The sequence below is a fragment of the Pseudorhizobium xiangyangii genome, from assembly GCF_020531965.1.
In the GTDB taxonomy this organism is placed as follows: Bacteria; Pseudomonadota; Alphaproteobacteria; order Rhizobiales; family Rhizobiaceae; genus Neorhizobium; species Neorhizobium xiangyangii.
In genome coordinates this window covers 1-56298 of record NZ_JAJAWH010000027.1, presented here as the reverse complement: position 1 = coordinate 56298, position 56298 = coordinate 1, and the positions used below count along the sequence as shown (strand labels likewise).

At 60.5% G+C, this 56298-nt stretch carries 55 protein-coding genes and 4 tRNA genes; 31 read left to right on the top strand and 28 right to left on the bottom strand.

Annotation, left to right across the window (positions count from 1 at the left end; translation table 11 throughout):
* Positions 1–271 precede the first annotated feature (271 nt).
* From LH464_RS20285 to LH464_RS20265, 5 genes are all read right to left on the bottom strand, one after another.
* Positions 272–637 (bottom strand): hypothetical protein, encoded by a 366-nt coding sequence (locus LH464_RS20285; RefSeq protein WP_226788227.1) that lies wholly within the window; start codon positions 635–637, stop codon positions 272–274.
* A gap of 191 nt (positions 638–828) precedes the next feature.
* Positions 829–913: transfer RNA gene (locus tag LH464_RS20280), tRNA-Leu, on the bottom strand.
* Positions 914–1161: 248 nt separating this feature from the next.
* Positions 1162–1410, bottom strand: coding sequence for a hypothetical protein (locus LH464_RS20275; RefSeq protein WP_226788232.1), 249 nt, complete (start codon positions 1408–1410; stop codon positions 1162–1164).
* A 219-nt stretch (positions 1411–1629) separates the two neighbouring features.
* A complete protein-coding gene (locus LH464_RS20270) occupies positions 1630–1977 on the bottom strand; it encodes a thermonuclease family protein (RefSeq protein ID WP_226788226.1) in 348 nt (115 codons plus the stop codon).
* 193 nt (positions 1978–2170) lie between these two features.
* Complete coding sequence (locus LH464_RS20265; protein WP_226788225.1) at positions 2171–3625, bottom strand: TrkH family potassium uptake protein; 1455 nt, start codon at positions 3623–3625, stop codon at positions 2171–2173.
* Positions 3626–3729: 104 nt separating this feature from the next.
* On the opposite strand from LH464_RS20265, the gene ilvA reads away from it, so the two are divergent.
* Together ilvA and LH464_RS20255 are read left to right on the top strand one after the other, a co-directional pair.
* Positions 3730–4980, top strand: coding sequence for a threonine ammonia-lyase (ilvA, locus tag LH464_RS20260; RefSeq protein ID WP_226788231.1), 1251 nt, complete (start codon positions 3730–3732; stop codon positions 4978–4980).
* Between the two features lie 170 nt (positions 4981–5150).
* Positions 5151–5474, top strand: a complete 324-nt coding sequence (locus tag LH464_RS20255; protein WP_226788224.1) for an HlyU family transcriptional regulator — start codon at positions 5151–5153, stop codon at positions 5472–5474.
* Between the two features lie 120 nt (positions 5475–5594).
* Here LH464_RS20255 and LH464_RS20250 read toward each other — a convergent pair whose 3' ends face one another.
* On the bottom strand, positions 5595–6212 hold the full coding sequence (locus tag LH464_RS20250; protein WP_226788223.1) for an FMN-dependent NADH-azoreductase: 618 nt from the start codon (positions 6210–6212) through the stop codon (positions 5595–5597).
* 147 nt (positions 6213–6359) lie between these two features.
* On the opposite strand from LH464_RS20250, the gene LH464_RS20245 reads away from it, so the two are divergent.
* Together LH464_RS20245 and LH464_RS20240 are read left to right on the top strand one after the other, a co-directional pair.
* Positions 6360–7322, top strand: a complete 963-nt coding sequence (locus tag LH464_RS20245; RefSeq protein WP_226788222.1) for a LysR family transcriptional regulator — start codon at positions 6360–6362, stop codon at positions 7320–7322.
* Between the two features lie 195 nt (positions 7323–7517).
* Positions 7518–8078, top strand: coding sequence for a DUF2087 domain-containing protein (locus LH464_RS20240; RefSeq protein ID WP_226788221.1), 561 nt, complete (start codon positions 7518–7520; stop codon positions 8076–8078).
* A gap of 34 nt (positions 8079–8112) precedes the next feature.
* On the opposite strand, the gene LH464_RS20235 is transcribed toward LH464_RS20240, so the two are convergent.
* From LH464_RS20235 to LH464_RS20225, 3 genes are all read right to left on the bottom strand, one after another.
* Positions 8113–10098, bottom strand: a complete 1986-nt coding sequence (locus LH464_RS20235; RefSeq protein WP_226788220.1) for a bifunctional 2',3'-cyclic-nucleotide 2'-phosphodiesterase/3'-nucleotidase — start codon at positions 10096–10098, stop codon at positions 8113–8115.
* A 98-nt stretch (positions 10099–10196) separates the two neighbouring features.
* A complete protein-coding gene (locus tag LH464_RS20230) occupies positions 10197–10535 on the bottom strand; it encodes a PilZ domain-containing protein (protein ID WP_226788219.1) in 339 nt (112 codons plus the stop codon).
* Between the two features lie 96 nt (positions 10536–10631).
* Positions 10632–11093, bottom strand: a complete 462-nt coding sequence (locus tag LH464_RS20225; protein ID WP_226788218.1) for an Lrp/AsnC family transcriptional regulator — start codon at positions 11091–11093, stop codon at positions 10632–10634.
* A 153-nt stretch (positions 11094–11246) separates the two neighbouring features.
* Between LH464_RS20225 and ald the strand changes: the two genes are divergently transcribed.
* Complete coding sequence (ald, locus tag LH464_RS20220; protein ID WP_226788217.1) at positions 11247–12365, top strand: alanine dehydrogenase; 1119 nt, start codon at positions 11247–11249, stop codon at positions 12363–12365.
* Positions 12366–12497: 132 nt separating this feature from the next.
* Here ald and LH464_RS20215 read toward each other — a convergent pair whose 3' ends face one another.
* The 7 genes from LH464_RS20215 to LH464_RS20185 form a co-directional block, all read right to left on the bottom strand.
* Positions 12498–12977 carry a DUF1203 domain-containing protein gene (locus LH464_RS20215; protein ID WP_226788216.1) on the bottom strand — a complete coding sequence of 160 codons (480 nt, stop codon included), beginning with the start codon at positions 12975–12977 and terminating at the stop codon, positions 12498–12500.
* 47 nt (positions 12978–13024) lie between these two features.
* On the bottom strand, positions 13025–13684 hold the full coding sequence (locus LH464_RS20210; protein WP_226788215.1) for a hypothetical protein: 660 nt from the start codon (positions 13682–13684) through the stop codon (positions 13025–13027).
* Positions 13685–13764: 80 nt separating this feature from the next.
* Positions 13765–14322, bottom strand: coding sequence for a GNAT family N-acetyltransferase (locus LH464_RS20205; protein WP_226788214.1), 558 nt, complete (start codon positions 14320–14322; stop codon positions 13765–13767).
* Positions 14323–14326: 4 nt separating this feature from the next.
* Entirely contained in the window at positions 14327–15193 is an 867-nt protein-coding gene (gene sseA, locus LH464_RS20200) for a 3-mercaptopyruvate sulfurtransferase (RefSeq protein ID WP_226788213.1), read from the bottom strand.
* Positions 15194–15218: 25 nt separating this feature from the next.
* Complete coding sequence (locus LH464_RS20195) at positions 15219–15956, bottom strand: alanyl-tRNA editing protein (RefSeq protein ID WP_226788212.1); 738 nt, start codon at positions 15954–15956, stop codon at positions 15219–15221.
* A gap of 6 nt (positions 15957–15962) precedes the next feature.
* Complete coding sequence (locus LH464_RS20190; RefSeq protein WP_226788211.1) at positions 15963–17000, bottom strand: cysteine synthase A; 1038 nt, start codon at positions 16998–17000, stop codon at positions 15963–15965.
* A gap of 258 nt (positions 17001–17258) precedes the next feature.
* Entirely contained in the window at positions 17259–17651 is a 393-nt protein-coding gene (locus LH464_RS20185; protein ID WP_226788210.1) for a DUF1236 domain-containing protein, read from the bottom strand.
* Positions 17652–17852: 201 nt separating this feature from the next.
* Here LH464_RS20185 and LH464_RS20180 point away from each other — a divergent pair, with 201 nt between their 5' ends.
* Positions 17853–18161 carry a hypothetical protein gene (locus LH464_RS20180; RefSeq protein WP_226788209.1) on the top strand — a complete coding sequence of 103 codons (309 nt, stop codon included), beginning with the start codon at positions 17853–17855 and terminating at the stop codon, positions 18159–18161.
* Positions 18162–18435: 274 nt separating this feature from the next.
* Here LH464_RS20180 and LH464_RS20175 read toward each other — a convergent pair whose 3' ends face one another.
* Entirely contained in the window at positions 18436–20505 is a 2070-nt protein-coding gene (locus LH464_RS20175; protein ID WP_226788208.1) for an ATP-dependent helicase, read from the bottom strand.
* 335 nt (positions 20506–20840) lie between these two features.
* Positions 20841–20915, bottom strand: a tRNA-Asn gene (locus tag LH464_RS20170).
* 181 nt (positions 20916–21096) lie between these two features.
* Between LH464_RS20170 and LH464_RS20165 the strand changes: the two genes are divergently transcribed.
* Positions 21097–21381: a hypothetical protein gene (locus tag LH464_RS20165; RefSeq protein WP_226788230.1), complete on the top strand. Its 285-nt coding sequence runs from the start codon at positions 21097–21099 to the stop codon at positions 21379–21381.
* Here LH464_RS20165 and LH464_RS20160 read toward each other — a convergent pair.
* Positions 21344–21985, bottom strand: a complete 642-nt coding sequence (locus LH464_RS20160; protein WP_226788207.1) for an exopolysaccharide biosynthesis protein — start codon at positions 21983–21985, stop codon at positions 21344–21346. The genes LH464_RS20165 and LH464_RS20160 overlap by 38 nt on opposite strands.
* A gap of 654 nt (positions 21986–22639) precedes the next feature.
* Positions 22640–22713, bottom strand: a tRNA-Cys gene (locus tag LH464_RS20155).
* A gap of 363 nt (positions 22714–23076) precedes the next feature.
* Between LH464_RS20155 and LH464_RS20150 the strand changes: the two genes are divergently transcribed.
* The 5 genes from LH464_RS20150 (at position 23077) to exoR (ending at position 30667) form a co-directional block, all read left to right on the top strand.
* Positions 23077–23727: a protein-L-isoaspartate O-methyltransferase family protein gene (locus LH464_RS20150; protein WP_226788229.1), complete on the top strand. Its 651-nt coding sequence runs from the start codon at positions 23077–23079 to the stop codon at positions 23725–23727.
* Positions 23728–23909: 182 nt separating this feature from the next.
* Positions 23910–24722: a DUF2497 domain-containing protein gene (locus LH464_RS20145; RefSeq protein ID WP_226788206.1), complete on the top strand. Its 813-nt coding sequence runs from the start codon at positions 23910–23912 to the stop codon at positions 24720–24722.
* 115 nt (positions 24723–24837) lie between these two features.
* Positions 24838–27753, top strand: coding sequence for a valine--tRNA ligase (locus LH464_RS20140; RefSeq protein WP_226788205.1), 2916 nt, complete (start codon positions 24838–24840; stop codon positions 27751–27753).
* Positions 27754–28099: 346 nt separating this feature from the next.
* Positions 28100–29383: an OmpP1/FadL family transporter gene (locus LH464_RS20135; RefSeq protein WP_226788204.1), complete on the top strand. Its 1284-nt coding sequence runs from the start codon at positions 28100–28102 to the stop codon at positions 29381–29383.
* 489 nt (positions 29384–29872) lie between these two features.
* Positions 29873–30667 carry an exopolysaccharide production regulator ExoR gene (gene exoR, locus LH464_RS20130; RefSeq protein WP_226788203.1) on the top strand — a complete coding sequence of 265 codons (795 nt, stop codon included), beginning with the start codon at positions 29873–29875 and terminating at the stop codon, positions 30665–30667.
* An 18-nt stretch (positions 30668–30685) separates the two neighbouring features.
* On the opposite strand, the gene xth is transcribed toward exoR, so the two are convergent.
* Positions 30686–31480: an exodeoxyribonuclease III gene (gene xth / locus LH464_RS20125; protein WP_226788202.1), complete on the bottom strand. Its 795-nt coding sequence runs from the start codon at positions 31478–31480 to the stop codon at positions 30686–30688.
* Between the two features lie 70 nt (positions 31481–31550).
* A complete protein-coding gene (gene erpA / locus LH464_RS20120) occupies positions 31551–31883 on the bottom strand; it encodes an iron-sulfur cluster insertion protein ErpA (RefSeq protein WP_226788201.1) in 333 nt (110 codons plus the stop codon).
* Positions 31884–32015: 132 nt separating this feature from the next.
* On the opposite strand from erpA, the gene LH464_RS20115 reads away from it, so the two are divergent.
* The 13 genes from LH464_RS20115 (at position 32016) to LH464_RS20055 (ending at position 47237) form a co-directional block, all read left to right on the top strand.
* Positions 32016–33233: a deoxyguanosinetriphosphate triphosphohydrolase gene (locus tag LH464_RS20115; protein ID WP_226788200.1), complete on the top strand. Its 1218-nt coding sequence runs from the start codon at positions 32016–32018 to the stop codon at positions 33231–33233.
* Positions 33234–33290: 57 nt separating this feature from the next.
* Positions 33291–35048, top strand: coding sequence for an arginine--tRNA ligase (gene argS / locus LH464_RS20110; protein ID WP_226788199.1), 1758 nt, complete (start codon positions 33291–33293; stop codon positions 35046–35048).
* 66 nt (positions 35049–35114) lie between these two features.
* Positions 35115–38093, top strand: a complete 2979-nt coding sequence (locus LH464_RS20105) for an SPOR domain-containing protein (RefSeq protein ID WP_226788198.1) — start codon at positions 35115–35117, stop codon at positions 38091–38093.
* A gap of 101 nt (positions 38094–38194) precedes the next feature.
* Positions 38195–39211 carry a beta-N-acetylhexosaminidase gene (gene nagZ, locus LH464_RS20100; RefSeq protein ID WP_226788197.1) on the top strand — a complete coding sequence of 339 codons (1017 nt, stop codon included), beginning with the start codon at positions 38195–38197 and terminating at the stop codon, positions 39209–39211.
* A 19-nt stretch (positions 39212–39230) separates the two neighbouring features.
* On the top strand, positions 39231–40070 hold the full coding sequence (locus LH464_RS20095; RefSeq protein WP_226788196.1) for a segregation and condensation protein A: 840 nt from the start codon (positions 39231–39233) through the stop codon (positions 40068–40070).
* Positions 40036–40779 carry an SMC-Scp complex subunit ScpB gene (gene scpB / locus LH464_RS20090; protein ID WP_226788195.1) on the top strand — a complete coding sequence of 248 codons (744 nt, stop codon included), beginning with the start codon at positions 40036–40038 and terminating at the stop codon, positions 40777–40779. Before LH464_RS20095 ends, scpB begins: the two co-directional genes overlap by 35 nt.
* Before the next feature lie 268 nt (positions 40780–41047).
* Entirely contained in the window at positions 41048–41254 is a 207-nt protein-coding gene (locus LH464_RS20085; protein ID WP_226788194.1) for a twin-arginine translocase TatA/TatE family subunit, read from the top strand.
* A gap of 30 nt (positions 41255–41284) precedes the next feature.
* Entirely contained in the window at positions 41285–41965 is a 681-nt protein-coding gene (gene tatB / locus LH464_RS20080; RefSeq protein WP_226788193.1) for a Sec-independent protein translocase protein TatB, read from the top strand.
* Entirely contained in the window at positions 41962–42786 is an 825-nt protein-coding gene (gene tatC, locus LH464_RS20075) for a twin-arginine translocase subunit TatC (RefSeq protein ID WP_226788192.1), read from the top strand. Before tatB ends, tatC begins: the two co-directional genes overlap by 4 nt.
* A 54-nt stretch (positions 42787–42840) precedes the next feature.
* Positions 42841–44124, top strand: a complete 1284-nt coding sequence (gene serS, locus LH464_RS20070; protein ID WP_226788228.1) for a serine--tRNA ligase — start codon at positions 42841–42843, stop codon at positions 44122–44124.
* A complete protein-coding gene (surE, locus tag LH464_RS20065; protein ID WP_226788191.1) occupies positions 44124–44900 on the top strand; it encodes a 5'/3'-nucleotidase SurE in 777 nt (258 codons plus the stop codon). Before serS ends, surE begins: the two co-directional genes overlap by 1 nt.
* A gap of 8 nt (positions 44901–44908) precedes the next feature.
* Positions 44909–45550, top strand: a complete 642-nt coding sequence (locus LH464_RS20060) for a protein-L-isoaspartate(D-aspartate) O-methyltransferase (protein WP_390625023.1) — start codon at positions 44909–44911, stop codon at positions 45548–45550.
* Positions 45551–45686: 136 nt separating this feature from the next.
* On the top strand, positions 45687–47237 hold the full coding sequence (locus LH464_RS20055; protein ID WP_226788189.1) for a peptidoglycan DD-metalloendopeptidase family protein: 1551 nt from the start codon (positions 45687–45689) through the stop codon (positions 47235–47237).
* Positions 47238–47293: 56 nt separating this feature from the next.
* Here LH464_RS20055 and LH464_RS20050 read toward each other — a convergent pair whose 3' ends face one another.
* Positions 47294–48163, bottom strand: coding sequence for an ATP-binding protein (locus tag LH464_RS20050; protein ID WP_226788188.1), 870 nt, complete (start codon positions 48161–48163; stop codon positions 47294–47296).
* 193 nt (positions 48164–48356) lie between these two features.
* Here LH464_RS20050 and yajC point away from each other — a divergent pair, with 193 nt between their 5' ends.
* The 4 genes from yajC to LH464_RS20030 all read left to right on the top strand — a co-directional run bounded on the left by yajC (position 48357) and on the right by LH464_RS20030 (position 50668).
* Positions 48357–48713: a preprotein translocase subunit YajC gene (yajC, locus tag LH464_RS20045; RefSeq protein WP_226788187.1), complete on the top strand. Its 357-nt coding sequence runs from the start codon at positions 48357–48359 to the stop codon at positions 48711–48713.
* Positions 48714–48900: 187 nt separating this feature from the next.
* The gene (locus LH464_RS20040) at positions 48901–49290 is read left to right on the top strand and encodes an Mth938-like domain-containing protein (RefSeq protein ID WP_226788186.1); all 390 of its coding nucleotides are present in this window, start codon (positions 48901–48903) and stop codon (positions 49288–49290) included.
* Positions 49286–50137 (top strand): phytoene/squalene synthase family protein, encoded by an 852-nt coding sequence (locus tag LH464_RS20035; RefSeq protein ID WP_390625022.1) that lies wholly within the window; start codon positions 49286–49288, stop codon positions 50135–50137. Before LH464_RS20040 ends, LH464_RS20035 begins: the two co-directional genes overlap by 5 nt.
* Before the next feature lie 69 nt (positions 50138–50206).
* Entirely contained in the window at positions 50207–50668 is a 462-nt protein-coding gene (locus LH464_RS20030; RefSeq protein WP_226788184.1) for a hypothetical protein, read from the top strand.
* On the opposite strand, the gene trmFO is transcribed toward LH464_RS20030, so the two are convergent.
* The 3 genes from trmFO to LH464_RS20015 form a co-directional block, all read right to left on the bottom strand.
* The gene (gene trmFO / locus LH464_RS20025; RefSeq protein WP_226788183.1) at positions 50617–52086 is read right to left on the bottom strand and encodes a methylenetetrahydrofolate--tRNA-(uracil(54)-C(5))-methyltransferase (FADH(2)-oxidizing) TrmFO; all 1470 of its coding nucleotides are present in this window, start codon (positions 52084–52086) and stop codon (positions 50617–50619) included. The two genes, LH464_RS20030 and trmFO, sit on opposite strands and share 52 nt — an antisense overlap.
* 127 nt (positions 52087–52213) lie before the next feature.
* Positions 52214–52357: a DUF1127 domain-containing protein gene (locus LH464_RS20020; protein WP_226788182.1), complete on the bottom strand. Its 144-nt coding sequence runs from the start codon at positions 52355–52357 to the stop codon at positions 52214–52216.
* 224 nt (positions 52358–52581) lie between these two features.
* Positions 52582–52728 (bottom strand): DUF1127 domain-containing protein, encoded by a 147-nt coding sequence (locus LH464_RS20015; RefSeq protein ID WP_226788181.1) that lies wholly within the window; start codon positions 52726–52728, stop codon positions 52582–52584.
* Positions 52729–53257: 529 nt separating this feature from the next.
* Here LH464_RS20015 and LH464_RS20010 point away from each other — a divergent pair.
* Positions 53258–53342, top strand: a tRNA-Leu gene (locus LH464_RS20010).
* Between the two features lie 145 nt (positions 53343–53487).
* A complete protein-coding gene (gene tig / locus LH464_RS20005; protein WP_226788180.1) occupies positions 53488–54966 on the top strand; it encodes a trigger factor in 1479 nt (492 codons plus the stop codon).
* A gap of 86 nt (positions 54967–55052) precedes the next feature.
* On the opposite strand, the gene LH464_RS20000 is transcribed toward tig, so the two are convergent.
* Together LH464_RS20000 and LH464_RS19995 are read right to left on the bottom strand one after the other, a co-directional pair.
* Positions 55053–55691 carry a glutathione S-transferase family protein gene (locus tag LH464_RS20000; RefSeq protein WP_226788179.1) on the bottom strand — a complete coding sequence of 213 codons (639 nt, stop codon included), beginning with the start codon at positions 55689–55691 and terminating at the stop codon, positions 55053–55055.
* Positions 55692–55739: 48 nt separating this feature from the next.
* Positions 55740–56186 carry a GNAT family N-acetyltransferase gene (locus tag LH464_RS19995; RefSeq protein WP_226788178.1) on the bottom strand — a complete coding sequence of 149 codons (447 nt, stop codon included), beginning with the start codon at positions 56184–56186 and terminating at the stop codon, positions 55740–55742.
* Positions 56187–56298 lie beyond the last annotated feature (112 nt).

Below are 56298 nucleotides of genomic sequence, written 5' to 3'. Positions count from 1 at the left end.
TCTTGCGGCGGTGGTTGACTACATCCTAATTCAACGACCGCTCGTCTCGAAGCGGTGCAGAACTCCCGAATGCAGGCAAAAAAATGCCCCACCGAGCGGCAGGGCAATAAGGGGAAAAGCCCGGCTTTCTCAATCGGGCAGGGCGTGTGTCGCATGGGCGGCAGACTTGCGCGAGTGCAAATCCGGCCGTTCCGGTACGGTTGGAACATTTTCGTTGCGGACCTGTCCTTGGGGTGGTCTGAAGCCGCTATCCGTTTAGGCAGCCCTTGGTTCAGCGTCCGGAAACCCAGACCCGGCGTCCATCGCGAATGATCCAGCGGCCATCCCGGTCGTGGTCCGGGCGCGATGCGTGCGGCCGGTCACTGTCGCGGCGGTCTTCCGCCTGATTGCGCCAACCATCGCGATCAGGCCTGCCGCCTCGATCGTTCCGGTCGTTGTCATGACGCCAGTCGCGCCGATCATCCCGGTCATGACGGCCGCCATGCGGTGGCGGTGGTGGTCGACGGTGGTTGTTGTCGATTCGGTCGTATTGCGGTCTGCTTTCGTAGGCGACGTACGACCCGCCCCCGCTTACGCAACCGGTTGCAGTGATGCAGATCAGTCCGAGAGCGGACAGAACGGTGGCTTTTCTATTCATGATCTCTCCTTGCGTCTCTGACACCTGCTCGATTCGCGAATGCCAGGAGCGGCGGAAACTATTCCGCGCCAGATGAATGCAAGGTGTATGGGCTGGGGCTCTACGGCCGTTGTCGGCGCATCATGTTCCAAGGAGGTGCGGACTGCCAGCGACCGGGAGGTCGTTTAGTCCACCATCATTCCGGGTATGTATGGTGCGGACGACGGGGGTCGAACCCGTATGACCAAGGTCGAGAGATTTTAAGTCTCTTGCGTCTACCAATTTCGCCACGTCCGCGCGCCCTGTCTTTCAGGCACTTGGTGGATTTCGTCAAGCAGATGTTTTGCAGGCAATTTCTGGTGTTTTGCAAAATCAGTTCTACTGCTGTTCCACCTTCCTGGCGCTTTTCGCTTGGATTGACCGGGTCACCTTGGTCCCGTTTTCGACGTGTGTCCGCAACCGACAAAGACCGCGTTGCACCAGCATGAGCTGGCCCATGTCATCACCCGTGGAAAGGCCGTATTTGGCTTATGGTGCCAAGATTGCTAGCCTGCTGTGGTATCCGCTTTGCGTTCGTAAGAGGGTAGCCAACCGCGAGTCATGCCGTGGCTCATCGCGCCTTCCGTCAACGCGAGTTGCAGCTTGAGATGCCGACAGTCATCGAGCAGCGTCCGTATTGCCTGCCGTGCATCGCCTTCATGCCATGCGAGGACCGCTTCTACTTCGAAGGCGGGGTCGTTCCCGAGATCAGGCACTGCCGGAGCATGTGTCTCGGATGTCCGTTCGGTTGCTATGGCTTTCGGCAATGCAGGCACGACTTCTCCTTCGCGCCAAGGCGCGTTCTACACAGGTTCGAATTTCAGGTGGAGCGCCGCCGCCATGCAGCTCATGTGTTCTTACTATGTTCTCAATCGGGAATGAGTCAAGACGGAATTTTTGGGCGCTTATGAATGCCGTCGGGCGCAAGGCAAACAGTCGCCCCACCCGTCCTGCAGCAGCAAGCTGCGCATCTATCACCGGCACCACTCGACAGTTTCGCCACTGCGCCGTTCCTTGGCAAATCCCTCATCCAGAAGCTGCCGACCGATCTCCCGGCCGTTGACGTAGAGGTTGACCAGCAAATGCCTGTCGCGATCATAGCCCTCGGCGATGATCCGCACGTTCTCCCCATCGATCAATTGGTTCAGCCTCTCCCTCGCCAGCCTGGCGAGGTCGCGCTCCTTCTCGCATTTCGGTGTGCGCAGGTCCGGCGCGTCGATACCGATGCCTGACCCAAGAAGACGCAGCGTCTGGTTATTGCAGCGCAGCGTATCGCCATCGCTGACCGAGAGTGAAGCGCAGAGGATTAGGAATGAAACCATCTCGTTACCTCATGGGATATGAGGCTGATCCCCGAACGCTTGAACGTCAAGAGAACATCGCATTCCCGACATACGGGCCTGTGGTATTATGAGAGACAGTCCTCTTGCGTCCGCCAATTTCACCACTTCCGTGGGCGATTCAACACATTGCGAGAAAGGGCTGCCGTAGCCGAAAAATGCATTCTCGTTTCTTCTATTGCCGCCAGAAGATGGGGGTCAGCAGAACGAGGACCGTGAGAATTTCGAGGCGGCCGAGCAGCATCATCAGAGAAAGCAGATAGAGGGCTGGGTCGCCGATCGTCGAGAAGTTGCCGACAGGGCCGATGATCGGACCTATGCCGGGGCCGACATTGGCAAGGCAGGTCAGCACGGCGGACGTCGCCGTCAGGAAATCATAACCCATCGCGCTCATGGCCATGCTGCCGAACGCCCAAAGGGCAAGGAACAGGCTGACGAACAGGAAGACCCCGCGCTGCGCGTCTGGCTCTACCGTGATGTTGCCATAGCGCACCGGATAGACCGCATTGGGATAGATCAGCCGCTTAAGGCCGCTTCGGATGATGTTGAAAATGATGACGAAGCGGTAGGTCTTGATGCCGCCGGCGGTCGAGCCGGAGCAGCCGCCGATCGCTGTGGCGAAGAAGGCCAAGGTCACCGCAAACGGACCCCAGAGGGTGTAGTCGTCGCTGGCGAAGCCGCCGGTCGAAAGGATCGAGGCCATGTTGAAGAAGGAATGGATCAGTGCAGTGTCGATCTCCACGCCGTTGCGCAGGTGGTGGTAGACGCCAAGCAGGATCGAGAACGCGCACAGATAGCTGATGAAGACGAGGATCTGTGGATCGCGCAACGTGTTAAGGCGTCGGCGGACCGCCAGCAGGATCAGGACCGAGAAGGGCAGGCTCCCGATCGTCAGGAAGATCGTACCGATGACGAGGATCGCTTCGCTGTCGTAATAGGCAAACGACATGTCCCGGGTGGAAAACCCCGCCGTGGCAACAGTCGACATCGCATGGTTCAGCGCGTCGAAGTGGCCCATCCCGGCAATGTCGTAGGCGACCATGCAGGTAAGCGTAAGCAGGAGATAAATGGCGATGAAGGCCCGCGTGAAGCTGGCCAGCCGGGCGAACGGCTTGTCGTTCGTGTCGGATGACTCCAGCTTGAAGACCGACATGCCGCCGACCTTCAGGAAAGGCAGGATGAAGAGCCCGAGGGCGACAATCCCGATACCGCCGAACCAGCATAGCAGCGATCGCCACAACAGGATGCCGCGCGGCATGGTATCGAGACCCGTAATGACCGTCGAGCCGGTGGTGGTGATGCCTGAGACCGATTCGAACAGCGCCTGGGCGAAGCTCAGTTCGTTTTCCGCCAGGTACAGCGGAATGGCGCCGACGATCGAAAATGTGGCCCACAACAGGTTGACCAGCAGGAAGCCGAGGCGCTTGTTGAAGGCGGGCGGAGGGCCGCGGGTGGCAAGCGCGGTCATCATCGAGAGGCCACCGACCATGAAACCGGAGAGCGCGAACACCTGCCAGTCATCGTGCCCGTAATAGAGATCCATCATCGCCGGCAGGAACATCGCCGTCGCGAGATAGAGCCCGCAGAGCGCCGCGATATAGATGGCCGGCCGGAAGAGACTGGCGTTCAAGTTAAAAACCCGGTTTGCGTGGCGTCCGGGAGATGGCTTTGCCTCTCCCGGTTGGCTATGGCATAGCGGGATACCTGACGGAATTCAATTGGATGGGAGCGGACGTGACGAAGACGGGTGTGGACGAGGCCATGACGGCACTGCGGGAAATCTTCCCGGAAACGCCGTTACAGTTGAATGAGCACCTGAGCCGTCGCTACGGCGCCGATATCTGGCTGAAACGGGAAGACCTTTCCCCCGTCCGTTCCTACAAGATCCGCGGAGCCTTCAATTTCTTCCGCAAGACGATGACGACGGGTGCGCAGGGCCGGACCTTCGTCTGCGCCTCGGCGGGCAATCATGCTCAAGGCTTTGCCTTCGTCTGCCGCCATTTCCAGGTGCCGGGCGTGGTTTTCATGCCGGTGACCACACCGCAGCAGAAGATCGACAAGACCCGCATATTCGGCGGGGAATTCATCACCATCCGGCTGGTCGGCGATATCTTCGACCAGTGCTACGCGGCGGCCAATGCGCATGTCGCCGAGATCGGCGGTGTGATGGTGCCGCCGTTCGACCACCCGGACATCATCGAGGGGCAGGCAACGGTCGCGTCGGAAATCCTTGGTCAACTGCCGGAGGGCGTCAGTCCGGATCTGGTGGTTCTGCCTGTCGGCGGCGGCGGTCTGGCATCGGGAATCACCGGATACCTGAGCGACGTTGTCCCGCAGGATGACTTTGTTCTCGTAGAGCCGCTGGGCGCACCCAGCTTGAAGCGCAGCCTTGAGGCCGGTGCTCCGGTACAATTGCCCAAGGTGGACAATTTCGTCGATGGCGCGGCGGTGGCCCGGATCGGCGAGCTGAACTTCGAGGCGCTGAAGCGTTTCCACCCGGATCAGGTTCTGCTGGCGCCGGAAAATGCCATCTGCGTGACGATTACGGAAATGCTGAATATCGAGGGGTTTGTCCTGGAGCCTGCCGGCGCATTGTCCATCACAGCGCTCGACATGCTTAGTCTCGAGCGATTGAAGGGCAAGACCGTCGTGGCGGTCGTGAGTGGCGGCAACTTCGACTTCGAGCGTCTGCCGGACGTCAAGGAAAGGGCGATGCGCTACGCCGGATTGAAGAAATACTTCATCCTGAGGCTGGCCCAGCGGCCCGGCGCGCTGCGGGACTTCCTCAACCTGCTGGGGCCGGAAGATGATATCGCCCGGTTCGAATACCTGAAGAAGTCGGCACGCAACTTCGGTTCGATCCTGATCGGCATCGAAACCAGGAATCCGCAAAATTTCAAGGGTCTGCTCGAGCGTTTTGAAGCTGAGGATATCGGATACCAGGACATCACCGACAACGAGATCCTGGCGAATCTGATCATTTGATGGCTGTCACTGCTCGGTGACGGGTGTCGCCGGACCTGGAAGGTGCCTGTAACGAACGTCCCGCGTGCGTCCACAAATTCCTCAATTGGCGGCGCTCAGGAAATATCCGATCGCGGCAACTTCGGAACTCGCATCTTTCGGGACTTGTTCGAGTGTGCTACGCAGCCGTCATGGCTTCGTTTCTTTCCAACATCCTTTCCATGTTCGCCGGCGGCTCCAAGGGCGAGGCGCCCGCAGCGCCTGCGGCAGAACCGCAGGCCCATGGCGATTGCCTGATCCATGCGACACCGATCCGTGAGGGCAACCAGTTCCGTCTGGCCGGCCGCATAGAGAAGGATGTCGACGGCGAATTGCTGGTACGCAATTTTGTCCGGGCCGATGTGTTCACCTCGATGGACGATGCCCTCGAGTGTACCTTCCGGAAGGCACGCCAGATCATCGATCAGAACGGCACCGCGCTGTTTTCCGACGGCGAGAAGTCACGCTCTACCTGAGCGCTGTCCTCACGCGCCTGCGCTTTCTCCGACATCCTTCTGCTGTTCGATATCATCGTCACACAAAAACGGCCGCGACATTGCCGCGGCCGCAGGTAGTTGGCTTGCTCCACGCGCGGATCAGGCGGCCAGGGCGAGCTTGGAGATGCGGCTCTGGACCTCTGCCATTGTCTTGTCGACCGCTTCCGGACCAAAGGCCAGGCCTTCTACCGGAACCACTTCGACATCCGTCATGCCCAGGAAGGCCAGCACGGTCTTCAGGTAGGGGATGGCGTGGTTCATCGCGGTCGCCGGGCCTTGCGAGTAGACCCCGTCGGATGCAACCACAAGATAGACCTTCTTGCCGGTAGCCAGGCCTTCCGGCCCCTTTTCGGTATAGCGGAAGGTCTTGCCCGAACGCGCGATGTGGTCGATCCAGCTCTTCAGCGTCGAGTAGATGTTGAAGTTGATGAGGCCGGTGCCGATGATCACGGTGTCGGCAGCGAGCAGTTCGTCCACCAGCACGTCCGAAAGAACGGCAGCAGCGGCCTCGGCTTCGGAGCGGCTCTCGGCAGGCTTGCGGATCGCCGAGGTGAAGACTGCATCGATATGGGGCAGGGGATTGGCGCCGAGATCGCGGTGGATGATGGATTTTGCGGAGCCCGCCGACGAGAGGGCTTCGGCCAGTTCGCGCGCGACCTTGGAGGAGCGGGAGGATTCGCCGCGAGGGCTCGACGTGACGAGGAGGACAGGGGACATGACATTCTTCCTTGCGGTTATGCAATCGGCAACTTGGGAGCTTGCAGGCGAGGTGGATCTCGCCGTCGCTGGTTAGATAGTGGTGGACGGTCATCGATGAAACTGTGATAATCTAGAAGCTAACTATCGACAGATTGGATGGATGCCATGGATGCCAATCCCACCCTGGACCAGTTGCGGGTCTTCCTCGCCGTCGCGGAGACGGGCAGCTTTTCCGCCGCTTCCCGCACGCTCAACCGGGCGCAATCGGTGGTCAGCTATACGATCGCAAACCTCGAGGCACAGCTTGAAGTGCAGCTGTTCGAGCGCAGTGGCCGTCAGCCCAAGCTGACCGAGGCGGGACGTGCCATGCTGCCAGATGCGCGGCGCATCGTGGCGGACATGCAGGTCATGCGGGCACGAGCAAGGAGTATGAAACAGGGGCTGGAACCGGAACTCTCTCTTGCCATCAGCGTCATGGTGCCGGCCGACGCCGTGGTCAACGAACTGCGGGAGTTCGGCAAGCGCTTCCCCTCCGTTGCGCTCAGCCTGAATGTCGGGGAACTCGGCATGGTCATGGACATGGTGGCGAGTGGGCGGGCCAGTATCGGTCTCGGTGGAGCCCTCCTGAAGCAGGATGACACGATCGCTGCGGAGAAGATCGGTCATTCCTTCATGCTGCCGGTCGCGGCGGCCGACCACCCGCTCGCCCGGATCGAAAGGCCACTGACGCTCTCGGACGTGCGGGAGGAAACGCAGCTTGTCGTGATCGATGCATCGGGCCTGACCAAGGGCCGGGACTTCAACGTCCTGTCCTACAAGACGTGGCGGGTGAGCGACATCGCCACCAAGCACCAGCTTATTCGCGGTGGGCTCGGCTGGGGAGGCCTGCCCGCCTCGCTCGTACGCGAGGACCTTATCGCTGGCCGACTGGTGGCGTTGAAGCTCGATGCCTACGAGCAGGGGGAGTACCCGATCTATGCGCTACGGAAGGTCTCCAATCCACCAGGCCCGGCGGCGAGCTGGCTGATCGATGCTTTCCGGAGCCGCCTGTCGGCGTGTCCCAACCATGCGGATTTTGCCGAGGCGATGGGGCTCCATCTGCCATCTGCGACGGCGGCGGCGGAGTGACCGCGGGCTGAGGTTGACGATTTCAGGCTCTGTGGTAAAAAAAAGTCCACGGTCAGCAGTTCACCGAGGCGTCGCCGTCCCGCAAGGGAAGCTAAACCTGCGATATTCAAGATCATCAGCACTTATCCCGTGCCGAAGTCGACAAGACGGCGACCAGTGACACTCCGAAATGGAACGGCGCGCCGAGGATAAGAGATGACCAGAACCATCTTTCCGATGGAAGTCGCCGATATTTCGGCCTTCGCAAAATCGCTGCGTGATCAGATCGGTAAGCTCGATCACAAGCCCAGCCACGTCGAAATGCTCAACGCCCTTTCCAAGGCGGGCGGCTTCCGCAACTTCCAGCACTTTCGATCGACCGTCCGGACCACCGACACGCTCCAGGAGTGGAGCCTGGAGGCCGAGGCTCCTCCCGCGCCCGACGAAGCGCGGGTGAAGAAGACCATGCGGGTCTTCGATGGGGCGGCCCGGATCACCCGCTGGCCAGGCAAGCGCTCGCAGCAGGAGTTGTGCCTGTGGTTCCTGTGGTCGAGGATCCCCTTACCGGAAACCTTCACCGAGCGCGGGATCAGCGCATTGCTGAACACGTTCCATCTGTTCGAGGATCCGGCGCTCCTGCGCCGTGATCTGGTGGACCTCGGCCTGATGCGCAGGAACAGGGACGGCAGCGATTACCGGCGCGTCGAGAAGAAGCCGCCACCGGAACTGGAACTGCTGACACAACTGCTGGGCGAAGCGATGCAGAAGGCTGCCTGAGCAGTCTTCCTGTCACCGGCTGGTGATGTCTCGCTTAGAGCACCAGCCGGAACTTGGCGAAGCCTTCCGCTCCGTCGCCAGCTTCCTCGATCTTTGCACCCTTGATCTCGCCGGCATAGTCGCGCCCCTTGGGACCCGTCTCGAAGACGGCGGTGGTACCCTCCATCGGCTTGAACGACCAGTTGGCATCGGCGGAAGGGTTGATGGTGCCCTGCTCGATGATGTAGCGGACGATGACGTCACGGTTGGTGTCGGGGGCCACAAAAATCACTTTGTCGCCCGCAATCTCCGGGAACTTTCCGCCACCGCCTGCGCGGTAGTTGTTGGTGGCAACGACGAATTTCTGTGCCGGGTCGATAGGCTTGCCGTCGAACCGGAGATCCACGATGCGACGCGCGCCGGGATTGACGAGCCCGCCGTCCTTGTCGAAGCGCACAGGTTGCGACAGGTCGATCTGGTAGGTTACGCCGTCGATGACGTCGTAGTTGTAGGATGGGAAACCGTCGTTGATGAGCGGGGCGTCCTTGGCACCTTGCTCGACCTGATTGAACATGCCTGCCGACATTTCCAGCCAGTTCTTCACCTGCTCGCCGCTGATCAGCACCGCCTGCACGGTGTTCGGATAGAGATAGAGGTCGGCGACGTTCTTGATGGCAATGTCACCGGCAGGGACATCCGTGTAGTACTCAGGCCCGCCGCGACCGCCTGCCTTGAAGGGGGCAGCGGCCGAAAGCACGGGCAAGTCCTTGTACTGACCGTCCTTCAGCATGTCCTTGATATACCAGGTCTGCGCGTTCGAGACGATTTGGACCGACGGATCGTCGGCCACTAGCGCGAAATAAGAGTAGAGCGGCGCCGAGGTCTTGCCGACAGGGCGGCGGATATAGGCGAGGGTGGCCTCGTGCTCCTCCGTCACGGTGGCGGTTACGTCCGATTTGTCGCTCACGTCGGCGACTACCTTGCGGTCTTCGTCGCGGTGGTAGATCGGCCGCGCCTCGGTGGTGAAGTCGACGATCTTCCAGCTGTTTCCGTCTTTTTCCAGCAGCAGGTCGATGAGGCCCATGTGCGAGCCCCAGAAGCCGGCCATGACGGTCGGTTTGCCCATCAGGGTGCCCTTGGTTGCGTCGGCGCCGGCTATGCCCTCGAAATCCTTCGGGCCGGGGAAGACGAGGTGCTGGTGGCCGGTAAACACGGCATCGATCCCATCGACGCCGGCCAGATAGAGCGAGGCGTTCTCCATGCGCTCGCTCATGCCGGAGCCGTCGATGCCGGAGTGGGAGAGGGCGACGACGATATCCGCGCCTTCCTCCTTCATCACCGGCACCCACGCCTTTGCGGCATCGACGATGTCGCGAGTCTGCGCCTTGCCATCCAGATGCTTGGCATCCCAGACCATGATCTGCGGCGGGACAAAGCCGATGAACCCGACCTTGACCGGGCTCGTTTTACCCGCGCCGTCGCGGATCTGCTTTTCGAGGATCACGTAGGGCTTGAAGAACAGGTCGTCCTGCTTCGGGTCCGATGCCAGCTGGCCCTTGGTCAGGTTGGCGCAGACATAGGGGAAACCGGCGCCCGCCAATGCCTTGAACATGAAATCGAGGCCGTAGTTGAACTCGTGGTTGCCAAGAGTACCGGCGTCGTAGCCCAGCACGTTCATGGCCTTGATCACGGGATGCTGGTCGCCTTCCTTCATGCCGCGCTCATAGGCGATGTAGTCGCCCATCGGATTGCCCTGAAGGAAATCGCCGTTGTCGATCAGCATGGAGTTTCCGGCTTCGGCGCGGATCGAATCGATGATGGAAGCGGTACGCGCCAGGCCCATCGTGTCGTTGGGTTTGTCGCCATAGTAATCGTACGGGAAGACGTGGACGTGGATGTCCGTGGTTTCCATCAGGCGCAGATGCGCCTGGTTCGCCTGAGCCCGCGCCGCAAACGGATGCAGCATGACGAGCGCCGAGGTGGCGACGAAGCCCCCCATCAGTGAGCGGCGCGTGATGGGGTGGAGGGCGGTAGGCGACATCGAGGACTCCCTGGATCGTTTTGCCGGCGCGAGACTAGGCGCATTCACATGGAAGTGCACCGGCAAAATTACAGGATCTGAACGATGGGATCTTCGTCTTATCGTGTCAGAACAGGTCGCACGTCCTCATGGAAGAACCGGAAATAGGAGGAGACCTGCGCCAGCGCGTTGCTGTTGAGGTGAAGCTCGATCCCGATGCGGCTTCCGCGACACCAGCGCACCGTACCTTCGATGAAGCCGAGCTCGTCGCTCTCGATCTTCACCCTGCTGCCGTCGGCCGCGTTGAACCGTTCCTCGAGTTCCAGCGCCATTCCAGTCGCCGAAAGGTCGACGACGCGGCCGCGGGCGGACTGATTGTAGTAGCGAACCGTTGCGAAAATCCGGGTCCTTGTACGTGCGGCAGCCCGCGAGGACATTCCAAGATTGTTCTGTTCCATAAGGTGCTCCACTTTCTCAGGGAAGCGACATTCAAGCAGGAAATAGTTGAAATGGCTTTGATCCGAATGGTTAAGGATCTGCAACGCCGCCGCCCGTCACAATCCGACATTTGGGCGATCGATAACCTCCCGCAGGGCGAAGCTGGAGTTGATCTTGACCACGTGCGGCAATGCCGAGAGCCAGTCGCGGTGAATCCGCTCGTAGTCTTCCAGGTCCTTCGCCGCCACGCGCAGGATGTAGTCGTATTCTCCCGACATGAGGTAGCAGACCAACACGTTCGGGCAACGCTTCACCGCCGCCTCGAATTCGGTGAGCGTCTTGGCGAACTGGCCCGACAGCGAGATGTGGACGATGACCATCATCTTGTAGTCGAGAGCCTTGTTGGACAGGCGCGCGTGATAGCCGCTGATGGTGCCCTTGCTTTCGAGGTTGGCGAGGCGGCGGGAGCAGGCGGACTGGGAAAGGCCTACGCGCGCGGCAAGATCGGCGTTGGAGATGCGTCCGTCCTGCTGCAGAACCCGCATCATCGCAAGATCGATCGCATCCAGGTCGGACATGTGCAATAAATCCTCTATATTAGCTCTTCCCTGCAAGTATCTGCGAAAATCTCCGGAAAGCCAATCCGCCTTCGCAAGGACATTGTCCGCGTTTTCTGTTTTGGTTTTCACCTGACAATCAGGCGAAATGCCATAACAAGAGAGGAACGCTGAATGCGTGTCGGATGCCCGAAGGAAATCAAAAACCATGAATATCGTGTGGGGCTCACGCCCGGAGCGGTGCGGGAATACGTGGCCCATGGTCATGAGGTTCTGATTGAAAGCGCCGCGGGTGCCGGCATCGGCGCAGATGACAGCGCCTATATCGCCGCTGGCGCCCGGATCGTGGGGTCCGCAAAGGAAATCTTCGAAAAATCGGACATGGTCGTCAAGGTAAAGGAGCCGCAGCCGCAGGAATGGGCGCAGCTCCGTGAAGGCCAGATCCTCTACACCTATCTCCATCTCGCTCCGGACCCGGAACAGACCAACGGATTGCTTGCCTCCGGTGTGACCGCCATTGCCTACGAGACGGTGACGGATGATCGTGGCGGTTTGCCTCTCCTGGCGCCTATGTCGGAAGTGGCCGGCCGTCTTGCCATTCAGGCTGGAGCCACCGCCCTGCAGAAGGCGAACGGTGGACGGGGCATCCTCCTCGGCGGCGTGCCAGGTGCCATACCGGCGAAGGTCGCCATCATCGGTGGCGGGGTCGTCGGGCTCCATGCGGCGAAGATGGCCGTGGGGCTTGGCGCCGATGTTACCATCATCGACCGCTCGCTACCGCGCCTGCGCCAGCTGGACGACATTTTCAACGGCCGCGTGCATACGCGATATTCGACGATCGGCGATCTGGAGGAAGAGGTCTTCGCCGCCGATCTGGTGATCGGTGCCGTCCTCATCCCGGGTGCGGCCGCGCCGAAGCTTGTCAGCCGCGAAATGCTGTCGGGCATGAAGAAGGGCGCCGTCATTGTGGACGTGGCGATAGACCAGGGCGGCTGCTTCGAAACCTCCCATGCGACGACCCATTCGGAGCCGACCTATGAGGTCGACGGCATCATACACTACTGCGTCGCCAACATGCCCGGTGCCGTCCCCATTACCTCGGCGCATGCGCTGAACAATGCGACCCTGCAGCACGGACTCGCGCTTGCTGATCGGGGCCTTCGTGCCATCGCCGAGGACAAGCATCTGCGCAACGGTCTCAACGTTCACAAGGGACGCATCACCAACCATGCGGTTGCGGATGCCCTGGGGCATGAGGTTCATGCGCCGGAAAACCTTCTTTACGTTGCCTGATCAAGATACAACGAATCGATTGGAATTCTGGATTTCCATTCGAAGCCATGTTCTCAAGCGCCGGTTCCAAAGTGTTCCGGCGCTTTTTCTTTGAGCAGCCGGCGCTTCGTTCCGTTGGGGCAAGCCGGGCCGCTAGGATTGCCCACCCGGCCCGTCGATGCGGCACTGATAGCAGTTGTTGCGTGCGGAGCGCACGTGCAGGTAGGCGACATCACTGCGTGCAAGCATTTCCTCGGCACGGTCCCTGATCCGTTCCGTGGGCGTTACCGCACCCGTTCCGTAGACGATGCGGTCGTCGGTGCCATAGCCGCGTACGATATAATCCGGGCTCGAGAGGATGGGCGGTAGAACCTCGGATGCCTCGTAACGCTTGCACGGCTGCTTGTGGAGGAAGATCGGCCCGGTTTCCGCATAGGGCTGCAGCTCCGGAAAGGGCCGATAGGCCAGCACCAGGAGCTCGTCCCCGGCATCGATGTTCCGCAGGCAGTGGCGGCAAGGATAGCCGGGACCATCCGCTGCCCTGGTTTCGGGCACGAGACCGTAGGCGTCCGTGCCGCCGCGCCAGAGCCGGGCGGCATCTTCCGTGGGCATGGCAGTGAAGGATATGGTCATGGCAGTTCTCCGCAAGGAATTGCCATAATGAATGCCGCTTCGAATGCTTAGCCGCCACCCGATTCTTGCGTGCCCAGATGCGCAAAGACGAAGAACTGGCTGGCGAGAAGCGCCAGATAGGCGGCAAGCTCCGCGATCTCTTCGACGAGCTGCGCGACACCGCTGTCGGCCGCGAGCTGAAAGCCGAAATGTCCTTCGGCGGCGGTCGAGACGATCATGCTGAGCGTTACCACGGCGAGCGAAGCGATCGGCAGGCGGCGTCGTTTCGCCAGTTCGAGGGCGAGAGGTGCCAGTTTCTTCACGACGACAATTGCAATGCATGAAAGGATCAGTGCTGCCACGAGTGGCGTCACGATTGGTTTGTACCAAAGGGCGCGCGAAGCAAAGAGCGGACCATGATCGGTCATGCCGGTCGGCGCGAAAAAGACCGCCCCCCAGCTCAGCTCACGGCCGACCAGAACAAGCCAGACAGGCGCTGCGGCGAGACCCAGCCAGCGGGCAGGGCTGCTATCGGTTCCGAAATAGATGAGCGCGGTCACCATGCCCAAACCCAGCAGAACAACCTGTGCGTTCTCGACGGGCTGGTTTTCGTGGCTCCACCATTCCGGCAACGCGAGTGCGAGCGGATAGGCGGCGAGAAGCAGAAGCACCGACAGGATAAGTGAAACGTTGGCGGCGACGCGCCAGCGGAGAGGTGTGGTAAACATGCAGCGGGTCTAGGACGGTCCTGCGGTGGTTGCAAGACACACTTCGGCTCCAATGGGCCAGCAAGTAGCTAAGGCACGCCCTAGCTGTCCAGAACCTTCAACAGTTGCGCATCCGTCATCGGAGCAACCAGCGCCTCGTAGGTCGATACCGGGGAGAACCCCATCATCTGATAGAGCTGCAGCGCGCGGGGATGATCAAGGGTGTTGGTGGTTACCGTCACCTTGCTCGGGTTGTCCTGCCAGGCGGCATACAATGCCTGAAGCAGGAACCACTTTCCGATGCCCAGCCCGATCGCTCGCTCGAAAAGTCCGAAGTAGGACAGTTCGACAACTCCTTCGCTCTGCTTTTGCAGCTCGAAGAAACCCGCTGGTGCGCCATCGACGTAAAGGACGGTCACGGAGACGTGGGGGGAGTGTATCGCCGCCGCCAGCTGCTCGTCGGACATCCGCAGCCGCTTGTACCAGTGCCAGCGCTTGCCGACCTGACGGTAAAGGTAGCGGTAGTAATGGAGCGGAATGTCCGGGGCGCGAATGATGGCGGTCTGCAGATTGACGGGCACCGGCAGGCTGGCCTTCAGTGGCGCGGTCATTTCGAGCTGCGTGACGTGAGCCTTCAGAGAAACGGGTTTCTTCGGCATGGTGCTATGCCGCCTTTGGCGATGGCGGACCGGTCACGATCGGCGTATCGGTGCGACCACCCCATTCCGTCCACGAGCCGTCGTAGAGCACGTTGTTTTCGTGGCCCAGTGATTCGAGCGCCAGTGTGATGATCGCGGCAGTAATGCCGGAGCCGCAGCTGGTTGCTACCGGCTGGCTCAGGTCAATGCCGGCATCTTCGATGATCCTGCGCAGTTCCGGTAACGTCCGCAGCTTTCCGTTGACGGCGAAGTTGCCGGCCGGGAGGTTGCGTGCCCCCGGCATATGACCGGAGCGAAGGCCCTGCCGCGGTTCCGGCTCGGTGGCGGCAAAGCGGCCGGCGCTGCGGGCATCGGCGATCTGCATGGAACCTGCCTCGATGACCGATTTCATCTCGCTTATGTCTATGACTTTCGTGGGCTTGAACGACGGCGTGAAGGTCTTGGGCGAAGGCGAGGGAATGCCGGTCTCGACCGGTTTGCCTTCCGCCTTCCAGCCGTCGAGCCCCCCATCCAGGATATGGACGTTTAGGGCGCCCATGGTCCGGAACAGCCACCACGCGCGTGGCGCGGAGAAAATTCCCGGGCCGTCGTAGATCACGATTCTATCCGTCTCGCTGATGCCCATCTTGCCCAGGGCTTCGGCGAAAACGTCTGGAGCGGGGACCATATGCGGCAGATCGGTCGAATGATCGGCGACCTTGTCATGGTCGAAGCGCACCGCGCCCGGAATGTGTCCGGCGGCATATTCCGCATCGGCGTCTCGGTTCTGCGCCGGAAGATAGAAGGATGCATCGACGATCCGGAGATCGGAGCTTCCCAATTCCTTCGCCAGCCAGTCGGATGTGACGATGAAACGGCTGGTCTCGCCCATGAACTTTTCTCCCATATGCAAGGTCTCAAGCCTCGGTTGCGGCTTCACCGAACCGGATGCGGAAGCGCCGGTTCTCCTTGCCCTTTTTCTCGATCTTGGCGATGTGGATAGCTCCCACTTCGCTGGTCCGGGCCACATGTGTGCCGCCGCAGGGCTGGCTGTCAACGCTGGAATTCTCGCCGATGCAGACAAGGCTGACGCGGCCGAGACCGATCGGCGGACGGACGTTCTTCGACTTCACAATGCCGGGATTGGCCGCGAGTTCCTCGTCGGTGATCCACTGGACGTAAACCGGGTGATCCTGCTCCACAAGCTCCATCAGCCGGGCGGTGACCTCGTCCTTGTCAATGGTGTCGGTCATGTCGAAATCGACCCGCGATTCCTCCTCGCCGACAGCCGCACCCGTAATCGGATACTGGCAGACGACGGAAAGCAGGTGGCAGGCGGTGTGCATGCGCATCAGGCGGTGACGGCGATCCCAGTCGAGGTGCAGGCGCAGGCTTTCACCCACGATCGGCTGGGGCTCCCCCTCCAGCGGCATGTGGATGATGATGTCCTTGGCCGGTCCGTGCCTGGTCTGGCCGAGCGCGATCCGCGTGCCGTCTGTGCGTTCGATATAACCGGTGTCGCCGGGTTGACCGCCGGACGCTGCGTAGAGACACGTTCGGTCGAGTTCGATCCCGCCGTCTTCGTGGATCGCGGTCACGACGGCATCGACCGTCATCAGCTGGAAGTCGTCGCGATACAGGGCATCAACAGGCATGGAGGTTCAAACCAGTTCAAACGGGACAGTGATCTTGTTTCTCTGTGTCAGCCATTGCGGTACCGGCAGACCCTTCGACCGAAGGAAGTCCGGATTGAAGAGCTTTGACTGGTAGCGGTTGCCGTAGTCGCAGAGGACCGTCACGATCGTATGGCCTGGCCCCAGGTCATGCGCAAGGCGGATGGCGCCAGCGACGTTTATCCCTGAAGAGCCGCCGAGGCACAGCCCTTCCTGCTCCACGAGGTCGAAAATGACCGGCAGGGCTTCTGCGTCTTTTATGCGGTAGGAATAATCGGGCGTGAAACCTTCGAGGTTCGCGGTGATGCGGCCCTGGCCAATACCTTCGGTGATGGATGAACCTTCCGACTTCAGCTCGCCATGTGCATAGAATTCGTAAAGTGCAGCACCTTCAGGATCCGCCAGGCCGATCTTGACGTCGGCCCGCTTGGCGCGCAGCCCCTCCGCAACGCCAGCCAGCGTGCCGCCGGAGCCGACGGCACAAATGAATCCGTCGACCTTGCCGCCCGTCTGCTCCCAGATTTCAAGCGCCGTCGTCTCGACATGCGCAACCCGGTTGGCCACGTTGTCGAACTGGTTGGCCCAGATGGCGCCTGCGGGATCGGTCTTTGCCAGTTCGGCGGCAAGTCGGCCCGACACCTTCACGTAATTGTTGGGGTTCTTGTACGGCACGGCCGGGACTTCGACCAGCTCGGCACCGAGCAGGCGTAGCGCGTCCTTCTTTTCCTGGCTCTGCGTTTCGGGAATCACGATGACCGTGCGGTAGCCCAGCGTCTTCGCAACGAGAGTGAGGCCGATGCCGGTATTGCCGGCGGTTCCTTCGACGATCACTCCGCCCGGCTTGAGCAGGCCCTTCTTTTCCGCGTCCCGGATGATGTAGAGCGCCGCCCGATCCTTCACCGACTGGCCGGGATTGAGGAACTCCGCCTTGCCAAGAATTTCACAGCCCGTCGCCTCAGACGGACCATTGAGCCGGATGAGAGGCGTATTGCCGATGACGTCGAGGACGGATCTGTGGGGGGTCATGAGAAAAGCCTTCTTGTTCGGGCCTAGATGTAAATCCGCTCTTGTTGACGGACAAGGCGCAGGGCGCAAGAAATGAAATTTCCAGGGCGACCTCAGGTCCGAAAATTTTGTCTGCCAGAATACGCTCGCCCGTCATGGAAGGGGAGCGATGATCCAGTCGTCAGGTGCGATCATGCCGGGCGGCCGACCATGAAGAAGCCCCGCAGTGGCCTGCGGGGCTTCAGACTTCTCGGGTCGGGCCTGATCATTTGGGCGTGGTCAGTCGAGAACCTGAATGACGGTGTGGGTTCTGGGGTCGACGATCACGCGGCGCTCGTTGACATAGGTATACGCGTAGTCGGGTGACTCCGGCACCGGTGTCAGCACGACGGTCTGGGGCAGGGGCTCGCCAACGACGACCTGCCTTTCGACCACGACCGGCTGGGTGGGAAGGGGCTGTTCTCGGACGTAGGTGACGACCCTTTCCGGCGGCGGATCGATGGCGGTGCCGGCCGCTGCGCCGACGATGCCGCCGACAGCTGCACCGATCGGGCCACCGACGATGGCGCCGGTTACGGCCCCTCCGACCGCGCCGCTGACGGTGCTTTCCTGGGCAGCTGCGCCGCTCGCGGCAAGGCCTGCAGCGGCGGCAATCATAACGATCTTCCTCATGGCAATCTCCTCATGGTAGGGCCATGGGGCAGTGAACGTGGATTATGATGTTTCGTTCCGCAGCGTCCCAGGCAAACAGGCCGGCGCCCCGTAAGCGGTGAGGGTGCCCAGGAGCTTTTTATCGCTCTTAGGCCATCGAACGGCTCTGGTGGCAGACATGAGCTCTCCCCATATCACCTGCAACCAAACGGAGAGAATTTCGTGTCCGAATTCATCAGCTATCTTTTTGCCCTTCTTGTCGTCGGCCCGCTTCAGGCGGAGGTATCAGAACGGCTTCAGGGAATTCCATCGGCGGATATCGTCCAGGCCGGACGGGTATGCATCACCGAAGAAGCTCCTCGGCTTCTTCAGCGGGCACAGGATGATTGGGCCTGGGCTGCCGCCAATGCGATCGGCGTCGGCATTGGCGCGGTCGATCCCCTCAGTCTGCTGGCCGGCCAGAGTCAGGATTGCAACCGGATGTTCCAGGTCTTGTCGAACCGGGAGGAAGGCGAGCGTGAGGACGTCTGACGGGCTCTGACCGTTGGCCCGCGCAATCCGGAGAACGGGCCGGCTCTATCGATTGCGATGGTAATCTGGGGATTTGAAAAGTGGGGAACGCGGGCGGCACCTGAATGATCAGGCTCAGGAGTTGCTGGGCAGCGGGGCTCCTGCTCGTCGCGTCCCCGCGCAAACAACGATATTCGAACCGGAAAGGTTGCAGCGCCTCAGCTCACTGTACGGTAGCTTACAGAGACATCTCGCAACCCGGCGGCCCGACTGGCAACGGGTTTGCCGGTCCCTGTCATTTCCACATCGTCCGCATCCTGGCGCCGACATCGATGCGAATTTGACGCGCGCTGCGCTCACTCGCCGCGGCGGACACTTTGGGCCAGCTGGTAACCTCGAAGTATTGCAGCAAGGTCGCGGGGACAAATCGGGTCCGTGACGCGTAGACGTGTCGATCCCCTTGCGTGTTCTGTCCGTAGGTAAAGAACCGCTGCGGGGTCAACAGTGTCAGGCTGTCTCTCGCCCTGGTCATGCCGACGTAAAGCAGTCGGCGCTCCTCCTCAAGCTCTGCCGTGGTGCCTGCTCCAAGATCGGATGGTATGCAGCCGTCCACCACGTTCAATATGAATACGGAGCGCCATTCCTGGCCCTTGGCCGAATGGATGGTCGAGAGGATCAGGTAGTCCTCATCGAGCAACGGAACACCCGCCTGATCGCTGGTTGCGTCCGGGGGATCAAGCGTCAGTTCGGTCAGAAAACGTTCCCGGCTGGTATGGCCGGCGGCAATTTGCTCCAGTTGCAGCAGATCGGCCTTGCGCGTCTCGGCGTCCTCATGAATGCGGTCGAGATGTGGTTCGTACCAAGTGCGCGCTGCTTCCATCTCTCCCGGCCAACCGCCTTCGGTCCTGCGCAGCCCGGTCAGCATGGTGACGAAACTGGTCCACTCCTCGCCTGTCTTTGGTGCCGGTGGTACTTCGGCCAGCGACAGCAGCGGTTCAGGATCGGCAGCGATCGTGTCCAGGATCTTGGCCGCTGTCTGCGGTCCGATACCCGGCAGCATCTGCAGCAGCCTGAACCCCGCGACCCTGTCCCGCGGATTTTGCGCAAAACGCAGGACGGCAAGCAGGTCTTTCACATGGGCGCTGTCGAGGAACTTCAGCCCGCCGAATTTCACGAAGGGAATGTTGCGGCGTGTCAGTTCCACTTCCAGGGACCCGCTGTGGTTGGACGACCGGAACAGGACTGCCTGCTGCTTCAGGAGGGTGCCGACCTCACGATTGGCGAGAACCTGCTCAACGATATAGGCAGCCTGGTCCGTCTCGTCCTTGACGGTCACGAGGAGGGGGCGTTGCTCCGATTCCCGGTCTGTCCAGAGGTTCTTCGTATAGCGCTCCCGGGCAAGACCGATGACGCCGTTTGCCGCAGCCAGGATTGGCTGGGTCGAACGATAATTGCGGTCAAGCGTGATGACATCCGCCGGTTTTGGCGAAAACTCGTTCGGGAAGTCCAGGATATTGCGAACGGTCGCGGCCCGGAACGAATAGATAGATTGCGCATCATCGCCGACGACGGTCAGGCCACGACCTTCCGGCTTCAATGACATGAGGATGGAGGACTGGAGGCGGTTGGTGTCCTGGTATTCGTCCACAAGCACATAGTCGAATCGGCATCCGATATCTTCGGCCAGCTCCGGCTCGGAAACCATCTGTGCCCAGTAGAGCAGGAGATCGTCGTAATCGAGGACGTTCTGGGCCTGCTTGGCTTCGACATATCCGGCAAACAGTTCCTTGAGTTGTTCCTCCCAGCCCACCACCCATGGGTATGCCGACTTGAGTACCTCGAGGATTGAACCCTCCGAATTGACGACGCGGGAATAGATGGCAAGGCACGTTCCCTTGGTGGGAAAGCGGCTTTCAGACTTCGAGAAGCCCAGCTCGTGCCGCACGAGGTTCATCAGGTCGGCACTGTCCTCGCGGTCGTGGATGGTGAAATCGACGTTGAGCCCGATCTGCTCGGCATACATGCGAAGCAGGCGTGCTCCGATTCCGTGGAACGTGCCTGCCCACGCCAGGGCGTCGGTCATGACGGCGGCATTGTCGCCAAGGACTTCCCGGCAAATCCTCTGAACGCGCCGCGTCATCTCGGATGCGGCGCGGCGCGAGAAGCTCATGAGCAGTATGCGACGCGGGTCGGCACCGTGGACGATCAGGTGCGCCACGCGATGGGCCAGTGTGTTGGTCTTGCCCGAGCCTGCACCTGCTATGATCAGGAGCGGCCCGGCGATCCCGCCTTCAGGCTGGCCGATGCCATGTTCGACGGCTTCGCGCTGACGGTCGTTGAGCTTTTCCAGATAGATCGCGTTCATGTGTCCCCGTATGCATACGACATGGCCATCTCTACATCCCGTTGATGGGACCAAAGAGGCGCCGCCCGTTGGGTGCCGGCAAACGTTATTAGCCCACTGGCCAGCTTCATTCCCACCGACTCACGCCGACAACGGGAACAAAAAATGAACATATCAGTTCGCTTTTTGGGTGAAAACCCCAAGGCCTTCTGGCTGTGCCTAACATTGTGGAGGTCAAAATCGATGCCAGGCCCGGGCATCTCCTAGGGTGAAGGTCTCACGCTCGATATCTCGGTTATCTGCTGAAAACAGCGCAAGAAAAAAGGCCCGTGATCTGCATCACGGGCCTTTGAAATTGGCTCCCCGGGCCGGATTCGAACCGGCGACCTGTCGATTAACAGTCGAATGCTCTACCGCTGAGCTACCAGGGATCAACCGCTTGCGGCGGTGTGAGCGGGGTAATACAAATGCTTTTGGGTTTTGCCAAGCGATTTTTCTAAAAAAATGTCTCTTGCTTGTTTTGCAGTGGGTTTCGCACCATCTGGAGGGTCCCGGATGGGCGAAAGGATAAGTTCGAAAGTGGCAGATAGGCGCAAGACGACACGTTTTGGGATGGATCACCGTAGCGGCAGGTTGGCCTTGGGTAACTGGCACCTTCCGATGCCGCGCTCGCGCCTTGGCCGCATTACGATTGGCGGCGTGTTGATTGCCGGCGGTGCGTTGGGCTTCTTGCCGATTCTCGGATTCTGGATGCTGCCGCTCGGTCTTCTCGTACTCTCGCACGATCTGGCCTACGTGCGCCGCCGGCGGCGCCGCACAGCCGTGTGGTGGGCGCGCCGCCAGCAACGGCAGGCAGGCGCTAGCCGAATATCGACGCGAGACCCTGACCCGCGCTGAAGGCCATGTAGCCGAGCACAGCGAAATAGATGACCGTGATGACGATGAATGCGTAGCCAGCAAGGACGACCATGCCGTCACGCTGGATCATTCCGGTCGCGAGAAAAAGAATCGCTATGCCGGGCAATGTGTTCGACAACGGAATAAGCCCGAGCGGAAACATCAACAGCACGCCGCTGAAGGCGATGGCCAGCCCGTTGATGCGGTTCATCATTGCGCCCGCCACGAACGCGCTCATGCGTGGTTTCAGATAGGCGTCGAGCCTGGCGACAAGCGAGGCACCCTTCTGCAGAGCCGGCACCAGCTTCTTCGTCTCCAGCTGGCGGTCGAGGATCTTTCTCGGCAACCACGGCAGCCTGTTGAAGGTGATCGACAGGCTGATGAGGATGATGGCAAATCCGAAGACGGTGCTAACCCCCGGTATCGATACCGGAATGAGAAAGGGCAGGGACGCCACGGCGCAAAGCAGCAACAGCCCGTGCTCGCCGACGGCCTGCATGAGCTCACGCAGTGTTACGGTCGGCCCATCGATCCGGGCGATGACGTCCTTAAGCGTCGCGCTGAGCGATGCCGTACTGTCCTGAAAGTGGTTTTGATCCTGCAACGTATGCCTCCGTTAAGGTGGAGGCCGGATGGATAGCAGCATTCAGCAGGTGAGCAAACCCACGACGCGCGGCCCTCTCAAGCGTGGCTTGCGTTCCTACTTGTGCTGCGCCCATCGATCGTATGCGCCGCAGACAAGAACAATTGCCAGCACGGCGAGCACGAGCGGATTGATGGCCGTAAAGAAGTCAAGATACTGCATGGCGGCTTCCTCCTACCCCATGGATGTCGATCGGCAGTCTCCCCCCGCCTTGCGACATTGATATTCTAATGGATCTAGCGCGTTACGCCAATATTCAAGGATGAAATATCGTCCGTCCCTTCGCATGCGAAAAATCATGCCGATTGGCGACAATGTCCTGTCGCGAACGCAAAAGTCCGGTGCGGGAGGCGCACCGGACTTGAACTTGACCGGCAGCTGGGAGGAGGGAGGGCGGCCGGTCCTGTCGGAGGCATTTGGGAGGAGGAGTGATTCCTGCGACAACTCCCAGATAGGTATCAGGCCGCCGCCTCGTTAGTGGACAAGTTGACGCACGCGTGGGGCGGTGTGCCGACTGCATTCAGCCGCCGACGGCAACAAACGTTGACCTGGAAAGACGCGCGGGATTACGCCGTCGCCGGATCCGCCGTTATGCGCTAATTCAAGAAGGAAGGATGGAGGCCTCGCCCGGAATTGAACCGGGGTACGAGGATTTGCAGTCCTCTGCGTCACCACTCCGCCACGAGGCCATCCAGTGCATAAAAGCGAGTGATGGCGGGGCTTTAGAACGAATCCAGTTGCGAAGCAATAGTCTTGTTCCGAACGTTATCCTTTTTTCGTTCTGAACGCTTGTTCGGAGATTGTCCATTGGCGATGCCGTTCAAGCTTCGTCGCCTCTAGGCCGCGCCTCCTCCTTTGTGGATATATGCTGCGCGACTGAGAGGTGCGTGCCTTGATATGGCAGCTTTCGAACGGCGTTCTGTCGCAAGCGTTGCCGGCAGGTTGGAGAAAGTCCGGCAGGTTTTTGAAGAGGAAGATGGCAGGCGTCTTGAAAGCGGGGCTGCAGCCCAGTAAAGACGGCTCATTAAGGTCAAGTTGGGACAGCCGAAATGATGGACTTCGAAGCCGCACGGACAAAAATGGTCGAAAACCAGATCCGCCCGACGGATGTGACGTCCCATTCGGTGCTGCATGCGTTTCTGGCGGTTCCGCGCGAGGAATTCGTTCCGGCCAAGATCAAGGCGCTGGCCTATATCGACCAGGACTTGGAAATTGCGGCAGGTCGTTACCTGATGGAAGCGTCGCCGCTGGCCAAGCTGCTGCAACTCGCGAGGATCAACAAGAACGATCTGGTGCTGGAGATCGGCTGCGGCACGGGTTACGTGTCGGCGCTGCTGTCGCTGCTCGCCGGTTCGGTCGTCTCGCTGGAGGGCGATGAAGCCCTCTCCGCTTACGCAGCCGACAAGTTGTCGAGCCTCGGCTACGACAACGTCGCTGTCGTTACCGGCGACATGGAGAAGGGTTGTCCCACAGAGGCTCCCTTCGACCTCATCTTCGTGAACGGCGCCGTCGAAGAGGTGCCCGCAACTCTTCTGGAACAGCTCAGGGATGGCGGCCGTCTCGTCGCCGTCATCGGATACGGCAACGCCGCCCAGGCAAAGCTACTGGTCAAGGAAAATGGCACTGTTTCCGAGAGCGCGCACTTCAACGCATCGGTAAAACCGCTTCCAGGTTTCCGCCTTGAGCGGACCTTCGTTTTTTAGCATCTGACTGATGCGGGTGGTCTATCCTGTGTGACCACCCGGACTCACTCGAAAACAATTCTGTGTATCCCGCAAGCTATTGGGACTCCTGCGATTGTCTCACGCACTGGCATCCGTAAACTGGTAGCGAATCGGCTCTCACCACTTGGTGCCGATACAGTCGGCAGTTGCGGGAATGTAAAATGGCTCAGCCAAATGTAGCGCGCGAACCCTCGATGGAAGAAATTCTGGCGTCCATTCGCCGGATTATCGAGAGCAATGAGCCGCAGGCCGAGAATGCCCTGCACGATGGCCTGCCTCCCGTTTACGATATTGATGAAGACGAGATCGAGATTGTTGCCGAAATGGCCGCCAATGATCCCGGGCAGCCGCGCTTCAGCGAAACCGCGCAGGCTGCGGCGAGCGAAGGCGTTCAGGAACGGTCTCTCTCGCTGGCTGATGTCGCAGCCCGTGTCCGCGCTGCCTCCGCACGTCAGATGGAGAACGGCACTGTCAGGCTGCCGACACCGCCTGCAGGCTTCTCAGAACCGGCCGTTCAATCCAGCGACCTGAAGGCGCCTTTTGCTGCGCCGGCCGATGTTGCACCGTTGCGCCCTCAGACAAGCGGCTCGATGACGAACGATTCCTTGACGCGCGCATCCGTTGTTTCTCCGCATATCGCGCCGCGGCCCGAACAGGTTCGTTCCCCGGTGGTCGAGCCCTTGGTTCAGCCCTCCGGCGCGATCGCTGTTGCGCGCGCTGAGCCGGTGAGCCTGCCGGCTAAGGTCGAGGCTGCGGCTGCACTTTTGTCCGAAGAGGCTGGCGCTCAGGTTGCTCGCTCGTTCGGCGAACTCGCAGCCGTCTTCGATGGTATTGCGAACCGCTCGATCGAGGACATGACGCAGGAGATGCTGCGGCCGATGCTCCAGGAATGGCTGGATGACAATCTGCCGACGCTCGTGGAACGTCTCGTGCGCGAGGAGATCGAACGCGTCGCCCGTGGCCCCCGGCGCTGATCAGCCGCATCTCTGGATGGGGCCGCTCCGGTGACGGAGCGGCTTTTTTATTGACTTGCCATACCCCATCCTATTTACAAGCCAGCCATCAAGAACCTTGAGATAAGGTCGAAAAATGCTCGAAAAAACCTATGATGCCGCCTCCGTTGAGCCGAAGATTGCGCAGGCGTGGGATGACGTGGATGCTTTCCGGGCGGGCGCGAATGCGCAGCCTGACGCGGAGACTTTCACCATCGTGATCCCGCCCCCGAACGTGACGGGTTCCCTGCACATGGGCCACGCGCTCAATAATACGCTGCAGGACATCATGGTGCGGTTCGAACGCATGCGCGGCAAGGATGTGCTGTGGCAGCCGGGCATGGACCATGCGGGGATCGCCACGCAGATGGTCGTCGAGCGTCAGTTGGCCGAGCGGAAGCTTCCCGGCCGTCGTGAAATGGGCCGCGAAGCCTTCATCGACAAGGTGTGGGAATGGAAGGCCGAATCCGGTGGCGTGATCTTCAACCAGTTGAAGCGCCTCGGCGCTTCCTGCGATTGGTCGCGCGAGCGGTTCACGATGGACGAGGGGCTTTCCGAAGCTGTTCTTGAAGTCTTTGTAAAGCTTTACAAGGAAGGGCTAATCTATCGCGGCAAGCGCCTGGTCAACTGGGATCCGCAGTTTGAAACGGCTATCTCGGACATCGAGGTCGAGAATCGCGAAGTCGACGGCCATATGTGGCATTTCAAGTACCCGCTCGCTGGCGGGGAAACCTACACCTACGTGGAGAAGGATGCTGACGGTAACGTCCTTCTGCAGGAGGAGCGTAACTACATCTCGATCGCCACGACGCGCCCCGAAACGATGCTGGGCGACGGCGCGGTCGCGGTCAATCCGTCGGACGAGCGCTACGCGCCGATCGTCGGCAAGTTCTGCGAAATCCCGGTCGGACCGAAGGAACATCGCCGGCTGATCCCGATCATCACCGACGAATACCCGGATCCGACGTTCGGTTCGGGTGCGGTGAAGATCACCGGGGCGCACGACTTCAACGACCACCAGGTCGCTCGCCGCAACAACATTCCATGCTACCGGCTCATGGATGGCAAGGCTTCGCTGCGTGAAGACGGCGAGCCCTATGCGGACTGCGCCGCGCAGGCGCTCGAGATCGCGAGGTCCGGCCATGTGCCGTCCGAATCCGATATCGACGACATAAATCTGGTGCCTGACGAATATCGTGGTCTCGACCGCTATGTAGCCCGCAAGCTGATTGTCGATGCAATAAACGCCGAAGGCCTTGCCGTGACGGTCAAGGACGCGGAAGGCAATGACATACCCTATGTCGACAACAAGAAGCTGATGCAGCCCTTCGGCGACCGCTCCAACGTGGTCATCGAGCCGATGCTGACTGACCAGTGGTTCGTCGATGCCAAGACGCTTGCCGAGCCGGCGATCGCTTCCGTGCGAGAAGGCCGAACCAACTTCGTTCCGAAGAACTGGGACAAGACCTATTTCGAGTGGATGGAGAACATCCAGCCGTGGTGCATCTCCCGGCAGCTCTGGTGGGGTCACCAGATCCCGGCCTGGTACGGGCCGGACGGGCAGGTTTTCGTCGAGAAGACCGAGGAAGAGGCGCTACACGCGGCGATCCAGCACTATATCGCACATGAAGGTCCGATGAAGGCCTATGTCGAGGACCTGCTGGAGAACTTCAAGCCGGGCGAGATCCTTACACGCGACGAGGACGTGCTGGACACCTGGTTTTCCTCCGCGCTCTGGCCGTTCTCGACGCTCGGCTGGCCTGAGCAGACGAAGGAACTGGAGAAGTATTATCCGACCAGCGTACTCGTGACCGGCTTTGACATCATCTTCTTCTGGGTTGCCCGGATGATGATGATGGGCCTGCACCTCATGAAGGACGAGGACGGAAATCCTCTCGAGCCCTTCCATACCGTCTATGTTCATGCGCTTGTCCGCGACAAGAACGGGCAGAAGATGTCGAAGTCGAAGGGCAACGTCATCGACCCGCTGGAATTGATCGACGAATATGGCGCAGATGCGCTGCGCTTCACGCTTGCGATCATGGCGGCACAGGGCAGGGACGTGAAGCTCGACCCGGCGCGGATCGCCGGCTATCGCAACTTCGGCACCAAGCTCTGGAATGCGACGCGCTTTGCCGAGATGAACGGCGTCAAGCGTGATCCGCATTTCATTCCGGAAACGGCAACGCTGACGATCAACCGCTGGATCCTCACTGAACTGGCCGCGACCGTTCAGGACGTGACGGAAGCGATCGAAACACAGCGCTTCAACGATGCGGCTGGCACGCTTTACCGCTTCGTTTGGAACCAGTTCTGTGACTGGTATCTGGAACTGCTGAAGCCCATCTTCATGGGCGAAGACGAACAGGCCAAGGCCGAAGCGCAAGCCTGTGCAGCTTATGTCTTGGAGGAAACCTACAAGCTCCTGCATCCGTTCATGCCGTTCATGACCGAAGAGCTTTGGGCACATACGGAAAGCCGCGATGGCCTGCTGTGCCACGCCGACTGGCCGGCGCCTGAGTTCATCGACGAGGGCGCTGCGGCCGAGATCAATTGGCTGATCGACCTCGTATCGGGCCTTCGCTCAGCGCGCGCCGAGATGAATGTGCCGCCGTCGGCCGTCGCACCGCTGATCGTGGTGGGCGCCAATGAAGTGACCGAAAGCCGCCTGAAGCGGCACGATGCGGCGATCCGCAGGCTTGCCCGTGTAGAAAGCATCGAGACGGCGCCGGCTGCTCCCAAGGGAGCGGCGCAGGTGGTCATAGGAGAGGCAACCGCATGCCTCCCGCTCGGCGCGTTGGTCGATCTTGCCACTGAAAAGGCCCGTATCGAAAAGGCGATCGGCAAGACAGAGGCGGAGATGGAACGCATCGGCAAAAAGCTGGCGAACGAAAAATTCGTTCAGAACGCCGATCCGGAAGTCGTCTCCGCTGAGCGCGAACGTCACGCGGAGCTTGAGGTGCAAATGGGAAGCCTCAGGACCGCCGCGCAGAGAATCGCTGAAGCCGGCTAAGAGAAACAGACCCTGCAAGCCCCGCGCGGAGAGACGCCACGCGGGGCTTTTTTGTGCGGATCTGCCTGGGCGAGCCGAGTTTTGATGCAAATCCCAATAGGTTGCCACGATGTTGCCACTATGTCACAGCGTCCGCCTTTTGGATAAATATGTTCCATCTTTATACGGATGGCACCACCGCCTTAGGAATTATCATCCAAAATTGTCCCACGGAACGAATGTTCCAGGTGGGCTTACGTAAATCGGTATGGGGTTGCTGGCTCCAGACGCCCGATCACGCAAAGTTGTCATTTACCTTGAAGTTTTTAAAGTCCGATTTCATCGCGTACCGGGAGGTTGGGAGAGAATGAGAAGAACAGTAATTTCCAGAGGCATTCTGATGCTCGCGGCAGGCTGCGCGTTGCAGACGCCCGCGCTCGCCGGCGGACTTGAGCGCGGCGGCTATAACATCGATCTGCTGTTCGATCCGGGCCGGTTTGCCGCCGAATCGGCTGTCACATTCGTAGCGCCTCAGCGGAAGCTCAAGAATGTGCGCGACGTGGATACGACATCTTCGGCCTTCCCCTTCAATGGAACTGGACCTGGTGTTGGTGGTGGTGATCTCAACGGGCTGTCCACGTCCGCCGACGGTAGCGAGAATTATTGGGTTCCCCGGATCGGTGCGAAAGCAGCGATCGGCGATGCCGCGGACTGCATGTTCGACTATTCGGAGCCGTGGGGCGCGCACAAGGACCCGGGCAGGGACTGGGCTGGTGCGAATGAAGACATCGAAACCAAGGTCGAGAGCCGCAACTATGCAATGACCTGCTCATACCGATTCGACGCCGGTCCAGGCCAGCTTCGATTGATTGGCGGCGCATTCTATCAGGAAGTTTATGGCTTCCAGGAGCGCCTCGTGCAGGATTTCACCGGCGTACCACCTGCTTTTGGAGGGGGGCTTTCGGGCGTAGGCCGTCTTGATCTCGAAGCGGATGGCTGGGGCTGGCGCGCCGGTGTGGCCTACGAAATTCCTGAATATGCATTCCGCGCGAGCCTCGTTTACAACAGTGCCGTCAAGCTGGAAGACATTACCGGTACGCTCGACCTATCGCAGGTGAATGGTGCCCCGCCACTCGACGTCCATGGCTCGCAGGATATGCCTGATGTGCTCGAGTTGAAGGTTCAGTCCGGGATTGCGCCGGATTGGCTGGCCTTCGGCTCAGTGAAATGGGCTGACTGGAGCCAACTCCAGAAGGTTAGGTTCTTTTGCGATGCTCCAGGAGTAGCGCTTTGCTCATTGCCGACTGGCGCCACATCTCTTGACCTTGGCTATCGCGACGGCTGGACGGTCACGGGCGGCATTGGACACAAGTTCAATGACCAGTGGAGCGGTGCGGTCAACGTGACGTGGGACCGTGGCACCTCGCAGGGCTTCGGAACCAACACCGATACCTGGACGCTGGGCGCTGGTGCGGCCTATACCCCCACCGAGAACGTCGAGTTCCGTTTCGCGGGCGCCATCGGTTTGCTGAAGGGCGGCAGTTCCGATACCGTTGTCATTGGTGGCCAAACCTATGGTCAACGCGCGAACTACGATTTCGACGACGATATCGTAGCTGGCCTGTCCACATCTCTGAAAGTCCGCTTTTAACCCCAAAGGTTGGTTGTGCTGTGAAAAAAGCCCGGTCTCAGTGCCGGGCTTTTTTTCGATAGGCTTTTATCCGCATGTGGCACCGAGCATTTTGTGACGGTTTGGCAACACATATTTGAGAGAGTCGGTAGAGGCTCGGAGATGGGCAAATATGTCTACTTCCCGCCACAAACGGGGAGCAGCGGTAAGTAACGAGAGCGGCGGACCGCGGGGGCGGCGAGCGCAAGTTGGAGTGTCATGGGCGGGATTTTCATAGGAATGCATGGCGTTGCGCGACATGCAGGCGGCAGCCGGGGGGCGGCGACCGTATTATACTTCCGGAATCAGGCTGGTCCTAGTGTTGCCGAAAAAGGCGCCTACGATTGTTCTCGCCTCATCCAGTCGGGATCGAGGCGAGGGCCGGTGATCCCTCTTGCTGCCACACCAGGTAAGAACGACCCAGGGCAGTCCGACGCTGCCGTCATCCTGTCGGCCGGAAGAGTCTGAGCGATGTCCTTTTGTGATCGAAAATTGATGAAGGTACTGCTGCTGGGAGGCTCCTTGGCTTTCGTCGCGGCTGGACCGACTGCTGCCTTCGACATCAAGTCCGGGGTAACCAAGGAATCCGGACCGTTTGATCTCTTCAAGTTCGGATTCAAGGCCTACAAGAACGGCCAGAAGGAAGAGGCGGTCGAAGCCTACCGCTATGCGGCCGAGAAGGGGCATACCGGATCGCGCTGGGCGCTGGCCAACATGTATGCCTATGGCGACGGCGTTGCCAAGGACGACTTCGAAGCCTTCAAGATTTACAACGAGATCGCGGCTGCGGGTGTCGAGCCCGGCTCGGAAGATACCGGCTTCTTCATCAATGCGCTGATGTCGCTGGCCGGCTACTACCGGGACGGTATTCCCGGAACCCCGGTCAAGCGCGATCTTTCCCAGGCGCGGCAGCTGTACTTCCAGGCAGCCTCTGCCTTTGGCGTGCCGGAAGCCCAGTTCGAACTGGCGCGGATGATCCTTGCCGGTGAAGGCGGATCGGCCAATATCCATCAGGCCAAGAAATGGCTGAACCAGGCCCGCAAGAATGGCCATCCCGGTGCCATGGCGGTTTTCGGGGACGTCATCTTCCAGGAAGGGCAGACAGTCAGGGGCTTGGCGTTCCTGACCGCAGCGCTCGACCGTTGCAGTCCCACGGAATGCGGCTGGATGCAGCAACTGCAGGAGCAGGCGTTTTCGGTCGCCAACGAAGAGGATCGCCGCGTTGCGGTCGTTCTGTCTCAGGAAATGGTCAGCGGCGTGGAATAGCCGCTAGCGCTTCGTCCGCTACGCCGCCTCGAAATCGAATACCGCCGTGACCGGCACATGGTCTGACGGCTTTTCCCAGGCGCGGACGTGCTTCTCGATCGCGGTCGATTTCAGCCGGTCTGCTGCTTCCGCCGACAGCAGCATGTGGTCGATCCGGATTCCGTTGTTCTTCTGCCAGGCTCCCGCCTGATAATCCCAGAACGTGTAAAGCTTGGTCGCGTCCGTCGTCGATCGCACGGCATCCACCAGCCCGAGGTTTTCCAGTCGACGAAATGCGGACCTGGTCTCTGGCAGGAAGAGCGCATCCGTGGCCCAGACCGCCGGATCGAAACAATCGTGCGGTTCCGGAATGACGTTATAGTCACCGGCGAGGATCAGCGGCTCCTCCAAAGCCAGGCAGTTCATGGCGTGCACTCGCAGCCGCTCCATCCAGCGCAGCTTGTAGGGATACTTGACCGGGTCGTCGGACGGATTGCCGTTCGGCAGGTAAATCGATGCAACGCGGATGGCGCCGCCGCGAACAGAGAATACGCCCTCGATATAGCGTGACTGCTCGTCTCCGTCGCCTTCGGGCAAGCCGCGAACCACTTCGTCAGGGCGGGTCTTGGACAGGAGTGCGACGCCGTTGAAGCCCTTCTGGCCGTGCGTTTCGACGTGATAGCCCAGCGCTTCGATCTCGAAACGCGGAAAGTTCTCGTCGACGGACTTGATCTCCTGCAGGCAGACGATGTCGGGGGAGGAGTCGGCCAGCCATTGGCGCAGGTTGTCGATTCGCGCCTTGACGCCATTGATGTTCCAGGTGGCGATTTTCATGCCGCATCCGCTCCTCGTGGTCGCTCCCTTTTAACGGAAGGAGCGGACTTTGAAAGCACGAAGTCGGGTCTCAGACGGAGAAGCTCGTGCCGCAGCCACAGCTTGCGACGGCATTCGGGTTCTTGATCTGGAAGGACTGCCCGAGCAGGTTGTCGACAAAGTCGATCTCGGATCCTTCCATGTAGATGAGTGAAAGGCTGTCGATCAGCACCTTTGCCTCGCCGTTGGCGATCACGACGTCGTCTTCGGTCGGAGATTCGACCAGATCGAACTTGTAGGAAAATCCGGAGCAGCCGCCACCTTCGACCGAAACCCGCAGTGCCTGCTTGCCGGATTCGCCTCCGACGATTTCGGTGATGCGCTTTGCTGCAGCATCGGAAAGGATGACATTTGGTGTGGTCATGTTGGCTCCTGCCGAGTTCAAGGCTCGGGAAAGGTTCACGGTCTCGGCTATGCGCCGCATTGCACTATAGGTATGAAGGCTTAAATGGCACGTCAATGGGTGCGCAATGGCAAAGGTCAGGACAGTTAGACGATGACGATTGACAGGCAGTCCCTCGGTTTCGGAAGTGGTGAGAAGGCGGTCTACGCCGCCGATCCATGGGCGTCGCGCGGGCGGCTGCTTCCCGAGGATGGCAGCCTGACGCGTTCGGAGTTCCAGCGTGACCGCGACCGCATCGTTCACGCGACCGCTTTTCGGCGACTGAAGCACAAGACACAGGTATTCATCAGCCCTGACGGCGATCACTTCCGAACCCGCCTGACCCATACGGTGGAAGTCGCGCAGATCGCCCGCGCGCTGGCGCGCGCACTGAAGCTTGATGAGGATCTTGCCGAAGGCGTGGCGCTTGTCCACGACTTCGGTCACACGCCCTTCGGCCACACCGGCGAGGACGCGCTCGACGAGGTGCTGAAGCCCTATGGCGGGTTTGACCACAATGCCCAGTCGCTCCGCATCGTCACCAAGCTGGAAAGGCGTTATGCGGATTTCGACGGTCTGAACCTCACGTGGGAGTCGCTTGAAGGTCTCGTAAAGCACAACGGCCCGCTTCTCACCCCGCAGGGCGAGGGGACGAAAGGACCTGTTCCTCAGCCGATCCGCGATTACAACGCGCTGCACGACCTGGACCTGGCGAGCTTTGCCAGCCTGGAAGCCCAGGTGGCCGCCATCTCCGATGACATCGCCTACAACACCCACGACATTGATGACGGATTGCGTGCCGGCTACCTCACGTTCGATATGCTGGAGGAGGTGCCTTTCCTGGCGGGATTGATGAGGGAAGTGCGCGACCGCTATCCCCATCTGGAGCCGAGCCGATTTACTCATGAAATCACGCGCCGTCAGATCACCCGCATGGTCGAGGATGTGATCAGCTTCACGCAGGAAAACCTGAGCCAAGTCAGGCCGAGTTCCTGTGCGGATGTGCGCGGCTGCGGTCAGGTGATCGCGAACTTCTCGGCGGAGATGGCTGAGACCGACCGGTTGATCAAGAAGCTGTTATTTTCGCATATCTATCGTCATCCGGAGATCATGCGCATCCGTGAAGGTGCGGCACAGATCGTCGCAGACCTGTTTCAGGCCTATATGCGAGACCCTTCCTTGATGCGCAGCCACTATTGGGTTGAGCACATCGTCGGCCTGTCGGAGGCTGCCCGAGCGCGCCACGTCGGCGATTACCTCGCCGGCATGACCGATTCCTATGCAGTCCGTGTGCATGGGGAGCTGTTTGACCGGACTCCCGATTTGCGTTAGGCAGCGCGCCAACAGCAACGGTTTCTTAAGGATCCGCGTTTTGCGGAATGATTAGATATGAACCTCTTCGCCGACTTCGAGACAAGAATTAAGAACGCGCTCGAAACCATCGATCTGATCAAGGAAAAGCGGACAGAGGTTGACTTCGCTCGTATCACGGTGGAGCCGCCCCGCGATCCAAGCCACGGGGATGTCGCCACCAATGCGGCGATGGTTCTGGCCAAGCCGCTCGGCACCAATCCGCGGGCATTGGCCGATCTCATCGTCGAGCGACTGAGGAAAGAGCCAGACGTCATCGACGTGTCGGTGGCTGGCCCCGGCTTCATCAATATCCGCGTCGGCAAGGAATACTGGCAGCGCCTGCTTGCCTCGATGATCGAGGCGGGAACCGATTATGGCCGCTCGACGATTGGTGCCGGTCACAGGACGAACGTCGAGTATGTCTCCGCCAATCCGACGGGACCGATGCATGTCGGGCATTGCCGCGGCGCCGTGGTGGGCGACGCGCTGGCGAACCTGCTCGCTTTTGCCGGTCACGACGTGACGAAGGAATACTATATCAACGATGCGGGCAGCCAGATCGACGTTCTGGCCCGTTCCGTCTTCCTGCGTTATCGGGAAGCCCTGGGTGAACAGGTCGGCGAAATTCCTTCGGGCCTCTATCCCGGCGACTATCTGGTTCCGGTCGGCCAGGCGCTGGCGGACGAATTCGGCGTCCGGCTGCACAACATGCCGGAAGAGGAGTGGATGCCGCTCGTCAAGGATCGCGCCATCGATGCGATGATGGTGATGATCCGCGAGGACCTTGAGGCTCTCAACGTCCATCATGACGTCTTCTTCTCCGAGCGTCAGCTACATGCCGAAGGCGCACAGCGCATCCGCGCCGCAATCAACGATCTGACCTTCAAGGGCCATGTCTATCGCGGCACGCTGCCGCCGCCGAAGGGCCAGTTGCCGGAGGACTGGGAGGATCGCGAGCAGACCCTGTTCCGCTCGACGGAAGTGGGTGACGATATCGACCGGCCTCTGATCAAGTCGGATGGCAGCTACACCTATTTCGCGGCGGACGTTGCCTATTTCAAGGACAAGTTCGACCGTGGCTATGATGAAACCATCTACGTGCTGGGGGCTGACCACGGCGGTTACGTAAAGCGGCTGGAGGCACTGGCGCGGGCGATCTCGGGCGGCACGGCGAAGCTCACCGTTCTCTTGTGCCAGATGGTAAAGCTCTACCGCGACGGCGAGCCTGTAAAGATGTCGAAGCGCTCAGGCGACTTCGTGACGCTCCGCGACGTGGTCGACGAGGTTGGCAGGGACTCGGTCCGGTTCATGATGCTCTACCGGAAGAGTTCAGAGTCGCTCGACTTCGACTTCGCCAAGGTCACCGAGCAATCCAAGGACAATCCTGTCTTCTACGTGCAATACGCTCACGCGCGCTGCATGTCGGTGTTCCGCCAGGCCGCCGAGGCTTTTCCGGACCTCGATTTTGATTCGCTCGATCTCGCTGCTGCGGCCAAAAACGTCAGCGATGACAATGAAATCCAGCTGATTGCCAAGCTTGCCGAATATCCACGGATAATTGAGGCGGCGGCACAGTCGCAGGAGCCTCATAGACTTGCGTTTTACCTCTACGATCTGGCAAGTTTCTTCCATGCCCACTGGAATAAGGGCAAAGACCAGCCTGAATTACGGTTTGTTAACGATAAGAACCGAGAATTGAGTATTGCCAGACTTGGGCTGGTGCGTGCTGTCGCCTCTATTTTGAAGTCGGGATTGGCCATTACGGGCACTGCCGCACCAGATGAAATGCGATAGTATCGCCACCATTTCCCCATAAACCACTGGCAATGCCCTTTGTAGTGTAGGTGGGTGGACGAGGTAATGGCAGACAACAACCTTGCGCGTAACCGGAATGATGGTCCGGATATCTTTGCTGACGACGATCCGTTGGCGGAGCTGGCTCGCATCGTCGGATATGACGAGCGCCTTGTGCCGAAGCCGCCGGTGGCGGAACGCCGCGAGCCCGCCTTCAATCTTGAAGATGAACTGTTGCAGGAGTTCGAGCGCTACGATTCTCCTCGGCCGCATCAGTCCGTCGTGCAGCCGTCAGTGGCTGCAGAGCCCGACATGGTGCCTCTCGTAGAGGAAGCCGCGGCGGAAAGGGCGCCAGCATTCGAGCCGGCTGCCGTTGAGGCCAGCCAGGATGATCTTGCGGAACTCGAATGGTCCGCCGTCGAGCAAGCCTTCGCCGAAGGTTTCCCGCAGGTCGAGGCCGGGACTGCGACTGTCGAGCCGCTGCTGGATCTCGGATTGCCGCAGGGCGATGTCGAACCGGTCAGCTGGAACCTCGACCGCGGCGCTGCCGCCGAAACTGTATCTCTTGAGCCAGTCTTCGCTGACGATTTTTCCGAGCCCGCCGAGTACGCCGCCCCGTCGGACGAGCCGGTTCTCGATCTGGCCGACGAACTTGAACTTGCCCTCGGTGAACTTGATCTCGAACCGCTGCATCAGGAGACTGGTCTTCATCAGGAGATTGGTATTCGGGCCGAGGCGCCAAGACCCGGTATTTATACGCCCGGCTTCCGCATGCCGCTTGCAAACTTCAATACGAAACGCGAAGCGCTGCAGCCGGTAGCCGCTCCCAAGGCCGAGCCAGCGTTTGATATTGAACCGGACCTGACGGCTGGCGATCTGGCGGTTGAAATCACGTCTGACGCGATCTCTTCGCAAGAGACCGCGCAGCCGGCCGCGTCTGAATCAAATTCGGCCGACATGTCGATACTGGACGCGTTGATCAACGACGTTTCGCGCTACCCGGTGCCGCAGCCGGAACCTCAGCCAAAACCTCAGCCCGAAATTCAGAACGAGGCAGTCTCTCCGGCGGTGGCTGTCGATAGCTGGAACGCCCCGCGTCAGCAGGCTGCGGAGCGATTTGTAGAGCCGACCGAAGCTAGGACAGTTCCTGCCAAGGCGCCCGAGGCTGTCTCCAAGCCGGCTGATTTCTCGATTGATCCGCTGATCGACGACGAGTTTGAACTGGCGCTCGATGATCTCGAACTCGATCTTTCCGACATCATGTTAGACGACGATCTGAGCGTCTTTGCCGAGCCGAAGCCTGCTGCGCCGGCGATGGCGCCCATTGAGCCGGTTCGTCACACGGCAACCTGGTCTCCTGTTGCGCGGTTCAATCCGTCCCAGGCCAAGTCGACGGCAGTCGGACCCGCTGTTCCTGCAATGTCGATTGCCTCTGCTACATCTTATGCCCAGGATTTGCCTGCCACTCGCGCAGTTCTTGTCACTGCTACGCCCGCACCGGTTGCGGAGCCGGAAAATCTACCGGATTTGCCGTTCGATCCCGCGCTTATTTCGGAAAACGAGGAACAGCCCGAGCCGGTTGTCGAACTCGACGTTCCGGAGCTGCATATGGAAGAGCAGAACCAGGCGCCCGTTTATCGCAACGACTACGACATAGACATCGATGCGGAACTCGCATCCCTGTTGCAGTCCAGCGCGCCTGCCTCGGCCGCCGACGAGATCGAAACTGCGGAACAGGACCCGACGCCTCGTCATCACGCTGCGCAGCCGGCTGGTTCGCAGAACTATCCGGATCTCGACGACTTCGAACGCGCGCTGGAAGAGGATTTCCGTCGCAGCCTCACCACGCCGCTCCCGGCACAGACGGACTTGGGAGATGCCGGCGCGCGCGCTGGCAGCCGCTCGTTCGAAGGTTCGCGCTGGTCGCTTTCCGCCATGGTCGTACCGCTTGCCGTGGCGGGCGTGGTCATCGCCGCTGGCTCGATCGGCTACATGATCTTTGGCGGCGACGGCACATCGGTCTCATCGAACGGTGAACCCGTCGTGATTGCCGCCGATGCCGACCCGGTAAAGGTCTTGCCGGAAAACCCGGGTGGCAAGACAGTTCCGAACCAGGACAAGGCAGTCTACGACCGCGTCGCTGGCGCAGCCATGGAAGCGCCGAAGCAGGAATCCCTGATCTCCACGAGCGAAGAGCCGATCGATGTCGTCCAGAAGACGCTGATGACGGACACGCTGCCGATGGAAGGTGAGGAGTTTGCCGGGGCTGCCGATGCAGAGGCCAGGGACGATCGTCTGCTGCCGCAGGAAGATCAAGTGGCGGGTCTCGCGCTTGAGCAGAACCAGCAATCGGTCGCCGTCACGCCGCGTCGCGTCAAGACCATGATCGTTCGCCCGGATGGCACATTGGTGGAGCAGGAGGTTCCTGCCACGCCATCCCCGGTCGCCGCAGCAACTACGCCGGCTCAAAACGACAAGCTGCCGGCCGCCCCGGCAAGAACTGTGGAGGTCGCCTCGGTGCCCGACGCACCGGCTGCCGGCCAGCCCGATACTGCAGGCCTGGTTCCCGTATCGACGAACGGCGGATCGGCCCAGCCCACGGACCTTTCTGCCACGGCAACGCCGCCGACGACTGGAGAGGCGTCGGTCGGTACTCCCGTTCCGACGGCCCGCCCCGATGCGCAGCCGGCAACTGACATGGCTGCTGTGACGAACCAGAACAACGTTCAGCCGGCACCGGTAGCACCGGCGGCGGCACCGGAAGTTGCTGCTCCCGCCACTCAGGTCGCGGCTGTGCCGCCAGGTGGCTACGTGATTCAGATCGCGTCGCTGCCAAGCGAGGCGGATGCCCAGAAGTCCTACCAGAGCCTCTCATCGAAGTTTTCGTCGGTGATCGGTGGTCGCGGTGTGGACATCAAGCAGGCTGAGATCGCCGGGAAGGGCACCTTCTACCGTGTCCGCATTCCTGCCGGCAGCAAGGCCGACGCCGTAGAGCTTTGCGAGAAGTACCGTGTTGCAGGCGGCAGCTGCCTGGTCGCCAGGTAAGCGTCGTTCTCCGAAGAGTACCAAACGGGGCCGTCAGGCCCCGTTTTACATTGTAGCCTGACCTATTCGCATTTGCCGTATCCGCGATTTATGATGCCGCCATGAGCGAATCAAAAGCAATGATCCTGGGCGCGAGCGGGCCCATACTGACCGCCGACGAAATTGCCCTCTACAGGAACGAGCGTCCCTGGGGCTTCATCCTCTTTGCCCGCAATATTCAGGAGACGTCGCAGATCTCGGATCTCGTGGCGGCCATGCGGGATAGCGTGGGCAGGCCGGACGCACCGGTGCTGATCGACCAGGAGGGAGGACGCGTCCAGCGCATTCGTCCGCCTTTGGTGGAGAAATACCCGTCCGCAGCCGAACTTGGTGCGCTGTACCGGCAGAACCCGGAAAAGGGCCTTCGCGCGGCGTGGCTGCTGTCGCGTCTCCACGCATTCGATCTGATGAAGGTCGGCGTCAACGTTGACTGCCTTCCTGTGCTCGATGTGCCCGTCGAGGGGGCAAGCAATGTCATCGGCGACCGCGCCTACGGTTTCGATCCTGTGGTGGTGGGCGAGCTGGGCAAGGCTGCTGCCGAGGGCTTGAAGGCGGGAGGCATGCTGCCGGTGATGAAACATATCCCCGGCCATGGCCGAGGCATGGCCGATTCCCACCATGAACTGCCGGTCGTGACCGCGAGCCGCGAGGAACTGGAGGGTCACGATTTCGTTCCGTTCAAGATGTTGAAAAACGAGCTGATGGCCATGAGTGCGCACATCGTGTTCACGGCCATCGACCCGGACCAACCCGCGACGACCTCCGGCAAAGTCATAGAGGATGTGATCCGCGGTCAGATCGGTTTTGACGGCCTGCTGATGTCGGACGACACATCGATGAATGCGTTGAAAGGCACGATCGGCGAACGAGCCCGACGAATTGCTGGGGGCGGTTGTGATATCATCTTGCATTGCAACGGCGTAATGGAAGAAATGAAGGCGGTTGTTGAAGAGGCAAGACCGCTCTCGGGCGAAGCGCTCCGGCGCGCCTTGGTCGTGGAATCTGGCTTTGGCCGTGCCGACGCTGCGGACGAAATCGCTCTGCGACAGGAATTCTGGGGATTTCTCTCAGTTTCTTGATCTGGTGCAAGAGGTGGGAATGGCAATGAACATCGCGCAAGGCGCCATTCCGATGGACAAGCTCTGGCAGGACGCGCCGGAGAAGTCTGCCGACGATCCGGAGCTGCTGATCGATGTTGGCGGCTTTGAAGGGCCGCTTGATCTTCTTCTGCACCTCGCCAAGGTGCAGAAGGTCGATCTCGCCAGGATTTCGGTCCTGGCGCTTGCTGAGCAGTATCTGCAATTCATCGACAGCGCCCGGCGCGTGCGAATTGAGCTTGCCGCTGATTACCTCGTCATGGCCGCATGGCTTGCCTACCTCAAGTCGAAGCTGCTGATCCCGCAGCAGGCGAAGGGGGACGACGGTCCGACCGGCGAGGAAATGGCAGCAACGCTCGCGTTCCGCCTGAAGCGGCTTGAGGCGATGCGCGAGGCGGCCACACAGTTGGTCAACCGCAACAGGCTGGGACGGGACGTCTTCGCGCGCGGCGCACCCGAGCACATCCCGCATCGGTTCAAGTCTGCCTATGACGCAAATCTCTTCGATCTCCTTTCCGCATACGCGAACCTTCGGCAGCGTCAGGCGGTGACGCAGGTCACCATCGAAAGACGAAAGGTCTGGTCGCTCGCCGATGCCCGGGCATTGCTGACGCAGATGCTGGGCGAAATAGGCGAATGGACGGCCCTGCAGCAATATCTTCTCACGTATCTGCCGCCGGCGGATCGTGTGACGGCCATGGCCAGCGCCTTTGCAGCCTCGCTCGAACTGGTGCGCGAGGGTAAGCTGGAGATCCGGCAGGAGGGTGCCTTCCAGCCGATCTATATGCGCGGCGGCACCAAGGCGGATGCTGCCGGGGAGGTTGTGGTTGACGGTTTCTGATCGGGATGAGCGCCCTGCAGGCCAGCAGGATCCGGCAGATGCCTCGGGCGAGACCTTCTCGCAGGCCGAGATTGAGCGCCTCGCGGAGGCGCTGGTATTCGCATCCGCGGAGCCTGTTTCCGAGGCTTTCCTTGCCGAACGCCTGCCGCGTGGAACGCATGTACCGAGCGTCATGCACAGGCTTGCAGAAGTCTACGCGTCGCGTGGCGTGAACCTCGTCCGCAGCGGTGATCGGTGGGCCTTCCGCACGGCTGCCGATCTCTCTTTCGTAATCCGCAAGGACGAGAACGAAGCCCGCAAGCTGTCCCGCGCAGCATTGGAAGTACTGGCAATCATCGCCTATCACCAGCCGGTGACGAGGGCGGAGATCGAGGACATTCGCGGCGTCCAGACATCGAGGGGAACTCTCGATGTGCTCATGGAGGCGGGCTGGGTTCGCTTCCGTGGCAGGCGCCGGACACCAGGTCGCCCCGTAACGCTTGGCACGTCTCCGGATTTTCTTGATCATTTCGGCCTCGAAGAGTTGCGCGACCTGCCGGGGCTGGAGGAACTCAAGGGAGCGGGCTTGCTGTCGGGCCGTATCCCTCCGAATTTCCAGGTCCCGCTTCCGGGCATGTCGGACGATTTTGCAGAGGACGAGGATCCGATCACGCAGATGGATCTCGAAGAGCTGGGGCTCCTCGCGCCGAGCGGCGAGGAGCAGGACTGAATTGACGTTGTACAAGACGTGCGCGTTATGCCGCAGGGACGTCGGTGTCGACGCTCTATTGTCTCACGGTGATTTGCCGGCCTCCCAAAACTCCCGGAATTGGCCGTATTTGGCCATGAAATCCGCAAGGGGGCGTGTTAGGGCAGACCTGTGTCCGGTAGATCTCACCGAAGTTACTCGCGATAAGCTATCACCAGCACATATTGGTGTTTGAAAAGTCCGGGCAAACGTCATACATCGAAGTCAAACGCAATTAGGAGTTGGCGTGATGGGTTCTTTTAGTGTTTGGCACTGGTTGATCGTACTGGTCATCGTGCTCGTACTGTTCGGCCGAGGCAAGATCCCGGAATTGATGGGCGACGTTGCCAAGGGCATCAAGAGCTTCAAGAAGGGCATCAGCGAGGATGACGCTTCCGATACGTCGAAGACGGTGGAGCACAAGTCCGAAGAAAACAAGGAAACGACCCGGACCTGATAAGGCCGGGTTTTCCAGGAGCCTGCTTGAATGCTAGATATCGGCTGGACCGAGCTTCTCGTGATCGGCATCGTCCTCATTGTGGTGGTCGGTCCGAAGGATCTACCGCCGATGTTGAGGGCGTTCGGAAAGATGACCGCTAATCTGCGTAAGATGGCGGGAGAGTTTCGGACGCAGTTCGATGAAGCGTTGCGGGAGACTGAGATGGACGAGGTCCGCAAGACGATTGCGGATGCCCAGAAGCTCAATCCCTCGAGCGCACTTCGCGATGCCATCAATCCGTTGAGGCAGATGGGGCAGGATATTCGCAGCGATCTGGAGAAGTCGACCCGCGTCGACAAGGCTCCGGTGACCGCGAAGGTCGACGTGGAGGCGCAGGAGGCCATCGAGGGCGTGAAGCCCGCCGAGCAGCCAGCGCCGTTTACTGTGCCGCAGCCGTCGATGAGCCTGCCGTCCACGCCGCCGCTGATGGCCACGCCATCCGCGGTTGCTGGCGGGCAGGGAGTGGCCGCAAAGGCCGCAACGCCGGCCCGCAAGAGAGCAAGCGCCAGCACCGCCAAGGCGGATACTCCTGTGGCTGAGGCTGCCAAGCCGGCACGAACGCGTACGTCCTCCGTCAAGAAGGCGGATGAGGTCGCAACATCTGCGGCGGCGCCTGCACCTCGCAAGCGCGCCAGCAAGAAGACCGAGACTCCGAAGGATGAAGCATGAGCGGTGACATCGAGGACAAGCCGCAGCCGCTGATCGAGCATCTGGTCGAACTGCGCACCCGGCTGATGTGGTCGTTGGGTGCGTTCTTCGTGGCATTCATCGGCTGCTTCTTCTTCGCCAAGGATCTCTTCAACCTGCTGGTGGTTCCCTACAAATGGGCCGTCATGTGGGCAGGGCTCGACGTAACGAAGTCGGAGCTGATCTATACGGCGCCTCAGGAATTCTTCTTCACGCAGGTGAAGGTGGCGATGTTCGGCGCGGTTGTGATTGCCTTTCCGGTCATCGCTTCGCAGATCTACAAGTTCGTGGCTCCGGGCCTTTACAAGAACGAACGCTCAGCGTTCATACCGTTCCTGATCGCCTCGCCGATCCTGTTCCTGCTGGGCGCCGCGCTGGTCTATTTCTTCTTCACGCCCATGGTGATGTGGTTCTTCCTCTCCATGCAGCAGGCGCCGGAAGACGGAGAGATGGCGATCTCGCTCCTGCCGCGGGTCTCGGAATATCTCAGCCTGATCATGACGCTGGTTCTGTCGTTTGGACTGGTTTTCCAGCTTCCGGTCGTGACCACGCTTCTGGCGCGTGTCGGCCTGCTCACCAGCGACTGGCTACGAGAAAAGCGTAAGTTCGCGATTGTCATCGCCTTTGTGGTGGCGGCTGTGCTGACGCCGCCTGACCCGCTCTCCCAGATCGGTCTTGCTATACCAACCATCCTTCTCTACGAAATCGCCATCTATGCCGCGCGACTCGTCGAGCGCAAGCGTGCCGAGGAAGCTGTCGCCGAATCCGCCGCGTCGGACCTTGCCGAAACGGACAAGGCCTAGGTCCTTCTGCCTTGCGTGCGACCGTGCTGCGTTCCGCTCGAAAGGCCCGTGACAATGCTCGATATCAAGTGGATCCGTGACAATCCGGACGTTCTAGACGAAGCGCTGAAGAAGCGGGGTGCCGATCCTTTGGCAGCCACGCTGCTCGGTCTGGACGATACACGCCGCTCCGTGATCCAGAGGCTGCAGGACATGCAGTCGCGCCGCAACGCCGCCTCCAAGGAAATCGGCGCTGCGATGGCGCAGAAGAATACCGAACTGGCCGACAGGCTGAAGTCCGAAGTGTCTTCGCTGAAGGACGCCATGCCGGGACTGGAGCAGGAAGATCGGGAAGCGGTCGCCGCGCTCGAAGACGCGCTGTCGCGCATTCCCAATATTCCATTCGATGATGTGCCGGAGGGCAAGAACGAGGCTGACAACGTCGTCAAGCACGTCGTCGGCACAAGGCCGGGCTGGAATCATCCCGCGAAGGAGCACTACGAGATTGGTGAAGCCCTCGGCTACATGGATTTCGAGCGCGCCGCCAAGCTTTCGGGTGCCCGCTTCACGGTTCTGACCGGTCCGCTGGCCAGGCTCGAACGTGCGCTTGGCCAGTTCATGCTGGACCTGCACACCATGGAGCATGGCTATACGGAAGTGTCGTCGCCGCTGATGGTCCGCGACGAAGCCATGTACGGTACCGGTCAGCTTCCGAAGTTTGCGGAAGACCTTTTCAGGACGACGGACGGCCGTTGGCTCATCCCGACTGCGGAAGTCACCCTCACCAATCTGGTTTCGGCCGAAACGCTGGAACAGGACAAGCTGCCGCTGCGCTTCACCGCGCTGACACCGTCCTTCCGCTCGGAAGCCGGTTCGGCCGGCCGAGATACCCGCGGCATGTTGCGCCAGCACCAGTTCTGGAAGTGCGAGCTGGTGTCCATCACCGATGCCGATAGCTCCATTGCCGAGCATGAGCGCATGACGGAGTGCGCCGAGACCGTGTTGAAGCGCCTCGGCCTGCATTTCCGTACCATGACGCTGTGCGCCGGAGACATGGGTTTCAGCGCCCGCAAGACCTATGACATCGAGGTGTGGCTGCCCGGCCAGAATACCTATCGCGAGATTTCGTCCTGCTCCGTCTGCGGCGATTTCCAGGGGCGTCGGATGAACGCCCGGTACCGCGGCAAGGACGACAAGGCTCTGAAGTTCGTTCATACGCTGAACGGTTCAGGCACCGCGGTCGGCCGCTGCCTCATTGCTGTGATGGAGAACTATCTCAACGAGGATGGCTCCATCACCGTGCCTGATGCACTGCTGCCTTACATGGGTGGCCTTACGAAGATTGAGCGTGCGGCCTGATGCGCATCCTGCTCACCAATGACGACGGGATTCATGCCGAGGGTTTGGCGTCGCTTGAACGGATCGCGCGCCAACTCACGGACGACGTCTGGATCGTCGCACCCGAAACGGACCAGAGCGGGCTTGCCCATTCGCTGACGCTCTCCGATCCGTTGCGGCTGCGCAAGGTGGGCGAAAAGCATTTTGCGCTGCGCGGCACGCCAACGGATTGCGTCATCATGGGCATCCGCGAAGTGCTTCCGGAGAAGCCCGATCTGGTTCTGTCAGGCGTCAATGCCGGTGCCAACATGGCCGATGACGTCACCTATTCTGGCACGATCGCCGGTGCCATAGAGGGCACGCTGCAGGGGGTCCGCTCGTTTGCGCTGAGCCAGGCCTACCATCATGACGAGGATGGCGGTCGCGTGGTGCCGTGGGAAGTTGCGGAAGCGTATGCTCCCGATCTGATCCGCAAGCTGAGCGACGTGGAACTGCCGGACGGCACGTTTCTCAACCTCAACTTCCCGAAATGTGAACCCAAGGACGTGCAGGGTGTCCAGGTGACATCCCAGGGCAAGCTGGATTTTGGCCTGACGATCGATGCGCGCCGGGATGGCCGCGGTCTGCCTTACTACTGGCTCCGCTTCGGTGAGCGGCTCGGTCATTTCCGCGAAGGCACGGACATCCACGCGCTGAAGCACAACAAGATTTCAGTGACGCCGCTTAAGCTGGACCTTACAGACTATTCGGTACAGGATCGTGTTGCGGAAGCGCTTGGATTCGGAGTGGCCGATTGAAGTCCGGTATGGTCGAGAAGGAAGGGTTTGCCGCACTCGTGCTGCGTCTGCGGTCCGAAGGCATTTCCGATCTCGACCTGCTGACGGCTGTCGAACAGACACAGCGGTCTCTCTTCGTGCCGCCGTCGGCCGCCGAGGACGCCTATTCCAGCCGAACCATTCCGATCGATTGCGGTGCCTTCATGGAGGGAGCCGACCTTGCGGTGCGCCTTCTCCATCGCTTGCAGGTCAAGCCCGGGCAGCGCGTGCTCGATATCGGCACGGGTAGCGGGTTCACGGCGGCAGTGCTGGGCCGGATGGCCGAGCGGGTGCTGACGGTTGACCGGTACAAGACGCTGACCACCGGCGCCCAGGGTCGCATGGACAAGCTCGGCCTGCGCAATGTGGTGGTTCGTCAGGCGGACGGCATCAACGGGATGCCGGGCGAGGGCACATTCGATCGGATACTGGTTACCGGCGCATTCACAGCGATGCCGCGTTTCTATGCCGAACAGCTCGTGTCCGGTGGCGCCATGATTGCGCCGCTGATTCAGGAAGACGGTACGTGCCTGATGGTGCGGCTGACGAAGACGGGCAGCCGGTTCGATCGCGAAGATCTTTTCACCGTGCCTTACCTGCCGCTCGTTCCCCGGATTGCCGCAGCACTTTGACATGGCGGCTGCTCCAGCACGTCGCATGGTTACCAAATTAGAAAAAAATCAAATTCAGTAGCGGTGCCTTAACCCGCCAGTAAGACTAACGCGCTTTAATGAACCTAACGATGGTTGCGTCACGTTAGGTCGAGTCATGCGTATCAAGAGTTCGCTCAAGTCCAGTAAATCACTTCTCCGGATTGCAGGTGCCGTCTTGCTCGCCAGTGTAGCCACTGGTTGCAGTTCGGATGCTACCCGCTTCTCCGGATTGTTTTCGGATACGGATAATCTGACCACGGCCTCTATCCCGCAGCGGCAGGGTAGTGGTGCGTACGGGCAGGCTCCCATGCCTCGCGGCGATATGAACAATGGCATGGCGTCCGCCCCTGCCGGCGGTTACGGCAATCAGAACCAGGCGATGAACCAGCCTTACCCGTCCTCGGGTGGTGGCTATGCGTCGCCGGCACGTTCGGCCTCAGCGCCGGCCGCCGTCCAGCGGGGAGAACTCGCAGCTCCCGGTGGAAACGGTCCAAGCTCAGGCGGGGACCTTTCCAACCGTCAGCAGGCAATGGCGCAGCCTTTCCCGTCCAGCTCGCAAGGCGCAGTCGCGCCGGCAAGGCAGGCTCAGGCCGACAACATCACCACCGGGACGGTCGGCAAGACTTCCGGCTGGTCCACGGTGAACGCGCCGAGGGTGGCCCTGAAGGCTGGCGAATCGGCTTCCACCCTGTCGCAGCGCTACGGCGTGCCGGAAAAGGAAATCCTCCGGGCAAACGGCGGCAAGCTCGTTGCCGGCCAGTCGGTCGTCATTCCGACATTCGGTCCTGCCAGCAACTCGGCCAAGGTCGCTGCCGGGGATATCGATCTCCAGAACAAGGCGCCCGCGCCGGTTCAGAATCAGGAACAGAAGGTTGCCGTTCTGCCGAACGGTGCACGTGACAAGGGCCAGGCCGAGGCAGCCAAGCTTACGCCGCCAGCCGGCGCAGGCGGCACTTACGCCGTCAAGCCTGGCGATACGCTCACCAAGATCGCCCGTAAGAACGGTTTGTCGGTGGATCAGCTGAAGGCCGCAAACGGCCTGGCGAACGAAGGCATCCGGGTGGGGCAGGTCCTCAATCTGAACCCTTCGGCCGTACCTGCTGCTCCCGATCCGGTCCAGACGGCCTCGGTTCCCGCGAAGCCTCCGGTCCAGGCGGCAGCGCCTCAGGCCGCGCAAGCGGCAGCTCCGGCTAAACCTGCGCCGGCCGCCACGCAGCCCGTTGAAACTGCGTCCGTATCCGAGGCCGCGGCCAAGTCCGACGTAACGTCGATCGCGCCGCAGTCCACCGGGATCGACAAGTATCGCTGGCCGGTCAGCGGTGCGGTCATCGCCGGCTTTGGCCAGAATGTCGATGGCAACCGCAATGACGGTATCAACATCTCGGTTCCCGAAGGTACGCCGATCAAGGCTGCCGAGAACGGCGTCGTCATTTATGCGGGCAATGGGCTGAAGCAACTCGGCAACACTGTTCTGGTCCGTCATGACGATGGCAAGGTCACCGTCTACGGCAATGCGGCGAGCCTTGGCGTCTCGCGCGGCCAGAAGGTCACCCGCGGTCAGACAATCGCAAACTCCGGCATGAGCGGCGGGGCAAAGCGCCCGCAGGTTCACTTCGAAGTCCGCAAGGACGCGACCCCGGTCAACCCGATCACTTTCCTTGAATAAAGTATTGCGTCTCAGGGAAGTAGGAAAAGCCCGGCTTTGCCCGGGCTTTTTCGTTTTTAGCGCTTCAGCGGAATCCGGAGGCGTCCTGCGAGGTCCTGGATATATTGCCAGGCCACGCGACCCGATCGGCCGCCCCGCGTGGTCGCCCATTCCAACGCCTCGTGGTGCAATGCCTTCTGCTCTAGGCCGAGATTGAAATGGTCGGCATAGCCGTCGATCATCGTCAGGTAGTCGTCCTGGCTGCACTTGTGGAAACCGAGCCACAGCCCGAAACGGTCCGACAGTGAAACCTTTTCCTCGACGGCTTCCGACGGATTGATGGCGGTCGACTGCTCGTTCTCCATCATGTGGCGCGGCAGCAGATGGCGGCGGTTGGACGTGGCATAGAAAAGAACATTGTCCGGCCTGCCTTCAATCCCGCCGTCCAGGGCGGCTTTCAGCGACTTGTAGGCGGTGTCGTCGTGGTCGAAGGAGAGGTCGTCGCAGAACAGAATGACGCGCTGATCAGAGATTTTCAGGATATCCAGAAGCGCGGGCAAGGAGGAGATGTCCTCCCGGTGAACCTCCACGAGTTTCAGCGAAGCGCCGGCAGAGGCGCGAACATCCTCGTGGACTGCTTTGACGAGCGAGGACTTCCCCATCCCGCGGGCGCCCCAGAGGAGTACGTTGTTGGCGGGAAAGCCTTCTGCAAAGCGCAGCGTGTTCTCGTGCAGGATATCGCGCACATGATCGACACCGCGGATCAGCGATAGAGCCACCCGGTTCGGCCGAGGCACGGGCTGAAGGCGTTGGTTCGCCGGCACCCAGACAAAGCAGTCGGCCGAAGACCAGTCGTTGACCGCAGGCGGCGGGCCGGCCAGTCGGTCCAGCGCATCCGCCAACCGTTTTACCTCGACAAGCAGGCGCTGGTTGAGCTCCGGATCCATGGTTTCCTCCGTTCGAGACGCCCTGTGGGCATGATAAAGCCGGTTACCATGGCTATTTCCTCTGCAAAAGGTGGAGACCCGTGGATTTGGTACGGCGAACGTCCTGTTTCGGTTGCATTCGGAGGGATCGCAATTATATTCCGGCCACTTGCAAATGGGGGCGTAGGGGCTCCTGCCAATCGAGGAGTTCTCAATGTTCATTACAGAAGCATTCGCGCAGGCCGGCGACGCAGCGGGCGGCGGTTCCGCGCTGGGATCCGGCATGGAAATGCTGTTTCTCTTCGCACCCCTCATGGTGGTGTGGTATTTCTTCCTGATCCGTCCGCAGCGCGCCCAGGTGAAGAAGCGCCAGGAAATGCTGACGAATATCCGCCGTGGCGATAACGTTGTTCTCGGTGGCGGCATCACAGGCAAGGTGACGAAGGTCATCGACGATGCCGAAGTCGAAGTCGAAATCGCTGACGGCATTAAGGTCCGCGCGCTGCGCGCCTATGTGGCCGAAGTCCGCGTCAAGGGCGAGCCGGTTAAGACGGAAGCAGCCGCTTCCTGATCCGCGAGCGGCGCGCCCCGTCCGGATCCGTGATCCGGGGCGCGCCCAGCGCATTGTACTTTCAGAAAACCGTGACTGATTCTGAAAGTACAATGCGCATCTTGGTGCTGCAGCGTCCTTTGCGCGTCATATATGACGGACGGCGCCGTAAGGCCTCCGCTCGAAATCTCCAGGGAGGCACGATTAGATGTCCAAGGGAATCGAAATACGGGATGCCCATTTTCCGGGCCGCGCTCCCATCGATGCATACGGCAACGGGGGCTTTCGCTTTGCCGATATGTCCCACCGCGGTTCGCTTCTATGTCTTCCGTCCGGTGTCTATGGCTGGGACTTCTCGGAAGGCGACACTCTGACCATTGATGCTCTTTCCAGGGTCCTGGATGAAACGGAGACGATTGAGGTCCTGCTGGTGGGGACGGGCAACGAACTCCGTCCGCTGCCGAAGGCCCTGAAGGAAGCGCTCAAGGCGCGCGGCATCTCCTCCGATCCCATGAGCACGGGTGCCGCAGTCCGAACCTACAACATCATGCTTTCCGAATCGCGCGCCGTGGCCGTTGCGCTGGTAGCGGTTGATTGAACCGGTGACCGATCCACAAGACATATTGCTCGCGACCCTGCGGGACACCGATCGTGACCGGTACCTCGCATGCCTGCTGTCGCCGCAGGAAAAGCGCGCTCCCTTGGCTGCGCTTTATGCATTCAATGCCGAGATTGCCAGGGTACGTGACGTAGTGCGGGAAGCGCTTCCCGGCGAAATCAGGCTTCAGTGGTGGCGTGATCTTCTCGAGGGAACGGCGCATGGCGATGCCGGCGGCAATCCCGTAGCGGTCGGTCTCCTGGCCGCCATCGACGAGTACCGGCTGCCGCGCGATACGTTGATGGCCATGATTGATGCCAGGATACGCGATCTCTACGACGATCCGATCGCCGATCGACATGAGCTGGAGGGTTACGCGGGCGAGACCGCCTCGGCGCTCATCCAGCTGGCCAGCCTGATCCTCTCCGCTGAGGATGCGCCGCGTTCCGCCGAAGCGGCGGGCCATGCGGGCGTTGCGCAGTCGATTGCGGGCCTCATTCTTCTCTTGCCGCTGCATCGACGGCGCGGCCAACTCCACGTGCCACTGGATATCCTGGCGGCCACCGGGCTCGACCGTGACGCCTTCCTTGCCGGGGACGAGCGAGATCGGATATCTGCAGCAATCGAGGGATTTGCCGGGCTTGGCCTGGAGCATCTTTCCAAGGCCAGGCGGGCGGGCAGCGTACCGAAAGCGCTGTTTCCCGCATTCCTTCCAGTGGCGCTCGTCGAACCGGTTCTCGGACGAGCACTGAAGGAGCGTGCAGCGGTTCTCGACCATGACATCCAGCCACCCCAGTGGCGCCGCCAGCTCCGCCTGATGAAGGCGCAGTTTCTGCAGCGCTTCTGACGGGAGTCCACATTCGCGCAAGGCTCAGCGGCTATGGGCGAAGCTGGTCTCTAAGCTGGGAGTTGCAGCGTGAATTCCGTCATCGTCTGGTCTATCGTCTTCGGACTTGTGGTGCTGTTCGCCTATTACACGGTCAGAATGGCGCGCCGCCGTGGCGATGAAGACGGCGTGTACGATTTCGGCTTTGCCATTCTGGAGCTCGGTCGGGCCTTTCCGGGCGAGGCGATCCGGCAACTGCACGCGACAGCGGACGGACGGTCGATCTTCGTACGGTGGCATAACGAAAAGGCAGGCATCATGCGCAGCCATGCCAAGCACTATGCCTGCCATATGATCAGGCCCGGGCGGGTTCGGGTCCAGGGGCTGCCGGACCCGAAGGGGTTTTCCGCCGAGTTTCTCGACGCGCCGAGCAACAACGGCGTGTTCATCTTCAGAAGCGAAGCGGAAGCCGCCGAAGTCTCCCTATGGCTGCTTGGGAACTACGTGAGTTCTGCCGACAAGGACGCAGCAGCGGAAGAAGCGTCCGCCTGAACTTCCCTTGCGGGGAGGCCGAGCCAGGAAGCGCAGTCACGCAGTGCCCGTGCAGACATCAGTTGCTTCTTCATGATCGTCTTGTCCTTGCCGCGGAAGCGCTTGATTCCATCCGGCTTGACGATCGAACCGGGTTCCAGGTCGGGGAACAGTCCGAAATTGATGTTCATCGGCTGGAAGGAGCGTTTGCCCGGCTCGTCGTCTGACGTGAGATGGCCGCCGGTGATATGGCCGATAAGCGATCCGAACGCCGTCGTGGCAGGCGGCGGCGCAAGCTGCTCACCCTTGCGCTCGGCGGCGGCGAAACGTCCCGCCAGCAGGCCGATGGCAGCGCTTTCGACATAGCCCTCACAACCCGTCACCTGGCCGGCGAATCGCAGGCCCGGCCTGCTTTTCAGCGTCAGCGTCTTGTCGAGCAGCGTCGGCGAGTTGATGTACGTGTTCCTGTGCAGGCCGCCGAGCCGCGCGAATTCGGCGTTTTCCAGTCCCGGGATCATCCGGAAGATCTCGGCCTGCGTTCCGTACTTCAGCTTCGTCTGGAAGCCGACCATGTTGTAGAGCGTGCCGAGCGCATTGTCCTGGCGCAGTTGCACCACCGCATAGGCTTTGACTGTCGGGTTATGGGCATTGGTGAGGCCCATGGGTTTCATCGGTCCGTGTCGCAGGGTCTCGCGTCCGCGCTCGGCCATCACCTCGATAGGCAGGCAGCCGTCGAAATAGGGCGTGCCTTCCCATTCCTTGAAACCGACCGTGTCGCCGGCCGTCAGCGCGTCGATGAAGGCATTGTACTGGGCCTCATCCAGGGGGCAGTTGATATAGTCCTTGCCGGTGCCGCCCGGACCGACCTTGTCATAGCGCGACTGATACCAGCAGATATCCATGTTGATGGACTCGCGGTAGACGATCGGTGCGATGGCGTCGAAGAATGCCAGCGAATCTTCGCCGGTTTCCGCCTGGATCGCAGCGGCAAGCGAGGGCGAGGTGAGGGGCCCGGTCGCGATGATCGCAAGATCCCACTCGCTGGGCGGAAGGCCATCAACCTCCTCGCGAACCACGGTGATCAACGGATGCTCCGAAATTGCCTTCGTGACAGCGTCGGAGAACCCGTCGCGGTCCACGGCAAGCGCGCCGCCGGCCGGGACCTGGTTGCGATCGGCGCATGCCATGATCAGGGAGTCTGCCAACCGCATTTCCGCATGGATGACGCCGACGGCGTTCGCCGATGCGTCGTCGGAGCGGAAGGAATTGGAGCAGACGAGTTCGGCAAGGCCATAGGTCTTGTGCGCATCTGTGCCGCGCACCCCGCGCATTTCATGAAGAATAACGGGTACGCCGGCCTGCGCGATCTGCCAAGAGGCTTCCGAGCCGGCCAGGCCGCCGCCGATGATGTGAATGGGGGAAAATGTTCTGTCAGTCATGCGGCGCTCTTATCACGGCTGCCGCCGGACAGGAATCAAAAAGGCACCCAATGGGTGCCCCTGATATCAAGTCTTGCTGTTCTTCCACTGATGCCTGGTCGCGGACTGTGCCGCGCCCACCGGGCAATCAACGGAAGGAACGAGCAGCGACGTGACGGATGTCGTAGCGGGTCAGGCCAATGTCGTTGAGTGCCTGGTTGGACAGGTTGCCGAGTTCGTTGACCGTGCGACGGTAGCTGAGCCAGTTCTGGGCAAAGCGGAGCGGGTTCATCTTAGTTCCTCAAGTGTTTATGCCGATCTCGTTCGGCGATGAGGAACTTATACGCCTGAATAATAAGATTGTGCAGTGCAGAATTTGTGCGACTGCCATGCGTTTGTGCAGGGGGTTGACCAAGATAAAGGCGACGCCGCTTAAATGGGCAGTCCAGATTGCTGATACGACAATAAAAAAACGCCCCGAACGGGGCGTTTTTTTGGAAGGCATGTAAGTGGCTATCAGAAGCCAACGGCCGTGCGCGCAACGCGACGGATATCGCCGCGGCCGATGCCGAGATCGTTCAGTTCGCGGTCGGTCATGCGATCGAGCTCAGTGACCGTCTCGCGATACTTGCGCCAGTTGCTGAGTTTGCGTGCGATGTTCATGGTCTTGCCCTTTTGGCTCTTCGCCGGCTGCCTCTAGGCGCTGGCCTGATTTGATAGCCGTTCTATATGGTGCGCCGCACACCGAGAACAGCGCCAAAGGCGTATGCCACCTATGCGTCAGATGCATCTCTTTGAGGCACGGTGAGCGATTGATAGGCAGCCAGCAAGGGAGGGAAATAAAATAGCGCCCGCCGAGGGAGGGTCCGGCGAGCGCTATTTGCAACGGCCGGCGGCATGGGGCAGCGCCGGCATTTCGACAGCACCTGGGGAGGAGGGGTGTGCTGTCGAACTTGAATTGAGCATCCAACTGCACACGAACGCTCAAGTTCCAATAAAATTTAGAGACATCTTATATACAGAAAGTAAACAACGCGTTAACCTTGTTCTAGTGTCGCTCTTGGCCCCGGTGCCTTCAGCCATGCGAAATGCGTGTCGCAAAGCCTTCATTTTCCCTTTGCGCGGGAAAAAACGGGTGATATAGAGACGCGCGCTCCGAAGGCCTCCTTGCGAGGTTTGAAGCGGCTGGAGCGCGGGTATGGTGAAATTGGTAGACACGCCAGATTTAGGTTCTGGTGCCGCAAGGCGTGGGAGTTCAAGTCTCTCTACCCGCACCAGAGCCGCAAGGGCAGGATCGGGAGCCGGTTTCGGCTAGAGATTCAGCGTTGCAGAAGTCGCGGCCGGTCACTCAGGTTCCGGCGTCGTGCTCATCGAAAACCAACGGCTGTCTGAGCACCGCCGCCACGATATGAAGGTTTTAAAATGCAGGTTACCGAAACGCTCGCTGAAGGGCTGAAGCGCGAAATCAAGGTTGTCATCCCGGCCAAGGACATGGAAGCGCAGATGAATGTGCGCCTCGCCGAAGCCAAGGATAAGGTTCGCATCAACGGCTTCCGTCCAGGCAAGGTCCCGGTCGGGCATCTCAAGAAGATGTACGGCAAGTCGATCATGGCTGAACTGGTCAACGAGATCGTCCGCGAGCGCCCGACGAAGATCCTTTCCGAACGTGGCGAGAAGTCGGCAACGCAGCCGTCCATCACCATGACCGAGGACGAGGCGGAAGCCGAGAAGATCCTGTCGGCTGAGGCTGATTTCGAGTTCACGTTCTCCTACGAAGTGATCCCGGCTATCGAACTGAAGTCCACGGACGGCATCAAGGTCGTTCGCGAAGTGGTCGAAGTTTCCGAGGACGAGGTCAACGAGCAGATCTCCAAGATCGCCGAAAGCGCACGTACCTTCGAAACGAAGAAGGGCAAGGCCGCCGACGGCGACCGCGTGACCATGAACTATCTCGGCAAGGTCGATGGCGAAGCCTTTGACGGCGGCGCTGCAGACGATGCCGAACTCGTTCTTGGCTCGGGCCGGTTCATTCCTGGCTTTGAAGACCAGCTTGTCGGCGCCAAGGCTGGTGACGAAAAGACCATCACCGTGACGTTCCCGTCCGACTATCCGGCTGCGAACCTCGCTGGCAAGGAAGCCACCTTCGACGTCACCGTCAAGGAAGTAGCTGCTCCGGCAAAAATCGAGCTGAACGACGAACTGGCCACCAAGATGGGCATCGAGTCGCTCGACAAGCTCAAGGAAATCGTTCGCGGTCAGATCGAAGGCCAGTATGGCAACGTCACTCGCCAGAAGGTCAAGCGTCAGATCCTCGACCAGCTGGACGAGATGTACAAGTTCGACTCGCCGCAGGGCCTCGTCGATGCCGAGTTCGAAAACATCTGGCGCCAGATCAACACTGATCTTGCCCAGTCGGGCAAGACCTTCGAAGACGAGGACACCACGGAAGAGGAAGCACGCGAAGAATATCGCAAGCTTGCCGAACGCCGCGTCCGCCTTGGCCTGGTTCTTTCCGAAATCGGCGAAAAGGCCGGTGTAGAGGTTACCGAGGAAGAAATGCAGCGCGCCCTGTTCGCGCAGTTGCAGCAGTTCCCGGGCCAGCAGAAGGAAATCCTAGATTTCTTCCGCAACACTCCCGGCGCTTCCGCTTCGCTTCGCGCGCCGATCTTCGAAGAGAAGGTCGTCGACAAGCTGCTCTCCGAAGTCAACGTCACCGACAAGACGGTGACCAAGGAAGAGCTGATGGCACAGGACGAGGACGAAGCTGCGGATAAGCCTGCCAAGAAGAAGGCCGAGCCGAAGAAGAAGGCCGCGGCAAAGGACGAGGCCGCTGAAGAGGCTTCGGCTCCGAAGAAGAAGGCTGCCCCGAAGAAGAAGGCCGCTGACGACAGCGCCGAGTAACCTCGCTTCGATACGAATCAAAAAGGCCGGGCAATGCCCGGCCTTTTTTGTTGCGACGCTTCCCGTGGAATTTCGGCAGCTGAGAATCAGTCGGCCTGAAGCTCCTTCATGTCCGCATCGTCCAGCTCGTTGGCGCGCAAGGCCGCTGGGCGTGATGTCATCCGCTCCATATATTCACGGAAACCGGGGCGCTCCTCGATAGAGCCGAACTGCATGCCCCATGACAGGTGCGCACCGACGTAAACGTCGGCAGCGGTGAAATAGTCTGCGGCGATGTAGGATTTTCCGGAAACGGCCTTCTGCAGCGCGTCGAGAACATCCTCGTAACTGCCGTAGCCGATCATGCCTTCGCGATCCGGCGGGACCTGGAAGCCGAGGGTCCTGTTGCCCACCGCAGCTTCCACCGGTCCGGCAGCGAAGAACATCCATCGGTAATAGTCGGCACGCTCTCTCGGCGGTGGCGCAAGGCCGGCCTGAGGAAACGCATCGGCCAGATAGGCGCAGATCGCGGCGCACTCGCTGACCACGTTCTTTCCATGGACGATGGTGGGGACCTTGCCCATCGGGTTCAGCTGCCGATAGTCATCCGCCTTCATCGTGCCGCCGAATGTCAGGATTTTCCGGCGATAGGGGATGCCGACTTCTTCCAGCATCCATCGTGCGATTCGCCCACGGGACATCGGGTTGGTGTAGAGCACCAGATCGTCAGATACTGCCTTCTCCATATGCGCTCCCTCCATGTTCCTTTGAACAGCCCTGAGCGAAACTGCAGCTCATAGCTGCTTGCGATACTGCACGAAACCCGAAGCCTGCGCGATACGGTCGTAAAGTCGCCGGGCGGTGACATTGCTTTCCTGGGTCAGCCAGTACAATCGCCCCGCCTTGTTTGCTCGGGCGAAGTCGGCAACGGTATCGATCAAAGCCTCACCGGTCCGTCGTCCGCGACGGCTTCCATCGACATAGAGATCCTGAAGGTAGCAGGTGCAGTCCGCCAACCAGGTGGAGCGGTGAAGGATGGCATGGACGATACCCACCATCTGGCCATCGGCGTCAAAGGCGCCGAACGCGTACATCGGTTCGGCAGGATCGTGGAAACGAGCCCAGGTGACGTTGGTCGTCCCTTGCGAGATCTCGACGTCATAGAAGCGCTGGTAGGCTCGCCAGAGCGGCTCCCAGGCCGCGCGGTCTGTCAGATCCAACGGTCGAATTGCAACGCTCATCGAATTCCCCTGCAACGAAAAACGGCGAGATTGCTCCCCGCCGTTCCGATACTAGCCGATTTTGATGACTTAGGCAGCCATCGCCGTCTTGAGGTTCTCGTCGATCTTGTCG

Coding starts and splice junctions, on each gene's coding strand:
- LH464_RS20285 (WP_226788227.1), bottom strand. CDS start 637: ATGAATAGAAAAGCCACCGTTCTGTCCGCTCTCGGACTGATCTGCATC.
- LH464_RS20270 (WP_226788226.1), bottom strand. CDS start 1,977: ATGGTTTCATTCCTAATCCTCTGCGCTTCACTCTCGGTCAGCGATGGC.
- LH464_RS20255 (WP_226788224.1), top strand. CDS start 5,151: ATGGCTTCGTTTCTTTCCAACATCCTTTCCATGTTCGCCGGCGGCTCC.
- LH464_RS20250 (WP_226788223.1), bottom strand. CDS start 6,212: ATGTCCCCTGTCCTCCTCGTCACGTCGAGCCCTCGCGGCGAATCCTCC.
- LH464_RS20245 (WP_226788222.1), top strand. CDS start 6,360: ATGGATGCCAATCCCACCCTGGACCAGTTGCGGGTCTTCCTCGCCGTC.
- LH464_RS20240 (WP_226788221.1), top strand. CDS start 7,518: ATGACCAGAACCATCTTTCCGATGGAAGTCGCCGATATTTCGGCCTTC.
- LH464_RS20235 (WP_226788220.1), bottom strand. CDS start 10,098: ATGTCGCCTACCGCCCTCCACCCCATCACGCGCCGCTCACTGATGGGG.
- LH464_RS20230 (WP_226788219.1), bottom strand. CDS start 10,535: ATGGAACAGAACAATCTTGGAATGTCCTCGCGGGCTGCCGCACGTACA.
- LH464_RS20225 (WP_226788218.1), bottom strand. CDS start 11,093: ATGTCCGACCTGGATGCGATCGATCTTGCGATGATGCGGGTTCTGCAG.
- ald (WP_226788217.1), top strand. CDS start 11,247: ATGCGTGTCGGATGCCCGAAGGAAATCAAAAACCATGAATATCGTGTG.
- LH464_RS20215 (WP_226788216.1), bottom strand. CDS start 12,977: ATGACCATATCCTTCACTGCCATGCCCACGGAAGATGCCGCCCGGCTC.
- LH464_RS20210 (WP_226788215.1), bottom strand. CDS start 13,684: ATGTTTACCACACCTCTCCGCTGGCGCGTCGCCGCCAACGTTTCACTT.
- LH464_RS20205 (WP_226788214.1), bottom strand. CDS start 14,322: ATGCCGAAGAAACCCGTTTCTCTGAAGGCTCACGTCACGCAGCTCGAA.
- sseA (WP_226788213.1), bottom strand. CDS start 15,193: ATGGGCGAGACCAGCCGTTTCATCGTCACATCCGACTGGCTGGCGAAG.
- LH464_RS20195 (WP_226788212.1), bottom strand. CDS start 15,956: ATGCCTGTTGATGCCCTGTATCGCGACGACTTCCAGCTGATGACGGTC.
- LH464_RS20190 (WP_226788211.1), bottom strand. CDS start 17,000: ATGACCCCCCACAGATCCGTCCTCGACGTCATCGGCAATACGCCTCTC.
- LH464_RS20185 (WP_226788210.1), bottom strand. CDS start 17,651: ATGAGGAAGATCGTTATGATTGCCGCCGCTGCAGGCCTTGCCGCGAGC.
- LH464_RS20175 (WP_226788208.1), bottom strand. CDS start 20,505: ATGAACGCGATCTATCTGGAAAAGCTCAACGACCGTCAGCGCGAAGCC.
- LH464_RS20165 (WP_226788230.1), top strand. CDS start 21,097: ATGGATCACCGTAGCGGCAGGTTGGCCTTGGGTAACTGGCACCTTCCG.
- LH464_RS20150 (WP_226788229.1), top strand. CDS start 23,077: ATGGACTTCGAAGCCGCACGGACAAAAATGGTCGAAAACCAGATCCGC.
- LH464_RS20145 (WP_226788206.1), top strand. CDS start 23,910: ATGGCTCAGCCAAATGTAGCGCGCGAACCCTCGATGGAAGAAATTCTG.
- LH464_RS20140 (WP_226788205.1), top strand. CDS start 24,838: ATGCTCGAAAAAACCTATGATGCCGCCTCCGTTGAGCCGAAGATTGCG.
- LH464_RS20135 (WP_226788204.1), top strand. CDS start 28,100: ATGAGAAGAACAGTAATTTCCAGAGGCATTCTGATGCTCGCGGCAGGC.
- exoR (WP_226788203.1), top strand. CDS start 29,873: ATGTCCTTTTGTGATCGAAAATTGATGAAGGTACTGCTGCTGGGAGGC.
- xth (WP_226788202.1), bottom strand. CDS start 31,480: ATGAAAATCGCCACCTGGAACATCAATGGCGTCAAGGCGCGAATCGAC.
- erpA (WP_226788201.1), bottom strand. CDS start 31,883: ATGACCACACCAAATGTCATCCTTTCCGATGCTGCAGCAAAGCGCATC.
- LH464_RS20115 (WP_226788200.1), top strand. CDS start 32,016: ATGACGATTGACAGGCAGTCCCTCGGTTTCGGAAGTGGTGAGAAGGCG.
- argS (WP_226788199.1), top strand. CDS start 33,291: ATGAACCTCTTCGCCGACTTCGAGACAAGAATTAAGAACGCGCTCGAA.
- LH464_RS20105 (WP_226788198.1), top strand. CDS start 35,115: ATGGCAGACAACAACCTTGCGCGTAACCGGAATGATGGTCCGGATATC.
- nagZ (WP_226788197.1), top strand. CDS start 38,195: ATGAGCGAATCAAAAGCAATGATCCTGGGCGCGAGCGGGCCCATACTG.
- LH464_RS20095 (WP_226788196.1), top strand. CDS start 39,231: ATGGCAATGAACATCGCGCAAGGCGCCATTCCGATGGACAAGCTCTGG.
- scpB (WP_226788195.1), top strand. CDS start 40,036: ATGCTGCCGGGGAGGTTGTGGTTGACGGTTTCTGATCGGGATGAGCGC.
- LH464_RS20085 (WP_226788194.1), top strand. CDS start 41,048: ATGGGTTCTTTTAGTGTTTGGCACTGGTTGATCGTACTGGTCATCGTG.
- tatB (WP_226788193.1), top strand. CDS start 41,285: ATGCTAGATATCGGCTGGACCGAGCTTCTCGTGATCGGCATCGTCCTC.
- tatC (WP_226788192.1), top strand. CDS start 41,962: ATGAGCGGTGACATCGAGGACAAGCCGCAGCCGCTGATCGAGCATCTG.
- serS (WP_226788228.1), top strand. CDS start 42,841: ATGCTCGATATCAAGTGGATCCGTGACAATCCGGACGTTCTAGACGAA.
- surE (WP_226788191.1), top strand. CDS start 44,124: ATGCGCATCCTGCTCACCAATGACGACGGGATTCATGCCGAGGGTTTG.
- LH464_RS20060 (WP_390625023.1), top strand. CDS start 44,909: ATGGTCGAGAAGGAAGGGTTTGCCGCACTCGTGCTGCGTCTGCGGTCC.
- LH464_RS20055 (WP_226788189.1), top strand. CDS start 45,687: ATGCGTATCAAGAGTTCGCTCAAGTCCAGTAAATCACTTCTCCGGATT.
- LH464_RS20050 (WP_226788188.1), bottom strand. CDS start 48,163: ATGGATCCGGAGCTCAACCAGCGCCTGCTTGTCGAGGTAAAACGGTTG.
- yajC (WP_226788187.1), top strand. CDS start 48,357: ATGTTCATTACAGAAGCATTCGCGCAGGCCGGCGACGCAGCGGGCGGC.
- LH464_RS20040 (WP_226788186.1), top strand. CDS start 48,901: ATGTCCAAGGGAATCGAAATACGGGATGCCCATTTTCCGGGCCGCGCT.
- trmFO (WP_226788183.1), bottom strand. CDS start 52,086: ATGACTGACAGAACATTTTCCCCCATTCACATCATCGGCGGCGGCCTG.
- LH464_RS20020 (WP_226788182.1), bottom strand. CDS start 52,357: ATGAACCCGCTCCGCTTTGCCCAGAACTGGCTCAGCTACCGTCGCACG.
- LH464_RS20015 (WP_226788181.1), bottom strand. CDS start 52,728: ATGAACATCGCACGCAAACTCAGCAACTGGCGCAAGTATCGCGAGACG.
- tig (WP_226788180.1), top strand. CDS start 53,488: ATGCAGGTTACCGAAACGCTCGCTGAAGGGCTGAAGCGCGAAATCAAG.
- LH464_RS20000 (WP_226788179.1), bottom strand. CDS start 55,691: ATGGAGAAGGCAGTATCTGACGATCTGGTGCTCTACACCAACCCGATG.
- LH464_RS19995 (WP_226788178.1), bottom strand. CDS start 56,186: ATGAGCGTTGCAATTCGACCGTTGGATCTGACAGACCGCGCGGCCTGG.